The organism is Mycolicibacterium sp. XJ662 (assembly GCF_053484035.1).
Genome location: NZ_JBEFTL010000002.1, coordinates 1 through 57,671 on the forward strand (window position 1 = coordinate 1; position 57,671 = coordinate 57,671).

Annotated in this window: 40 protein-coding genes and 1 tRNA gene (1 of these 41 running past the window's edge); 13 read left to right on the plus strand and 28 right to left on the minus strand. The window is 65.9% G+C overall.

All coding sequences use genetic code 11. The annotated features are described in order from the left end of the window. Both ABQE93_RS07295 and ABQE93_RS07300 read right to left on the minus strand, forming a co-directional pair. On the minus strand, positions 1–2,113 hold a 2,113-nt coding region (locus tag ABQE93_RS07295; protein ID WP_448407229.1), incomplete at its 3' end, for an AMP-binding protein. Between the two features lie 17 nt (positions 2,114–2,130). Then, positions 2,131–2,361, minus strand: a complete 231-nt coding sequence (locus ABQE93_RS07300; RefSeq protein WP_448407227.1) for an MbtH family protein — start codon at positions 2,359–2,361, stop codon at positions 2,131–2,133. A gap of 957 nt (positions 2,362–3,318) precedes the next feature. On the opposite strand from ABQE93_RS07300, the gene ABQE93_RS07305 reads away from it, so the two are divergent. Then, entirely contained in the window at positions 3,319–4,734 is a 1,416-nt protein-coding gene (locus ABQE93_RS07305) for a cytochrome P450 (RefSeq protein WP_448407225.1), read from the plus strand. 57 nt (positions 4,735–4,791) lie between these two features. On the opposite strand, the gene ABQE93_RS07310 is transcribed toward ABQE93_RS07305, so the two are convergent. From ABQE93_RS07310 to ABQE93_RS07330, 5 genes are all read right to left on the minus strand, one after another. Beyond that, on the minus strand, positions 4,792–6,060 hold the full coding sequence (locus tag ABQE93_RS07310; RefSeq protein ID WP_448407223.1) for a glycosyltransferase: 1,269 nt from the start codon (positions 6,058–6,060) through the stop codon (positions 4,792–4,794). Between the two features lie 38 nt (positions 6,061–6,098). Then, positions 6,099–7,376 (minus strand): glycosyltransferase, encoded by a 1,278-nt coding sequence (locus ABQE93_RS07315; protein WP_448407221.1) that lies wholly within the window; start codon positions 7,374–7,376, stop codon positions 6,099–6,101. Between the two features lie 220 nt (positions 7,377–7,596). Next, entirely contained in the window at positions 7,597–8,997 is a 1,401-nt protein-coding gene (locus tag ABQE93_RS07320) for an MFS transporter (protein WP_448407298.1), read from the minus strand. Between the two features lie 445 nt (positions 8,998–9,442). Further along, on the minus strand, positions 9,443–10,357 hold the full coding sequence (locus ABQE93_RS07325) for a sulfotransferase family protein (protein WP_448407297.1): 915 nt from the start codon (positions 10,355–10,357) through the stop codon (positions 9,443–9,445). 387 nt (positions 10,358–10,744) lie between these two features. Beyond that, positions 10,745–11,710, minus strand: a complete 966-nt coding sequence (locus tag ABQE93_RS07330) for a sulfotransferase family protein (RefSeq protein WP_448407219.1) — start codon at positions 11,708–11,710, stop codon at positions 10,745–10,747. Positions 11,711–11,913: 203 nt separating this feature from the next. On the opposite strand from ABQE93_RS07330, the gene ABQE93_RS07335 reads away from it, so the two are divergent. Continuing rightward, positions 11,914–12,708: a GAP family protein gene (locus ABQE93_RS07335; protein WP_448407218.1), complete on the plus strand. Its 795-nt coding sequence runs from the start codon at positions 11,914–11,916 to the stop codon at positions 12,706–12,708. Positions 12,709–12,738: 30 nt separating this feature from the next. Here ABQE93_RS07335 and ABQE93_RS07340 read toward each other — a convergent pair whose 3' ends face one another. From ABQE93_RS07340 to ABQE93_RS07350, 3 genes are all read right to left on the minus strand, one after another. Beyond that, entirely contained in the window at positions 12,739–13,500 is a 762-nt protein-coding gene (locus tag ABQE93_RS07340; protein WP_448407295.1) for a class I SAM-dependent methyltransferase, read from the minus strand. A 52-nt stretch (positions 13,501–13,552) separates the two neighbouring features. Further along, positions 13,553–14,251: an O-methyltransferase gene (locus tag ABQE93_RS07345; RefSeq protein WP_448407217.1), complete on the minus strand. Its 699-nt coding sequence runs from the start codon at positions 14,249–14,251 to the stop codon at positions 13,553–13,555. Between the two features lie 131 nt (positions 14,252–14,382). Continuing rightward, positions 14,383–15,462 (minus strand): CmcI family methyltransferase, encoded by a 1,080-nt coding sequence (locus ABQE93_RS07350; RefSeq protein ID WP_448407216.1) that lies wholly within the window; start codon positions 15,460–15,462, stop codon positions 14,383–14,385. Positions 15,463–15,647: 185 nt separating this feature from the next. Here ABQE93_RS07350 and ABQE93_RS07355 point away from each other — a divergent pair, with 185 nt between their 5' ends. Both ABQE93_RS07355 and ABQE93_RS07360 read left to right on the plus strand, forming a co-directional pair. Further along, complete coding sequence (locus ABQE93_RS07355; protein WP_448407214.1) at positions 15,648–16,898, plus strand: class I SAM-dependent methyltransferase; 1,251 nt, start codon at positions 15,648–15,650, stop codon at positions 16,896–16,898. A gap of 3 nt (positions 16,899–16,901) precedes the next feature. Beyond that, positions 16,902–17,822 carry a Gfo/Idh/MocA family oxidoreductase gene (locus tag ABQE93_RS07360; RefSeq protein WP_448407213.1) on the plus strand — a complete coding sequence of 307 codons (921 nt, stop codon included), beginning with the start codon at positions 16,902–16,904 and terminating at the stop codon, positions 17,820–17,822. A gap of 17 nt (positions 17,823–17,839) precedes the next feature. Here ABQE93_RS07360 and rfbG read toward each other — a convergent pair whose 3' ends face one another. Genes rfbG through ABQE93_RS07375 form a run of 3 tightly spaced genes read right to left on the minus strand, consistent with a single transcriptional unit; the run spans position 17,840 to position 20,513 of the window. Beyond that, positions 17,840–18,934, minus strand: coding sequence for a CDP-glucose 4,6-dehydratase (rfbG, locus tag ABQE93_RS07365; protein WP_448407212.1), 1,095 nt, complete (start codon positions 18,932–18,934; stop codon positions 17,840–17,842). Next, entirely contained in the window at positions 18,916–19,689 is a 774-nt protein-coding gene (gene rfbF / locus ABQE93_RS07370) for a glucose-1-phosphate cytidylyltransferase (RefSeq protein ID WP_448407211.1), read from the minus strand. Before rfbF ends, rfbG begins: the two co-directional genes overlap by 19 nt. Next, a complete protein-coding gene (locus ABQE93_RS07375; protein ID WP_448407210.1) occupies positions 19,686–20,513 on the minus strand; it encodes a hypothetical protein in 828 nt (275 codons plus the stop codon). The genes rfbF and ABQE93_RS07375 overlap by 4 nt, the downstream gene beginning before the upstream one ends. A gap of 423 nt (positions 20,514–20,936) precedes the next feature. On the opposite strand from ABQE93_RS07375, the gene ABQE93_RS07380 reads away from it, so the two are divergent. From ABQE93_RS07380 to ABQE93_RS07390, 3 genes are all read left to right on the plus strand, one after another. After that, positions 20,937–21,692: a class I SAM-dependent methyltransferase gene (locus ABQE93_RS07380; RefSeq protein WP_448407208.1), complete on the plus strand. Its 756-nt coding sequence runs from the start codon at positions 20,937–20,939 to the stop codon at positions 21,690–21,692. A gap of 283 nt (positions 21,693–21,975) precedes the next feature. Continuing rightward, complete coding sequence (gene pks2 / locus ABQE93_RS07385; RefSeq protein WP_448407207.1) at positions 21,976–28,266, plus strand: sulfolipid-1 biosynthesis phthioceranic/hydroxyphthioceranic acid synthase; 6,291 nt, start codon at positions 21,976–21,978, stop codon at positions 28,264–28,266. Positions 28,267–28,327: 61 nt separating this feature from the next. Continuing rightward, on the plus strand, positions 28,328–29,695 hold the full coding sequence (locus ABQE93_RS07390; RefSeq protein WP_448407205.1) for a hypothetical protein: 1,368 nt from the start codon (positions 28,328–28,330) through the stop codon (positions 29,693–29,695). 69 nt (positions 29,696–29,764) lie between these two features. On the opposite strand, the gene ABQE93_RS07395 is transcribed toward ABQE93_RS07390, so the two are convergent. The 5 genes from ABQE93_RS07395 to ABQE93_RS07415 all read right to left on the minus strand — a co-directional run bounded on the left by ABQE93_RS07395 (position 29,765) and on the right by ABQE93_RS07415 (position 38,008). Further along, a complete protein-coding gene (locus tag ABQE93_RS07395) occupies positions 29,765–30,103 on the minus strand; it encodes a hemophore-related protein (protein WP_448407204.1) in 339 nt (112 codons plus the stop codon). 138 nt (positions 30,104–30,241) lie between these two features. Beyond that, a complete protein-coding gene (locus ABQE93_RS07400) occupies positions 30,242–33,100 on the minus strand; it encodes an MMPL/RND family transporter (RefSeq protein ID WP_448407202.1) in 2,859 nt (952 codons plus the stop codon). Positions 33,101–33,139: 39 nt separating this feature from the next. Then, complete coding sequence (locus tag ABQE93_RS07405; RefSeq protein ID WP_448407201.1) at positions 33,140–36,043, minus strand: MMPL/RND family transporter; 2,904 nt, start codon at positions 36,041–36,043, stop codon at positions 33,140–33,142. After that, on the minus strand, positions 36,040–36,462 hold the full coding sequence (locus ABQE93_RS07410; RefSeq protein WP_448407294.1) for an MmpS family transport accessory protein: 423 nt from the start codon (positions 36,460–36,462) through the stop codon (positions 36,040–36,042). Before ABQE93_RS07410 ends, ABQE93_RS07405 begins: the two co-directional genes overlap by 4 nt. A gap of 802 nt (positions 36,463–37,264) precedes the next feature. Next, the gene (locus tag ABQE93_RS07415) at positions 37,265–38,008 is read right to left on the minus strand and encodes an MBL fold metallo-hydrolase (protein WP_448407199.1); all 744 of its coding nucleotides are present in this window, start codon (positions 38,006–38,008) and stop codon (positions 37,265–37,267) included. 341 nt (positions 38,009–38,349) lie between these two features. Here ABQE93_RS07415 and ABQE93_RS07420 point away from each other — a divergent pair, with 341 nt between their 5' ends. After that, a complete protein-coding gene (locus ABQE93_RS07420) occupies positions 38,350–39,297 on the plus strand; it encodes a ribosomal protein L7/L12 (RefSeq protein ID WP_448407197.1) in 948 nt (315 codons plus the stop codon). A 262-nt stretch (positions 39,298–39,559) separates the two neighbouring features. Here ABQE93_RS07420 and ABQE93_RS07425 read toward each other — a convergent pair. The 3 genes from ABQE93_RS07425 to ABQE93_RS07435 all read right to left on the minus strand — a co-directional run bounded on the left by ABQE93_RS07425 (position 39,560) and on the right by ABQE93_RS07435 (position 43,931). Continuing rightward, positions 39,560–39,633 (minus strand) — tRNA-Met (locus ABQE93_RS07425). Between the two features lie 172 nt (positions 39,634–39,805). Then, positions 39,806–42,826: a UPF0182 family protein gene (locus tag ABQE93_RS07430; protein ID WP_448407196.1), complete on the minus strand. Its 3,021-nt coding sequence runs from the start codon at positions 42,824–42,826 to the stop codon at positions 39,806–39,808. An 82-nt stretch (positions 42,827–42,908) separates the two neighbouring features. Continuing rightward, on the minus strand, positions 42,909–43,931 hold the full coding sequence (locus ABQE93_RS07435; protein WP_448407195.1) for a YlbL family protein: 1,023 nt from the start codon (positions 43,929–43,931) through the stop codon (positions 42,909–42,911). 121 nt (positions 43,932–44,052) lie between these two features. On the opposite strand from ABQE93_RS07435, the gene ABQE93_RS07440 reads away from it, so the two are divergent. Genes ABQE93_RS07440 through ABQE93_RS07450 form a run of 3 tightly spaced genes read left to right on the plus strand, consistent with a single transcriptional unit; the run spans position 44,053 to position 47,667 of the window. Then, positions 44,053–45,414, plus strand: a complete 1,362-nt coding sequence (locus ABQE93_RS07440) for a zinc-dependent metalloprotease (protein WP_448407194.1) — start codon at positions 44,053–44,055, stop codon at positions 45,412–45,414. A 54-nt stretch (positions 45,415–45,468) separates the two neighbouring features. Next, on the plus strand, positions 45,469–46,296 hold the full coding sequence (locus ABQE93_RS07445; protein WP_448407193.1) for a cyclodehydratase: 828 nt from the start codon (positions 45,469–45,471) through the stop codon (positions 46,294–46,296). Positions 46,297–46,305: 9 nt separating this feature from the next. Continuing rightward, complete coding sequence (locus tag ABQE93_RS07450; protein WP_448407292.1) at positions 46,306–47,667, plus strand: macrolide-binding ATPase MABP-1; 1,362 nt, start codon at positions 46,306–46,308, stop codon at positions 47,665–47,667. 78 nt (positions 47,668–47,745) lie between these two features. On the opposite strand, the gene ABQE93_RS07455 is transcribed toward ABQE93_RS07450, so the two are convergent. From ABQE93_RS07455 to ABQE93_RS07465, 3 genes are all read right to left on the minus strand, one after another. Next, on the minus strand, positions 47,746–48,027 hold the full coding sequence (locus ABQE93_RS07455) for a WhiB family transcriptional regulator (RefSeq protein ID WP_448407192.1): 282 nt from the start codon (positions 48,025–48,027) through the stop codon (positions 47,746–47,748). A gap of 146 nt (positions 48,028–48,173) precedes the next feature. After that, entirely contained in the window at positions 48,174–48,413 is a 240-nt protein-coding gene (locus tag ABQE93_RS07460) for a hypothetical protein (protein ID WP_448407191.1), read from the minus strand. A gap of 92 nt (positions 48,414–48,505) precedes the next feature. Then, the gene (locus tag ABQE93_RS07465) at positions 48,506–50,665 is read right to left on the minus strand and encodes an ATP-dependent DNA helicase UvrD2 (RefSeq protein WP_448407190.1); all 2,160 of its coding nucleotides are present in this window, start codon (positions 50,663–50,665) and stop codon (positions 48,506–48,508) included. An 82-nt stretch (positions 50,666–50,747) separates the two neighbouring features. On the opposite strand from ABQE93_RS07465, the gene ABQE93_RS07470 reads away from it, so the two are divergent. Beyond that, positions 50,748–51,002 carry a mycoredoxin gene (locus ABQE93_RS07470; RefSeq protein ID WP_448407188.1) on the plus strand — a complete coding sequence of 85 codons (255 nt, stop codon included), beginning with the start codon at positions 50,748–50,750 and terminating at the stop codon, positions 51,000–51,002. Positions 51,003–51,044: 42 nt separating this feature from the next. On the opposite strand, the gene nudC is transcribed toward ABQE93_RS07470, so the two are convergent. Together nudC and ABQE93_RS07480 are read right to left on the minus strand one after the other, a co-directional pair. After that, positions 51,045–51,977, minus strand: coding sequence for an NAD(+) diphosphatase (gene nudC / locus ABQE93_RS07475; RefSeq protein ID WP_448407186.1), 933 nt, complete (start codon positions 51,975–51,977; stop codon positions 51,045–51,047). Next, complete coding sequence (locus ABQE93_RS07480; protein WP_448407185.1) at positions 51,974–53,053, minus strand: potassium channel family protein; 1,080 nt, start codon at positions 53,051–53,053, stop codon at positions 51,974–51,976. Before ABQE93_RS07480 ends, nudC begins: the two co-directional genes overlap by 4 nt. 66 nt (positions 53,054–53,119) lie before the next feature. On the opposite strand from ABQE93_RS07480, the gene ABQE93_RS07485 reads away from it, so the two are divergent. After that, entirely contained in the window at positions 53,120–53,503 is a 384-nt protein-coding gene (locus tag ABQE93_RS07485; RefSeq protein ID WP_448407291.1) for a DoxX family protein, read from the plus strand. On the opposite strand, the gene ABQE93_RS07490 is transcribed toward ABQE93_RS07485, so the two are convergent. Both ABQE93_RS07490 and ABQE93_RS07495 read right to left on the minus strand, forming a co-directional pair. After that, complete coding sequence (locus tag ABQE93_RS07490) at positions 53,500–56,748, minus strand: ATP-dependent helicase (RefSeq protein ID WP_448407183.1); 3,249 nt, start codon at positions 56,746–56,748, stop codon at positions 53,500–53,502. The two genes, ABQE93_RS07485 and ABQE93_RS07490, sit on opposite strands and share 4 nt — an antisense overlap. Further along, positions 56,745–57,671, minus strand: the end of a protein-coding gene (locus ABQE93_RS07495) for an ATP-dependent helicase (RefSeq protein WP_448407182.1). The gene runs 2,202 nt beyond the window's last position; the window shows 927 of its 3,129 coding nt (coding positions 2,203–3,129); its start codon lies beyond the right edge, outside the window; it ends in the stop codon at positions 56,745–56,747. The genes ABQE93_RS07490 and ABQE93_RS07495 overlap by 4 nt, the downstream gene beginning before the upstream one ends.

Here is a 57,671-nt window from a genome sequence, read left to right on the forward strand (position 1 = left end):
ACGCATAAAACGCCGACGGCGTCTGACTCAGCACGCTGACCCGCTCGGCGACCAGCAGATCATGGAACTCCTGCGGTGAGCGGGCCACCGACTCGGGCACCACGACCACCCGGCCACCGCGCAACAGCGCGCCCCAGATCTCCCACACCGAGAAGTCGAACGCCAATGAATGACTCTGCGCCCACACCAAATCCGCCGATAAGCGCAGCTGCGGCTCAATGGCTTCCAACAACCGCGAGACATTGGCATGCGGCACCGCCACACCTTTCGGTGTGCCGGTGGTGCCCGAGGTGTAGATCAGGTACGCGACGTCACCGGCGTCGACTACCGGCAGCTCAACACCGGCGCCATCGGCCACGCCGCCATCGAGCGCGCCGACATCGACGACCACCAAATCGCGGTCTGCCAACCGCTCAACCAACCCACCAGCGGTCACCACCACCGTCACCCCGGCGTCGGCGAGCACGAAATCCAGCCGCGCATCAGGCACCGCCGGATCCACGGGCACGTAGGCCGCACCGGCCTTGAGCACACCCAGGATCGCCACGATCGCCTCAATCGAGCGCGACAACAACAACCCCACCCGCTGCCCCGGCACCACGCCGCGGCCAATCAGCAACCGCGCCAACTGATCCGAGGCCGCCTCGAGCTCACCGTAGGTCAACGACGCTGCACCACAACGCACCGCCACCGCGGCAGGGTCACGGGCCACCTGCTCGGCGAACAACGCCGGAATCGAGGCACCGCCGACGGTCGAATCCAACGCCGCGCGGTTACCCCACTCATCGAGAAGGGGTTGCTCGACCCAGTCGTGGACTTCTAGCGTCGAAAGCGCTCGCGCGGGGTCGGCGGTCATCGAGTGCAGCACACGTTCGAATCGGTCCGCCAAGTCGCGAGCGTCGCAGTCGGCGAACAGCTCCCCGACACCCGACGTGCTGAGAAACAGCTCTTCATCGTTGCGGATGATGACCAGCCCGAACTGATCCACCAGGCCGGTGTGGGTGACCGTTCCCGACCCGGCGGCACCGGCAAAGTCGGCAAGCCGCGTGGTCGGGATGAAATTGATAACCGCCCGGTTCGACGACTGACCGACGCCGTCGAAACGTCCCTTGTTCTCAATAGCGCGGACCGGGAACCGTTGATGCCGTAGCGCCTCTTGTATCTGTTTGTCCACGTGTGCGCAAAAATCGGCGACCGTTGTTTGCGCGGAGACCTTCAAGACCAGTGGCACGACGCCCGAAATCATGCCGGGCACCATCAGTGCTTCTGGACGCACGCGCCTACTCACCGGAAAATCGAGGACGACTTCAGACCCGCCGATTTCGCCGTGCACAAGAAGCGCGCACGCCGCTGCGATCACCGACGCCCGGCGCACCCCCAGCGCGTGCGATAAATCGCGGGTTTCGGCGACGACCGAGGGATCCAACTGGACGGGTGCCGACGGCTCATATTCGTTGGCTCGATCGGCGATGTTGGGCACCGGACCGTGCGACGCCTCGGCCTCGTGTGGAATGTTGTTTGCCCAATAGGCTTGATCCTCGGCGTAATCGTCGGAGGCTTCGTAATCCAATTCGCAATCAATGAGGCTGCGAAGTGACCCGAAAATCGGAGGTGGAATCGGTTCGCCAACGGCCATTGCAGAATAGACCGAAGCAATTCGATGGCAGACAATGCCCATGCCGATTCCATCGATAACTATGTGGTGGCAACAGACAAAGAAATAGAACTGTTCGGGCCGTGTCTGGAACAGCGCGAATTTGAACAGGGGACCGCTTAGCGGCATCACGACGCGTTGGATCGCTGACGCTGTCCGGTACGCGTCGCGGGCAGGGTCCGATGAGCTGGTGAGGTCGTAGTACGCGAGTTCGGTGTCCGGATAATCCATGACTTGCTGGAAAACCTGGCCGTCTGCCTCGAAAAACGCAGCGCGCAGCGGCCCGGCCTCGCCCACCACATGACGGACTGCCCGCTCCAGCAAATCGCGCTTGATTGGGCCTTCGATTAGCCCAAGCATTCCCAGCTGCCACTTGACACCGGACCGTCCGGTTTCCTGGGCAAGCCAAATATCCAGCTGGCCTCGCGTGAGCGGAAGTGTCCTGTTATCCCTTTCCATCGGACTGCCTCCGCGGCTTAGTTATCAATAGTCCTGCCCTGTGCCAACCTCTCACGCAGACTTTTCGGTCGTATATCGGACCAGTTTTGTTCTATGTACTCCAAGCAGGAGGGGCGGTCCGCCTCGCCATACACCACCCGCCACCCCGCTGGAACATCGGCAAAGGACGGCCACAGGCTGTGTTGCTCTTCGTCGTTGACCAACACCAGAAAGGTGCCCTTGTCGTCGTCGAAAGGATTGATGCTCAACAGTTCTCCAGGTCATCTAGTCGACACAAGTGGAACATGTTCTAAATCTATCCGAGGTCAACGGACTCGGTTCGTGGTTTGAACAAAATCTTGGATGTTAACTACGTCGCATTATAGTAACGAGCTGCGCGAAGCAAAATGGCCGCGCCGCGACCTCCGAATCCGGAAATCGAGTAGGTCCGCGAAGCTCACGTCGAGCGACCGTTGAACAGCAGTTCGCGGCGGTTCGCCGGTTGTCGTTCAGCGGCGTTTTCGGCGTCATTCGACGTTTTGCTACGCCGTCTACCATGACGTTTGCTCACCTGAGCGTTACGTTCAACGGACTCGATGTCACGTCATGGGGTGCCGGTCCCAGCTTGCTCGGTAGGGCCGCAACCGCCTCGGGTTCAAAACGGCGTCCACCCTTCGACATTGGCTCGGCTTCCACGGTGACTGATGCCGCGGAAGCCCCCATAATAACGCGACCGTCAGTCGGCGTGCAGGGGGCCTAGCCCTAGCCGGCCGGCCTCGCGCTTCATCGCCGTGTCGACCGTCGGCGCTTAGCCCGGCGCCGACGTGGCCTGAGCAGTAGGCGAGGTGGAATGGGCCTGCGTTACGAGCCGGTCAACGATCGCCGGCCGTCGCAGATCGTTGTGGCCGCCGCCGCGGTCGACGAGTCCCCGAGATTGTGTATCGTCACGGCGTTCGCACCAATTATGTTGGCACCTCGGTCATTTCGCACCAAGATGCGGACTGCCACCTCACTGAACCGACCCGTTTTTTCATCGGCGGTATTTCTGGCCTCCGGAGCATGTACGTTCGATTACATACTCGTTATGTTGTAATCACCGTGAACCTCCTGATTTGCACCAGTGGATCCGCTCGCAGCGAGGATCGCCGGACGGCAAATCCACGCCGGTTGCAGTTCGAGGTGTTCGGTGGGTCGGCTTTCGAACCGTCTAGTAGCTAGGACCGCAGATGAGCGAAACCACGCAAACTGTCCTACCCCCTGGCCCTCGGCTTCCCATGCTGGCGCAGTCGGCGTTGATGTTGCGTCACGGCTTGGACTACTTCAGCGCATGTCAGCGCCGCTACGGCGATATCTTCACGCTGCGCCAGCCACTGGTGGGCAAGGTGGTCTATGCCGCGGACCCCGCCGCCATCAAAACGGTGTTTGTCGGCGACCCCAGGGTTTTTCATTCCGGCGAAGGACACGAGATTCTGCGCGGGGTGCTCGGCGACAGCTCGTTGTTCGTGATCGACGAGGACGAACACCGCGACCGGCGTCGCCTCATGATGCCTGCGTTCGCGCGCGATGCGGTCGCACGCCAGACCGATGCGATGATCGGGATCGCTGCCGAGAACATCGCGGGATGGCCGGTGGGCAGGACCTTTGCAGCGGCGGACAGAACGACCGAGATCGCGCTCGAGGTGATCCTGCGTACCGTCGTCGGCGCAACGAAGCCGGAGCGGCTGGCCGCACTACGCGAGGTTGTGCCGCGGCTGCTGTATCTGACCCCGTGGGAGACGCTGGCGATTGCCAAGCCGAAGCTGCAGGGTTGGCGACCGTGGCGGGCGTTGCGCCAACGGTTCGCGGAAGTCGACGAGCTGCTTTACGCCGAGATCGCCGACCGCCGCGCCGACCCGGAGCTGGCCGAACGCACCGACTCACTCGCCATACTGGTCCGCGCCGCCGACGAAGACGGACGCAAGATGGACGACCGCGAACTGCGCGACCAGCTTCTGACGCTGATCCTGGCCGGGCACGAAACGACCGCGACGTCGCTGGCTTGGGCACTGGAGCGGCTCACCCGCCATCCCGACGCGTTGGCCAAGGCGGTGCGCGCCGCAGACGCCAGCGCTGCCGGCGATCCGGCCGGCGACGAATACCTCGACGCCGTGGTGAAGGAGACCCTGCGGATCCGCCCGGTGATATTCAGTACCGCCCGGGTGCTGACCGAGCCGACCGAGGTGGGCGGATACCTACTACCGGCGGGCACCACGGTCGACGTGTCGATCGGGTTGGTGCAAGCGAGCGCCGAACTGTATCCCGATCCAGAGCGGTTCGACCCGGACCGGATGCTGGGCGCCTCGCTGAGCCCCACCACATATCTGCCGTTCGGCGGCGGAAATCGCCGCTGCCTGGGAGCCACGTTCGCGATGGTCGAGACGCACGTCGTGCTGCGGGAGATCCTGCGCCGGGTCGACCTGTGCACCACCACCGATCCCGACGAGAAGCAGAAGTTGAAGCACGTCACCTTCGTGCCGCACCGCGGCGCGCGCATCAAGGTCCGCGCGGTCAGGGACAGCGCATCGGGTTCGCAAGGAACATCGGCGTCGGGGTGCCCGGTCACGACCGACGACACCTATTCGAGCAACTCGGGATCGAAGTAGGCGCCCGGTCCAACCTGAACCCGTTGTGCGATAACGTTTGCCCACCCCAACCTTGCGTCAGCGCGGACGCCCTCGAGCAGCGAGCTTTTCCACCAGGTCGGCTGCGGTGGCGACGCTTTCGGCCGGCTTGGTCATCAACGCGGCGACTTCGCGGGCCCTTGTCGCATATTGCGGCTCGAGGATCATGCGCAGATCGGAGACCAACGTTTTCTCGTCGGTCGCCGAAAAGCGTCGAGCAGTACCCACTTTGAGTCGCTTGATCCGAGTCCCCCACAGCGTTTGATCGAGATCCGTCGAGAGGATCAACGTGGGTACCCCGGCGCGCAGACCCGCTGCGGTGGTGCCCGTGCCGCCGTGGTGCACGACTGCGCGGCAGGCCGGAAACGCTGCCGAGTAGTTCATCGCCGTAACCACTTTGACGTGTCCGGCATCGGGGAGCCTGCTGAATTCGGTTCCGGCCGAACACACCAGCGCCCGCTCGCCCAACTGGGCACATGCCGCGCTGATCATCTCGAGCGTCTCGGTGCCGGATTCAACTGGCAAGCTGCCGAAACCGAAGAAGATCGGCGGTGTGCCCGCGGCGATCCACGATGCGACCTCGTGATCGGCGTCGGCGGGCAGGTCCAGCGTCAGTGCGCCGACGAACGGACGCTGGTCAGCCCAATGCGCCCATTCTTCGGCCAGCCCGGCAAAGCACACTTCGTCGTAGGCTTGGATCTCCAGGCAACCGCGTTCGGTCAGCCGCCACGGCGAGGGTCCGGTGGCCTTCGGTAGACCCAATTCAATGCGCTGTACGCCTTCGACCTTCTTCGCCTTACGCCACGCCAACCACTCGCCCGCCTTCATTGCCGAACGACCCAATGGTGCAGGCAGGAATGGTACGAAATGGCCGTTGGCTCGCAGCGGAAAGAAGTGCAGCGTGGCCAACGGGATGTCGTAGAACTCGGCGACGTTGCCTGCGGCGTCTTCGAAGTTGACCCCGGTGAACAGTAGATCGGCGCCGTCGGCCAACGTTGTCAGCGTCGCGATGATGTCCTTCCAGCACTGCAGAAAAGGCTCCACGACTTCGCGCCGACGCCTCGCCAGGTCGCGCACCCTCCAGAAGTTGCGGAAGAAGTGCGTCCAGAACTTTCGGTGCGCATCCAAAACGGCCTGCAGATCGGGTCCGTAAGCGACCGCAGTAGGACCCGCCGCCTCGGCGAAGCCGATCAGGTCGGGCGGGACGGCCATGTGCACGTCGTGCCCGCGGCGTAGCAATTCGCGGCCGACGGCAACCATCGGTTCGATGTCACCGCGGCTTCCATACGTTGCCAGCACGAACTTCATCGCAGCATCTGACCGCTCATTCGGTTCGGCGGGCCTGCTCAGGCCACATTGACGCGGGCGAACGCTTCCAGCGCGTCGGCGGCGGCCGCGACGCTTTCGGCGGGTTGCATCATCTTGGCGCCGATTTCGCGGGCCCGGGCAACGTATTCGGGCGAAAGTATGGTGCGCAGGTCTGCGACCAACGACTTCTCGGTGGTGGCCGAGAACCGCCGAGCGGTGCCCGCATTGAGCTTCTTGACCCGCGCTCCCCACAACGTCTGGTCGAGGTCTGTCGAAAGCACCAACGTCGGTATCCCCGCGCGCAGGCTCGCGGCCGTGGTCCCCGCGCCGCCGTGGTGCACGACGGCGCGGCAGGCCGGAAAGACCGCAGAGTAGTTCATGGTGCCGACCACTTTGACGTTGTCGAATTCGGGCACGTGGCTGAAGTCGCTCGACCCGGCGCACACCAACGCCCGTTCACCCAACTGCGCGCACGCGCCGCTGATCATGGCGAGGGTGTCTGCGGCAGAGTCCACCGGCATGCTGCCGAAGCCGAAACAAATCGGCGGTGCCCCGGCGGCGATCCATGAGGCGACCTCATCGTCGGCGTCGCCAGGAAGCCCCATCGTCAGCGCGCCGACGAAGGGTCGCCGGCCGTCCCATTCCGCCCATTCCTCGGCCAACCCCGGGAAGCACACCGGATCGTAGGCCTGGATTTCCAACGATCCACGTTCGGCGATGCGCCACGGCGAGGGACCCGTAGCCTTCGGCAGACCCAGTTCACGACGCTGACGATCGTCGAGCTTTTTCATCAGGGGCCACCCCAGCCACTCCGACGCCCGCATCACCGATCGGCCCGCCCTGGCGGGCAGCCCCGGGACGAGTTGGCCATTCGCCCGGATCGGAAATACGTGCAGGGTGGCCAGCGGAACGCCGTAATGCTCTGCGACGTTGCCCGCGGCCTCCTCGCCCAGCACGCCGGTGAACAACAGGTCGGCGTCCTTGGCATGCGCCGTCAGCGTCGTGCTGACGTCATCCCAGCACTGGGCCAGCAGCCGCCAGTCCTCACGCAGCAGATCTTTGAGATCCCCGATGCGCCAGAAGTTCCGCCAGAACTTGCGCAAGAACCGTGCCCAGAAGTCCCGGTTCACGTCTTGCCATACCCGCACATCGGGCCCACAGGGCACCGCCACGGGTCCGGCCGCCTCAGCGAAGTCGACCAGGTCGGGTGAGACGGCCATGCACACGTCGTGTCCGCGCCGCACCAACTCACGGCCCACGGCAACGCCGGGCTCGACATCGCCACGCGTCCCGTAGAACGACAACACAAACTTCATCGGGATTTCAACCTTTGCTTCCCGTGCGGTCCGCTCCGATGAGCACGAGAGTCCGCGCTCCAACCTAGCCGCCCGGCAGCATAACCCGATACCAGCGGTATTGACTGGGAATCGAGAGGATTGGCAAACCCCTAGCCACACGGCCAACAGCTTTCGCGCCGCGGATCGGAACTCTGTTGCGCGAGTTCATCTTCCGTACGGTCGGCTGCGCGGGTCTTGCCTAGACGGTCTCGCTGTCGGCCGTCTTCCTGGCCTCCTGCACTCGCGCCACATCCTGCGCGGTGTAACCGATGCACAGCGCCGCCACCGCGAGCAGCACGACCGCCCCGACCAGCCACAGCAGGCCGTAGGTCAGACCCTGGTCCAACGCGTTCAACTGCGCTGCGTTCATGAACTCCGGGGGCCCGCTCGTGCCGCCCAGGGCCAGCGTCCGCAGCGTGACCGCGGCCTGCACGATGACCAGCACCAACGGTCCACCGAGGGTCTGCAGCATCAGCGCCACCGCCGATGCCGGCCCGATCCGGTCGAAGCCGACGCTGGCCACCAGCGACAGCGTCAGCGGGACGTTGATCAGGCCGATGCCGATCCCACCGAGCACGATCGGGACCAGAAGGTTCGGGAAGTACGGGACGTCGCCGCTGAGCGTCGAACCGTACAGCAGCGCGGCCGCCACCAGGCTGGCGCCGGTAGCCACCACGGCTCGCGGCGGGAACCACGAGACCAACCGCGACGCCGCCACCACCCCCACGGTTGTCGCGGCGGCGAACGGGATGAAGGCGATCCCCGCGCGCAGCGGGCTGTAGCCCATGATGGTCTGCACATACAGCGAGACCAGCACGGCCAGCGTCAAACTCACCCCGCCGACCAGGAACATGGCGCCGTAAATGGCCAACCGGTTGCGCTCGGAGAACAGGCTGAACGGCAGGATTGGGTTCTCGGCCGTGCGTTCCACCAACAGGAACACCACGAAAGCCACCAGCGCCACGACGCCCGAACCGATCGTGATGGCCGAATCCCAACCCTGCTCGGGTCCGATCGATACGCCGAAAACCGCAGCGGTGCTGGCCAACGTACCGAGCACGGCGCCCTTGGCGTCGAGCTTCATCCGCTCCGTCTGGGTTTCCCGCAGCGTGGTGATGGCTAGGTAGATCACCAACGCCCCGATCGGCACATTCACCAAGAACGCCAGCCGCCACGACACCTCGGTGAGCGCGGGACCGACCACCAGCCCGACCACCGCACCGACACCGCTCATCGCGCCGAACACCCCCGCTGCCGCGTTGCGGACGGGCCCCTTCGGGAACGTCGTGACGATCAGCGACATCGCCGTCGGCGCGACGATGGCCGCCGCCGCACCGTGCAGGAACCTCGCTGCCACGAGGACCGGTCCATCCCAGGCGAACCCGCACAACGCCGAGGCGAGGGTGAACAAGGCGATCCCGAAGATGAAGATGCGTTTGCGGCCGAAGGTGTCGCCCAGGCGCCCGCCGAGCAGCATCAGGCCGCCGAAGGCGACTACGTAGGCGGTGATCACCCAGCTGCGCCCGGCGTTCGACAAGCCCAACTCGTCCTGGATCTGCGGAAGCGCATAAACCGCGACAGGGCCGTCCATGAACGCCATCAGCAGCACGCCGCCGATCGCGATGACCACACCAACGAACTGGCGAGACCACAGCGAAGTCGAAGGATCCGTAGGTTGCACCGGGGTCCGTTCGACGGGCGCCGGGGTCGCGCTCTCGGCGCTCTTAGTCACCGGCTGACCGTATCAGTCCGCGCAAACGCACAAATTGAGAAACCCTCATTTCCGGTTCGTGACGACCTGCCCGGCGGCCGTCGGCCGCCTCAGGTGCCGGTCGCATCTGCGCGACGCCGCGCTGGCGCGGATCCGGCGTCGACCATCTACGCCAAAGGTCGGTCGCTCCACGGCAGTTCGAGACCGCGACGTTGGTCCTCACGCTGCGCTGGCGATGGTTGAGGCGCGCGCCGTCGCCCGCGCACTTCTGCGCAGACCCGGTCGGATAGAGGCGTGGTGAGGCCAGCCTTCGTTCCGGCGCCCCGCGGCGTGGCTAAGCCCAAGTCCCGCGGCGCCGGTGTGCGAGCGCGACGATCTCGTGGCGCAGCTTCAGTAGCGACGGCCGGATGACCCGGTTGATCCTGTACAAGCGTTGATAGGTCTCGAACGCCGCCCGGAAGCCCTGTTCGCTGGCCCGATACCCGGCGAACACGCGATCCAGGGTCGCCTGGTCGACCGGCTCGTCACGGGCGGCCGCGCGCAGCGTTTCGTCGACCACGGAAAACCAGTCTGTGCCGAACGGCTCTTCCACTGGGCCGGTGCGCGACTGGCGGTGAAGGTCCGGCGTGAGGAAATCGTCGATTGCGCCCTCATCCCGGTTGGTGAACTCGACGCCCAGCGCCACCGAGATCCGCTTCACTTCTTGGCGCCAGTCATCGAGGAGGTTGGCGTAGTCGACGAACACGCGCGGCAGGTCGCGCGTGACCCGCTCGGACAGCAACGAGTATTTCAGCCATACCGGGCTGCCGAGTTCCGTCGGAATGTGGAAGGCCGCCGCACCCGACGGGATGGATTCCTGCGGGCGGCGTACCGCGATGACGACCGCGATGTCGAAACCGGCCTGTCGCGCCGCCTCGAACCACAAGTCGGACAGCAGCGTTACGTGCCCGTCCTTGACGACCACCACCGGCGCGGTCGGCAGCGTGGCGAAAAACTTCCCGATCTCGGCTATGCAGGCGGCCTTCTCTTCGGCGCCGAACGCACCGTCCTCCTGTAAGCGCAACGACGGGTCGAACGCGGTGCTGTTGTGGCGGCGCACGATTTTGTTGTTGAGGTGGATGGACTCCCGCGGTTCCCAGTAGCCGCGCTGGTTGTTCCGGTCCGCGCCGGCCATCTTGGCAGGCAGCGCCGCGCCGCACAGCGAGAGAACCCGGGTCAGCGCGGACGTGCCAGACCGGGGCGCACCCATGACAAACAGCACAACCGGGCGCGCTGGCGCGCCGCTCTTTCCCGCGTGGGTCACGAAGGCAACCTCACGTTCCGTGCCGCGGGCAGCGCAGGAGCGCGGCGCCCCGCCATAAGGTCCTCCAACGTGATTCGGCTCTGGGTCATAAGGGCAGAATAGATGGGGCTCGGCGCTATTGTCGCGATTCTCGATGCCAAGAGGTATCCGGGCCCGTTCGCTGGTCGAAAATTTGGCCCTCCAGCTACCTGTAATCCCCTGCCAGGGCAGATGCTCAACCGAGAGGTGCTCGTGCTCAGTGGGTTTCGATGCGGCGACGACGACAGGCTCTTCGGTCACGCCGAGTCGACAACACTGCCTGCTCGAGTTGTGTTGGCCGAGAGGGACTCTGGTTCAGGCCCAGGTCCCCCGGCGCCGGTTGGCGATCGCGCGGACCTCGTAAATCATCTTCATGACGGACGGCCGAAAGTAGCGGTTTACCTTTTCGATCCGCTGATACCCGTCGAACACCGCCCGGAAATCGCGCTCGTTGACCCGGTACGCGTCGAAAATGCGGTCCAGCGACGACTGGTCCCACGGTTCGTCGCGCGCGGCGGCACGCAACAACTCGTAGGTTGCCGAGATCCAGTCCTCGCCGAACAGGTCCATCACCGGGCCCTGGTGGCGCTCGTGGCGAAGGCCCGGTTTGAGAAACTCCGCGATGGCGCCCTCGTCGCGGGTCTCGAGGTTGATCCCGAGCGCCGATGAAACCCGCTTCATTTCCCGGCGCCAGTCCTCGAGAAGGTTGACATACTCGACGAACACGCGAGGCACGTCGCGGGTATGCGCCTCGGTCAGCAGGTTGACCTTCAACCACAAGGCGCTCGAGAGTTCCGCGGGAACTTCGCTGCGCTGTGCCACCGACGCGACCACCTCCTGCGGATGCCGCACCGCGTTCACGGCCACGATGTCGAATCCAGCCCGGCGCGCGGCCTCGAACCACATACCGGTCAGCAGCGATACCCGCGGATCCTTGATCACCACGAACGGCGCGTCGGGCAACGTGGACAGAAACGTCCGGATCTCTTCGACACAGGCGGCCTCGGCTGCCGCGTCGAGCACACCTTCTTCCTGCGCACGCATCGTCGGATCGAAGCCGCTGCTGCCCATGCGGCGCAGAATCTTTTCGTTGATCACGTTGGCGGCGCGCGGCTCCCAATGGCCGAGCGGATTGTCGGGCATGGCGCCCACGAGAGCCGACGGCAGCGCACCGCCACACAGCGACAGCACCCGAGCCAGCGCCGATGTCCCGGACCGGGCCACGCCCAGCACGAACACCAGAACCGGGCGTGCACCAGCGCCGCCTGCGGCGACCGTCACGGCCGCATCTCCGCCCCGAACGCTGCGCGCAGCACACGAACGCCGTGCTCCATCACAAGGTCCTCCAGGGTAAGCCGGCCTGGCACAGACGAGACGTCAGATCGAAAACAGTGTCCAGGTTGTCAGTTGCTGCGCGACATTGAATCATGAGTTCTTCGCCCATGTGACGTCATGGGGCCTATCGGTCGGTAGTGTTTCGGCCCGTGTGGGGTCCCTTGCTGGCGTTGGCCTTTATGTTCGCGGTCAACCCGGTGCTCCTCGCCGTCATCGTGTTGATGATCTCGCGGCCCCGGCCGGTGCAGAATCTGCTGGCCTACTGGCTGGGCAGCATGATCGTGAACTTTCTCGGCTTGCTGGTCCCGCTGCTGGTGCTGCACTACACCCCGGCGTTGTCCACCTTCTCCAAGGACATGGCCGCGCCGGGGCAGAGCGCTGTCGGCCGGTTCATACAGTTCGGCATGGGTCTCGTCATGCTTTCGGTGGCCGCGTATCTGGTGGTGCGCTCGATACGTGAGCGGGCTCGGGTGCCCGCACCGGCCGGCGACGTTCCCGCGCTGGTGCCCGACCAGGAATCCGACGCCCCGCACGCCGTGACATCGCCGTTCGGCACTGCACAGGACGGGCCGGCAGAGGGTGGCTCGGTTTTCCGGCGGCTGCTACGCCGACTCCAAAACGCGTGGGACAGCGGGGCCCTGTGGGTGGCGTTCGTGTTCGGCCTGGGCGGGCTTCCACCACCGATGTTGGTCTTCATCGTGGTCACGTCCATCGTGTCCTCGGGCGCCTCGGTGGGCGCGCAGTTCATCGCTGTCCTCGTGTTCGTCGTCGCGATGTTCGCGGTGGTCGAGATGACCCTCGTCAGCTATCTGGTCGCGCCTGCGAAAACCCTTGCGCTACTGCGACCACTGCACAACTGGGCGCTGAGGCACCGAAGGCAGGTGCTGATAACGATCTTCGCCGTGGTCGGGCTGATTTCGGTGGTCAACGGCATCCTCGCCTGAGCTCCCCACCACCCACCCCGGATGGCCGCGTCACCGCGCCCGACGGGCGACCGCCACCGTCGGACCGAAACCGCGCCGCGACCGGAACTCGACGGTGATCGCCGGGTCGGCATGATGAGCAATGGCCCGCAGCGCCGACGGGCTGTAGGCGCGAAGCGAGCTGATGAAGCCATCGTGTTGCAACGGTGACAGCCTGGTGAGCGGCAGCACCACCGCCAGCAACATCAGATGCAGCGGCGCGGGCGGGCGGGGCAGGTCGACGATCAACAACTGCTTTGCCGCCCTGGTCCCTTCCGCAAACACTCGCGCCGCGAGTTCAGGCGGCAAGTGGTGCAACGACAGTGCGAACACCGCCAGGTCGTAGTAGCCGTCCGGGGCGTCGATCGCGGTGGCGTCCATTTCGCAGACGGTGGCGCGTGGATGGCTGCCGAGGTCACTTTCGGCGACGCCTGCGACAAACGCCGGGTCGATATCGGTGACCGTCACCTCGGCGGTGGGATGGTCCTCCAGCACCTTGCTCGACAGCCCGCCGAGTCCGGCCCCGAGTTCCAGAATCTTCGGAGCGGGCACGTCGGCGACTTCGCGCAGCACCATGCGGGCACACTTCCCGTGAATACCGATCCACCGTCGCCTCCCGGCGCGGTCGAGTGCGCTCATGACCTTGCGCTTGAGGTGGTCGACGTCGTCGCGGTCGAGGTATTCGAGCCGGTCGGTCTGCAGACGCCGGTCCAGCCACGAGGCATCCGGCCCCCCTCGGGGCATGCTCACAATGTCGCGGGCGCCGCTATCCATGTCGAACATCATGGATCATCGCTTCGGCGCGCGACGGTGGCATGGCCCATAGCTACCTCGCGGCGGTACGGCGGACCACGAGGACGTGACCGTCTCGGAACTTGGCCGGGCTGGTGGCCAGCTGGTAATGACCGTGCAAAACGTCGACGAACGCCCGGAGCAGGCCGGTGAGCGTAAAGCTGTTGTAGATCGTCCAATAATCGCAGTGAACGTCTTCGACGATGTATACGCCGTGCTTCGTCAACGCTATTTCGAAAAGGCTACGGAAGTTTTCCGTCATCGGGTGACACGCTTGACTTCCTACGTCGAGGATGACGTCGAACGGACCGAATTCTTCGGCCACGTCTCGTAGTAAAGAATGGCTCTGTCCGCCACCGATGCGTACCCGAATACCTTCTGAATCCGCGATCTTTACGAACTTGGAGTCGACGTCGACACCGATGATCAGCGAATCGGGGTGCAGATATTCCTGCCACATCTGTAGCGAGTCCCCGTAGAAACTGCCGACCTCCAGCAACCGAATCGGCCTGGTTCGGTCGACCACGGATTCGTAGACCGACAAGTGATCAGGCAGGTTGTGGACTCGCGGAGTCCGGTCGACCACCTCAGCCATCTCCCGGTGGAGTCGGGTGTCCACCGCCGACCATGTGGTCGTCGAAGCGATATCTGCTGCCAGTGATTTCAGCATTCGGTCTCGACCCCGATAGCGATTGCGTCGCGCGACTGGGGAAAATTTCAGTACGACGTTCACGTTCAAACCCTGTCAGCAGGTCGATTTCGGTCACTTCACCATTCCGGACCGGCGTGCACTCGGCGATGCCGATGGTCGCACATCGACGCGATTATCGCCGAGGTATCCGGCGACAGAGACTCGGACGCGGCTCAGCGCACCCGGCGCAGAAACCCGTCAGGCGCGACGGTGATCTGCAGCTTCTGCGGGATCTGCTGGTCGATTTCGAACTCCGAATGCGACTTGAGAAATTCCCACACCGCCGTCTTGGGGTTGTTGCCCTCACCCCACGGCCGGTCGGGGAACATGTCGGGCATGTCGTCGACGACGGTGTCGAACACCACGCAATAGCTCTGCGGTGTCACCAGCGGTGCGTATGCCGAAAGTTCCGCGAGGACGTGGTCGTGGGTGTGGTTGCTGTCGAGGCAGACGAGCGTAGCCCCGCGACCGGCCGCTGCATCGTGCACTTGCCGAACGGTCGCCGGGTCGACGCTGGACCCTTCGATCATCGTGATGTACCGGGACAGCGGGTGGTTTTCGATCGCGCTGCGATTGTGGGCGCGTATCTCGATGTCGACCCCGATGACCTGCCTGCTGGGGGTACGCGGATCGAACGCTGTGTCGTTGGCGATCGCCTCACACAAGTCGATTAACGCCAGCATCGAGGCGCTGAGGATCAGCGAACCACCATGCGCGATCCCTGTCTCAACGACCACGTTGGGTTTGACCGACCACATCAACTCCTGCAGGCAGACGATGTCCTGTGGATATTGGATGATCGGCCGGCCGAGCCACTCGAAATTGTACGAGTACCGGTTCGTGAGGCTTCGCCTGATCCATTGGGAGGTCAGATCCGCGAGCTCGGAGTCCTCAGCGAGCGCCCGCACATTCTCGACCACCCGCTGCCGGTGGTCGGTCAACCCCGAGAACCATTCGGCTGCACTCCAACTCGTCGCATCTGTTCCCGGCAACACCTCGAGCTCGGTGCTGTGCGACGGCGGGTACAGCAGCGCGATCGGTGCCGTATCCAGCGCCTTGGCCAGGACGGCCAACTCGGCGGTGCTCACGTAGGTGCGTTGGTGACCTTCCAGCTCCGAGATCGTGGTATGCGCGATGCGGTATCCGAGCGCCTCCGTTCGATCTGACAGCCACTGCGCTGAGCGCGACCCCCGCAGCCGCCTGATTTCATCCCCGATTCGCGCCGCCTGTTCGGCGGCCCAGTCTTTCGCCACACCGTCACAATGGTCGACCGACGGCCGAAATTCGACCGTATGGGTCAGGCCCCGCGAGAACTTAATAGAATCGCGACAAATTATGGCGCCATCGCAAAAGAGGCCCGTAGACCACGCAGATGGTGGAGGTCATAGGTTGGACAGATTCCCCAGCCCCGCCCACGACGGCCCGACGGATCGGTGATATGACCACCACTTCGACTAACGCCGACAGAGCTCTGACCGAGATCATGCGCTGTGAGGTCTGCGGCGGCGAGAAGTTGCTGCCGGTGCTCGATCTTGGCCGGCATCCGCTGTGCGACGACCTCGTCAGGATCGGTGATCCTCGCCAATGCCGGGAATACCCAATCAATATCGTCTTCTGTCCGACGTGCATCACCGCCCATCAGCGCTACCAGGTGCCCAAGGAAGACCTGTTTCAGGTTGACTACCACTACCGCTCGCGCTTCACCGCGGACGTGCTGTCTGGGATGCGCGGCCTGGTGGGGACATGCGTCGAACGGATCGGCCCCTTGTCCGACAAGCTCGTACTCGACGTCGGGTGCAACGACGGCAGTTTGCTCGATTTCTTCAGGGAAGCCGGGGCGAGGACCGCCGGTATCGAGCCGACCGGCGCCGGTGGTGACGCGGAGGCGAAGGGCCATTTCGTCGTCCAGGACTACCTCAGCGCGGCGACAGCCACTGCGATACGCGACCGTGTCGGCCTGCCGGACCTGATCACGTTCACCAACGTCTTCGCTCATATCGAGGACTTGTCAGGGGTGCTCGCCGCGCTCAAACTTCTGCTGGCACCGCAGACGACGATCGTCATCGAGAACCATTACCTGGGCGCGGTCCTGGATCGGCATCAGTTCGACACGTTCTATCACGAGCATCCCAGAACGTATTCGTACCGGTCGTTCGACTACATCGCGAAATCACTTGGGCTCGACATCGTGCACGCCGAGTTTCCCGCCCGCTACGGCGGAAACATCCGGGTCACGCTCGGACGCGGCGCACGCAACGGCACCGGAACCGAAACCGTTGCGCGTGAGCGAAAGTTCTTGCAGGACTTCGGTAGGCTCGCCCGCGATGTGGAGTTGTGGAAGGAGCGCAAGGGCCGCGAGATCAGGGAGATCGTCGCACAGCACGGTCCGATCCGCGCCAAAGCGTTCCCGGGTCGGGCGGCGATCCTCGTCAAACTGCTCGGGTTGACCGCCGACGAGATCGTCGCAGTACACGAGAAACCGGGTTCGATAAAGATCGGGCATTACGTGCCGGGCACCAGGATTCCGATCGTGTCAGACGACGAGTTGTTCGCGCAGGGTCCTCAGACCACCCCCCTGCTGAACCTGGCCTGGCATATCTCCACCGAGATCCGTCGATATCTCGCCGAACACGATTACCAGGGCCCAGTTTTCGATGTCTTGGCGGCCGACGACTTCAAAGATGCGTGAGCGGTGTTCACGGTCCTGGGTTCCGGGTTCGGCATCTACGGATACCTGCCGGCTCTGATCGAGGCGGGTTACGGCGTTGCGTTGCCGAACCGGTACCGGCCCGCGCTCGGTGACCGGCCCGAACTCTCCCCCTACATCGACGAGGTGCTCTGGTGCGGCGATGTCGAGACCGCCTTGGGACGATCGAGCGGAGCGGTCATCGCGCTGCGCCCACAAGATCAGGCACGGTGGGTACCACGCCTGACGCAAATGCCCGGTATTTCACATCTCATCCTCGAGAAGCCGCTGGCGCCAACCCCCGAGTCGGCCGCTTCGCTGCTGGCGGCAGTCGAGAATTCAGGTAAGCAGTACCGGGTCGGCTACACGTTCCGCTTCACCCCGTGGGCGGACACACTCAGGTCAGCGCTGGCCGAACCCGCCGCAAGCGTCGCCGTCGATTGGACTTTCCTGGCCCACCACTACCGCGCCGACATCAAGAACTGGAAACGGTTCAGTTCGTCCGGCGGTGGCGCAGTACGGTTCTACGGCATTCACGCGATCGCCCTGCTTTCGGAACTTGGCTACGACGATGTGTCGACGTCGACCATCTCTGGACCTTCAGAGGACGAAGCGCAGCGCTGGCGGGTGACGTTCACCGGCCCCGGTCTCGCCCCCTGTGAACTCAGAATCGACAGCCGGGAAACGACCCCGACCTTTCGCATCTCCGTGCGCAAGTACGGCCAGGCGCCGACGACGCTCGTAAACCAGGCCGACCCTTTCGGTCCGGTCGATCCCGATGCGTTGGACGGGCAGGATGCGCGCGTCGGTGTGCTCCGGCGACTATGTGATTCGTTCTCGGACCTAGACGACGGTCACGCAGAACGTCAGCAGGCGATCGTGGCGCTCTGGCGCGTCGTGGAGACCAAGTCCCGGCGCGAAGAGTAGGACTTACGGTTCGCCGCTCATGCCGTCGCCCAATTCACGCCCAGCTCGCCTGCATCGGCAACGTAAGCCGATAGTTCGTCGGCGCTCGACACCGAACCGTTCTCCAGCAGTTGGCGATACCAGTTCGCGGTGTGGCGGATGGCTTCTTCGACATCCCAGACCGGGCGCCACCCCAGATGCATCTTCGCCTTGGCACTGTCGAGTTGCAGCAGCCTCGCCTCGTGAGGCTGGGGGCTGGTCACCGCATGCCACTGCAGCTGTGGCCACCCGCGCGCAAGCTCTGCGAGCACCTGCTCAACCGAGCGGTTGCCGTGCCCGTCGGGGCCGAAGTTCCACGCCTCGGCACACGTGGTGTCGCCGGCCAGAAGCCGCTGACCAAGCAGCAGATACCCACTGAGACAATCCAACACATGCTGCCAGGGACGCGTGCTGTGCGGTGACCGCACCGCCAGCGGCTCACCGGCGACGACCGAACGCACCAGGTCGGGAACCAGGCGGTCCTGTGACCAGTCACCGCCACCGATCACGTTGCCGCCCCGCGCCGTGGCAAGCAACGGCGCTGAATCCTGTTGCAGGAGAGCGGTTCGATAGCTCGCCACCGCCAACTCGACGCCGGCCTTCGACGCACTGTAGGGGTCGTGGCCGCCCAGCCGATCGTGTTCGCGGTAGGCCCACGGCCATTCGCGGTTCTCGTAGCACTTGTCGGTCGTGACAATCACCGCGGCCCGCACATCCGGTGTGTGACGGAGTGCCTCGAGCACGTTGACCGTGCCCATGACGTTGGTGGCCCACGTGGTGACCGGTTCCTGATAGGACCGGCGGACCAACGGTTGGGCGGCTAGATGAAAGACGATCTCAGGTCGTTGCGCGGCGAAAACCCGCCGCAGCGCCGCTTCATCGCGAATGTCGATGCGGTGATCGTCCACAGTCAGCTTCAACAGTTCCCAATGACTGGGTTCGGAGGGCGGGTCCAACGCCACCCCGGTGAGATGTGCGCCCAACGCCTGCAGCCAAAGACATAGCCAACTGCCTTTGAACCCCGTATGGCCGGTGACCAGGACCCGGCGCCCACGGTACGCGGCGCCGAAAGTGTTCAGCGCCAGCACTTCCATGGCGCTTCGCCGCTGTTCCAGAGGTCTTCGAGCAGGTTCTTGTCGCGAAGAGTGTCCATGGGCTGCCAGAAGCCGGAGTGCTCGAACGCCATCAGTTCGCCGTCGGCGGCCAGGCGCGCCAACGGTGGTCCTTCCCAAGCAGTTTGGTCACCTTCGATGTAGTCGAGCGCGGCCGGCGACAGCACAAAGAATCCGCCGTTGATGAACCCACCGTCGCCGGGCGGCTTCTCGACAAAGCGCGCTACCCGGTCTCCGTCGCGCTCGATCGCCCCGTAACGCCCAGGAGGAAGCACTGCCGTGACGGTGGCCTTGCGGCCGTGTTGACGGTGAAACTCGATGCTCTTGGCGATGTTCACGTCGCTGAGCCCATCGCCGTAGGTGAAGCAGAACGCCTCTTCGTCTCGGATGTATGGCGACACCCGCTTGAGGCGACCGCCCGTCATGGTTTCGTCACCGGTGTCCACCAGCGTCACCCGCCACGGCTCGGCGTAATGCTCGTGCACTTCCATCTTGTTGACCGAGAGATCGAACGTCACATCCGACATGTGCAAGAAGTAATTCGCGAAGTACTCCTTGATCATGTAGCCCTTATAGCCACAGCAGACAACGAAGTCATTGATACCGTGCCGGGAGTAATGCTTGAGGATATGCCACAGGATCGGCCGCCCGCCGATCTCCACCATCGGCTTGGGCCGGGCCACGGTCTCTTCGGTAAGTCGGGTTCCCTTACCTCCCGCCAGGATGACCGCCTTCATCGCGTCCGCCGCTGCGTGAGTTGATGCCCCCGACCCGACCACTTCCTGGGTTGTTCTGCTAAGCCGGCGGAGTAGCTGGATTTGCCCTCTACCATGACCGTCATATGCCCGAATACTTCGGCAGGAATATTGTTCGAGTACTCCTCCATGAGGTGCCGAATCAGGAAGAAAGAGCCCAACCTCTCGGAGAGGAATCCGACCGCCCTTATCTGATAAGTGTTGTAACGCCTCAGGCGGGCACCGTATCGCTTCACGAATTGTCGACCCACGCGTTCGATCGCTGACAAAATGTGCACCAGCCACGACTTCGGAAAGATCCCTAGTTCAACACCGCCTGGAACGAAATGCTGTGCGTCCAGGAATTCGGATGCGGTGTCGGCGTCCAGCACACCTATCTCCACCGCGATCGCGGTGTAGTCGAGGATATCTCTGCGGTGATGAATCGCCGCATAGTGTTTGAAAACCGATTTCTTGAAATACAGTGGCTGTGCGACAAGGAATGGAAGGCCATCTCTGGGCACGAACGTAGCTAGCTCGGCCTCCCTTTCCACGCGGTCACATCTCAGTTCCCGCAGGGTCGGATACCGTACGGACTCCACCCCTTCCGGGGAAGCCAAAATCCTCTTGCGGTAGGACGAGAGTTCGATCAGTTCCGCGTCACCGGAGTTCCTCTCCACGGCGATGGGTAAGACGAAACTTCCCGCAGCGCCGAAGGCGACCGGTCGCGCCTGGTGCCAAAACGGGTCGAGGTGCCGCACGTGCAACTCCGAATCGGGCTGGTAATCCCCCAGCGAGATGCACTCGTCGTACCAGCTTTCAGGCAAAAGCGGCTTCTTATGACTAATGCAGTATCTGTGGATCATGGGCACAGGCAGTCCGGACGATGCGCTCGACGCTCACCAATTACAAACGGCCACTGTGAGCGAACCAGACGTAGCCAACCAGCGCTGACACGGGCGTATCCCGCCGCCAAAGGGCGACACTTTTCTTGACCATCGTCGCATTTCAACACGATTGCGCACGCAAAGCAGCGCTTTGTGAAGTGGGAGCCCAGATCCAGGGGGACATGCCCGAACACTCTAGCTTCCACGGCGGCCCTGTCAGCTGACCCCTCAATTCAGATCATTGCGTTTCTTGGCCTGCGCGGTACCGATCGACAGCAACATCCATAACCGCGATTCGCGCCTCCGGCGCCCGCCGACCGCGTAGGTTCCCTAGGCGGCACATCGCTCGCGAGAGGGGAAATGGTGGACGAAGCAGTTCGGCGGCTGTCCGCGAGCGCCACGCGGTATCAGCTGTGGACCGAGTTTCTGCAGGACAACCGGGTCGAGTCGATCGCCGAAATCGGCGTCTACCGGGGTCGATTCGCCGCGGAGATACTGGCCGCGTGCGACTCGATCCGCACCTATTACATGGTTGACCCGTGGCGGCACCTCGACGACTGGAACAAACCCAGCAATACCGACGACTCTCAGTTCGACGCCTACCTGGCCGAAACCGAAGCCACCACCGCGTTCGCCGCCGACAAGCGCGTCATCCTGCGCGGAACGACCCTCGAAGTCATCGACCAGATCCCCGACGGCAGCCTCGACTTCGCCTATATCGATGGCGACCATACGCTGCGGGGCATTTCGATCGACCTCATCAACGTGTGGCCCAAGGTCCGGGCCGGCGGGTGGATCGGTGGCGACGACTTCGCGCACACGGTGTGGCAGCACGGGGACCGTTTCGAGCCCACCCTGGTGTTCCCGTTCGCGGTGTATTTCGCAGAAGCGGTGGGCGCACGAATCTTTGCCCTGCCACACCAGCAGTACCTCATCTGCAAAGAACCGGGCTACGAGTTCGTCGACCTCACCGACAGTTACCCCGACACCACGCTACAAGGACAGTTCCAACTAAAGCGTGTGCTGCGGGGTTGGTTCACCGACACGGTCGGCATCCTCAAGAGCGAGCGAAAACGCACGTCGCCCACCGGGTTCAGATCCGAATCCGACAAGGCCTAGATCGGCGACACCCGCGCCGGCGCAGCCGACGCGGTTAATTCACTGCACTATCGCGGATTCGGTCCATCGTTGCGCACGCCGCAACGTACCTCCCCCGCAACGGCAGATGGCCGGCGCAAAACAAACCGCGTCACAGCCCCATCGCAGCAAAGCGGTCAGACCACCGGACCAACTCGGCTAGTTTGGCCCTGAACGAACGGCCGTCGAACCACGTCGCACCCAACCTGCCACGTACGACCTCGGCCGCGCGTGCTGAAGTACGGCTCGAAAGAAGGTGAGGGCTATGGGGGACGCTCTTGTCACTCCAATCGCACTGATCGGCATGGCCTGCCGACTTCCCGGAGGCATCGAATCACCGGAGAAGCTGTGGCAAGCGCTGCTACGGGGCGAAGATCTGGTGACCGAGATCCCCGCCGATCACTGGGATGTCGACGAGTTCTATGACCCCGAACCTGGTGTGCCCGCCAAGTCCGTGACGCGGTACGGCGGATTTCTCGACGACATTTGGGGCTTCGATGCTCCGTTCTTCGGTCTGCGGACCCATGAAGCGACGTACATGGACCCCAACCACCGGTTGCTGATGGAGACATCGTGGGAGGCCATCGAGCACGCCGGCTTCGATCCGCGTTCGCTGTTCGGGTCCAAGACAGGCGTTTTCGTCGGGGTGGTCCACGATGACCACGTCGTGCTGACCTACGAATCCGGCGTCGTACACGACGCCTACGCGTACCCCGGCAACACCCCCAGCATGGCGTCCGGCCGGATCGCGTACTGGCTGGGTGCGCACGGTCCGGCGTTGACGGTGGACTCCGCGTGTTCCACCGGCATGCTGACCCTGCACCTGGCCTGTCGCAGCCTGCACCAGGGCGAGAGTGACCTTGCCCTCGCAGGCGGCGTCAACACGCTGATCTCAGGGCTGATGAACACCGCGGGGTCAGCGCTGGGGATGTACTCCCCCACTGGCTGTTGCCACTCCTTCGACGCCGCAGCGGACGGCTTCGTGCGGTCCGAGGGCTGCGCCGTGGTCTTGCTCAAGCGGTTGCCCGACGCGGTACGAGACGGCGACCGGATCCTCGCCGTGATCCGCGGCACGGCGGCCAATCACGACGGGCGCACCAAGACCATCTCCAGACCGTCGTTGGAAGCGCAGGCCAACGCATACCGGGCAGCGCTGGCGGCGGCCGGCGTCGACCCCAAGACGGTCGGCATGGTGGAAGCCCACGGCACCGGCACCCGGGTCGGTGACCCGATCGAGTTTGGCAGCCTGTCGAGGGTCTACGGCACCGACGGCCGACCGTGCGCGCTCGGATCGGCCAAGAGCAACTTCGGCCACACCGAGGGCGCCGCAGGCACATTGGGCCTGATCAAGGCCGCGCTCGCGCTGCAACACGGTGTGGTCCCGCCGTCGCTGCACTTCACCCGGCTGCCCGACGACCTGGCGAAAATCGAAACGGGCCTGTTCGTGCCCACCGCCGCCACCCCGTGGCCCTCGCAACAAGACCAGCCGCAGAATCAGCACCCACGCCGGGCGGCCGTATCGTCGTACGGTCTGAGCGGTACGAACGTGCACGCCGTGCTGGAGGAGGCCCCTACGTACGCGCCGCAGGAGGCGGCCGTGGTCTCGCCCGGCTCGCTGGTGTTCGCGCTGTCAGCCACCTCGAGCGAAGCCCTGCACCGCACCTGCGCCCGACTCGCCGAATGGGTGAGCGCCCGCTCCGATGAGCTGGTGCCCTCCGATCTGGCCTACACCTTGGCGCGCCGACGTGGCCACCGGTCGGTGCGCGCGGCGGTGGTCGCCGCGGACCTGACGGAGCTGACCGAGCGGTTGCATGAGGTCGCCGACAGCGCCATCACGTACCCCGCCGCGGTCGGCCAGGACGATCGTGGACCCGTATGGGTGTTCTCCGGACAGGGTTCGCAGTGGGCGGCGATGGGCGCCGCCCTGCTGGCGGCGGAGCCGGTGTTCGCCGCGACGGTTGCGCTGGTGGAGCCGTTGATTGCCGCGGAAGCGGGCTTCTCAGTCACCCAGGCGATGTCGGCACCCGAGACGGTCGACGGTATCGAGCGGGTCCAGCCGACTCTATTCACCATGCAGGTCGCGCTGGCCGCCGCGATGCGCTCCCACGGCGTCCACCCCGGCGCCGTCGTCGGGCATTCGATGGGAGAGGTCGCCGCTGCCGTTGTCGCGGAAGCGCTTTCGCTCGAAGACGGCGTGCGCGTCATCTGCCGCCGCTCGCGGTTGCTGGCCACCATCGCCGGCGCCGGGGCGATGGCCTCGGTGGAGCTGCCCGCCGCACGCGTGCGCGACGAGTTGGCCGCGCGCAACCGCTCCGACGTCGTCGTGTCGGTGGTCGCCTCGCCGGAGTCCACCGTCATCGGCGGGGCGACCGAGACGGTGCGCGATCTGGTCGCGATGTGGGAGCGCCGCGACGTGACGGCACGTGAGGTGGCGGTGGACGTCGCGTCGCACTCACCGCAGGTCGATCCGATCCTCGCCGAACTCGCCGATGCGTTGGCCGAGCTTACCCCGCTGGCTCCCGCGGTGCCGTTCTACTCGGCGACGTTGGACGACCCGCGGCGCCAGCCGGTCCTGGACGCCCGCTACTGGGTCGATAACCTGCGCCGTCCGGTGCGGTTCGCCGACGCCGTGCAGGCCGCGCTGGAGGACGGCCACCGGGTCTTCGCGGAGCTCTCCCCGCACCCGCTGTTGACCCGCGCTGTGGAACAGACCGCGAAGGCGGCCGACATCTCGGCGCAGGCACTACCGTGCCTGCTGCGTGAACAGGAGTTGCCACACGGCCTGCGCGAGTTCCTGGCGAACTTGCATTGCGCCGGAGCCGCAGTCGATTTCGCGGCGCTCTACCCGAACGGCCGGCTGGTCGACGCACCGTTGCCGACGTGGACCCACCGTCGGCTGCGCATCGGGTCCGGGGATCCCAGCCGCCAGGCACTGGCAATGGGCACGCGGAACCTCGCGGTGCACCCGCTGCTCGGCGCGCATGTGCGGCTGCCGGAAGAGCCGGAGCGCCATGCCTGGCAAGGCGACGTCGGCACCTCGGCGCTCCCGTGGCTGAGCGACCATCAGGTGCACAACGTGCCCGCCCTGCCCGGGGCGGCCTACTGCGAGATGGCGCTGTCGGCGGCGCGCACCATGCTCGGCGAGGGATCCGAGGTCCGCGACATCAGCTTTGAGCAGATGCTGATGCTCGACGAACAGACACCGATCACCACGCTCGCGTCGGTCGACACGCCCGGCGTCGTCGAGTTCGAAGTGGTGACCGACCACGAAGGCGAACACACCCGGCGAGCCGTCGCACGCCTACACGTGACCGACGATGAGCCTGCGCCGCAGCGACACGACATTTCCACGCTGCTCGCCGCGCACCCGTCCCGCACCGAAGGCGACGAGCTACGAGCGCTGTTCGACTCCCGCGGGGTCTTACTCGGTCCGGCGTTCGCGAGCCTGATCGCCGCTCACACCGCCGATGACGTTTGCACGTTGGTCGCCGAAATCGCACTGCCCCGTGCGCTGCGCGCGCAGCAGAGCGCCTACGGTATCCACCCGGTGCTGCTCGACGCCTGCTTCCAATCCGTCGCCGCGCACCCGGCCGTCAACCACGGGGAGTTGTTGGTGCCGTTGGGAATTCGGCGGCTGCGCATCTGCGATCCGGCGGGCAAGCCGCGGTACTGCCTCGTCCGGTTGAACACCCGCGACCGAACCGGCGTCGACGCCGATATCGACATCCTCGACGAGGCCGGAGCGCCGGTGCTGACCATGCGGGGGTTCCAGCTGGGCAGCAGTTCGGAAGGAAGCGATGCCGAACGCGTGCTCGCCGAACGGTTGCTCACCGTCGAATGGCGGCGGCATGACCCACCCGTTTGCGCGGACACCGATCCCGGCGAGTGGCTGTTGATCACCACCTCAGACACCGCGGAGTCCCTGGCGACAAAGCTCCTCGACGCCATGAAAGGCCTTGGTGCGCAGTGTGACTGGTTCGGCTGGCCCGGGCACGCCGACCCTGTACCCTACGGTGAGCAACTGGGTGACCGGCTGACGGCCAGCGCCGTCGACGGCGTGGTCGTGGTGTTCCCGGCGCCGAGCGACGTGGACGAAGACGGTCTGGCCAGGGCCCGCGCGCACGTCTCTGCGCTGGCGCGCATCGCTCGCGAACTCGCCGAATCGCCGGGTGAACCGCCCCGCCTATATGTGTTGACCAGGGCCGCGCAAACCGTGGAGGACCACGACCGGGCCAACCTCGACCAGGCCGGGTTGCGCGGCCTGGTCCGGGTGGTGGGCGCCGAACATCCGGAGCTGCGTGCCACCCAGATTGACGTGGACGCCGACTGCGACCCCGAGAAGGTGGCACTCGAACTGCTGTCCGGATCCACCGAGGACGAAACTGCCTGGCGCGCCGGCAACTGGTACGTGGCCAGGCTGCAGCCCACGCCGCTGCGGCCCGAAGAGCGCCGCATCACCACGGTGAACCACGAAACCGAAGGTGTGCGCCTGCAGATCCGCACTCCCGGGGATTTGGCAACGATGGAACTTGTTGCTGCCGAACGTGTTCCACCGGGACGCGGCGAGATCGAGGTCGCGGTCACCGCGTCCAGTATCAACTTCGCCGATGTACTGGTGGCATTCGGCCAGTACCCCAGCCTCGAAGGACGTCTGCCGCAGCCGGGCACCGACTTCGCGGGTGTGGTGACCGCGGTCGGGCCCGGTGTCACCGATCATCGGGTCGGTGACCATGTCGGCGGTTTCTCCAGAAACGGCTGCTGGGCCACGTTTGTCACCTGTGACGCCCGCGCCGCCGTGGCACTTCCGCCCGGCCTGACCGATGAGGTTGCGGCCGCGACGACCACCGCGTACGCCACCGCCTGGTACGGGCTGCACGACCAGGCCCGGATCGCGGCCGGTGATCGGGTGTTGATCCATTCGGCCACCGGCGGTGTCGGGCAGGCGGCCATCGCGATCGCCCGCGCGGCGGGAGCGGAGATCTTCGCTACCGCAGGCAGCCCCGGACGCCGGGAGTTGTTGCGCGACATGGGTATCGAGCATGTGTACGACTCGCGCAGCACCGCGTTCGCCGATCTGATCCGCCGCGACACCGACGGCGCCGGTGTCGACGTCGTACTCAACTCCCTCACCGGAGCCGCGCAGCGTGCCGGGTTTGAACTCCTGGCCATCGACGGGCGGTTCGTGGAGATCGGCAAGCTGGATGTCTACGCCAACTCCCGGCTGGGCATGTATCCCTTCCGCCGCAACCTCACGTTCCACTACGTCGATCTGGCGCTGATGGTCGAGAGTCGACCCGAACGGGTCGGCGACCTGCTGCGGCGGGTGTACGAGCTGGTGGCAACCGGACAGTTGGCGCCACCGCAGAGCACTTCTTACCCGCTCGCCGAGGTGGCCACCGCGATTCGGGTGATGAGCGCGGCCGAACACACCGGCAAGCTGGTGCTCGACGTGCCCCGCCGCGGACACAGCACGGTGGCGCTGCCACCGGAGCAGGCCCCGCTCTTTCGCCCCGACGGGGCCTACATCATCACCGGGGGTCTTGGCGGGCTGGGGTTGTTCCTCGCCGCCGAGATGGCTTCAGCCGGCTGCGGCCGGATCGTGCTGACGAGTCGCTCACAACCCAACGCCGCTGCATGCCAAGCTATTGAGCGGATGCGCGACAGCGGCACGCAGATCCACGTCGAGTGCGGTGACATCGCCGATCCCGCAACGGCGGGACGTCTCGTCACCGCCGCCACCGCGACCGGGCTGCCGGTCCGCGGCGTGCTGCACGCCGCGGCCGTGGTGGAGGACGCCACGCTGACCACGATGACGGACGACCTGATCGAGCGGGACTGGGTGGCCAAGGTCTACGGCGCCTGGCACATGCACGAAGCGACGTGCGACCAGCCGCTGGACTGGTTCTGCTGTTTCTCATCGGCGGCCGCGCTGCTCGGCTCCCCGGGCCAGGGCGCCTACGCCGCGGCCAACAGCTGGCTGGACGCCTTCACCCACTGGCGCCGGGCAGAAGGCCTGCCCGCCACCACGATCGCGTGGGGCGCATGGGCCGAGGTCGGCCGCGCCGCGTCCCTGGAAGAGGGCCGCACCACGATGATCACCCCCGAAGAAGGTGCACACGCCTTCCAGGCGCTGCTGCGCTACGACCGCGGCTACACCGGCTACATGCCCACCAAGGGCACCCCGCTGTTCAACGCACTCGTTGCGCGCAGTCCGTTCGCCGAGGCGTTCAAGACCGCGGGTCAGGAACGAGACGACACCGCCGCGGTGCGTGCCGAGTTGCGCTCGCTGCCTCGCGACGAGTGGGCGACGCGGCTTCGAAGGCTCGTGGCCGAGCAGGCCAGCCTCATCCTGCGGCGCGCGGTCGATCCAGACCACTCGTTCCCGGATCACGGTCTGGACTCCCTCGGATTCCTCGAGTTGCGCAACCGCATCGAATCCGAGACCGGAATACGCGTGACGCCCAAGGCGATTGCCACGCACAACACCGCGCGTACGCTCGGCCAACACCTGGCCGATACGCTGGCAGGTGACCAGACGGTGTCGGCAGCGGTGTGATCGCTTCTGCCGCAACCTCAACACGCCGCATCTGCAGGCTGCATGTGAAGGAGGCTGACTGATGGCTGCGCGGAGGGCTGATGTGCCGCCCGACAATCGGCTCGCGGTGGCGGACGAAGCCTTGCTGGCAGAGCATTACGCCGCCGATATGAACGTCATCATTCAGGTCACGTGGCTCTATGAGCACCCCGTCGACTACGACGCGTTGCGGCGCTTTCACTACCACCTCGGCCAGGGATTGCTGGGACGGCGCATCGAGCGTCCGGCGCTTTCGATCGCGCGGCATCGTTGGGTTGTCGATCGCGGGCCGCTGGACTTCGATGTCGCCGAAACCGCCCGGCCCCGCGAAGAATTCAGCGACTGGGTCGATGAACGCTCACAACTGCCGATCGATCCCGAAACGGGTCCCGGTTGGCATCTGGGCGTGCTTCCGCTGACGGACGGCTCGACAGCGATCAGCCTCGTGCTCTCGCACAACCTGATCGACGGCCTCGGTCTGGCCCTGGTGATCATCGAAGCGGCCCTCGGCAAGACACGCGAACTCGGGTATCCGCTGCCGCAATCACGCACTCGGGTACGCGCCCTCGTCGAGGACGTCCGCCAGACGGCGCGGGACATCCCCCAGGTCGCCCGCGCGCTCACCACCGCAGCACGCCTGGCCCGAAAGCAGGCGCGCACCCAGCCGCGTAAGAACCGTCCGCAGCGACCGAAAGCCCCCGTCGTCCCCGGTGGTGACGACGTCGTGCTGGTGCCGGCCCTGACGATCTACATCGACCTGGAGCAGTGGGACGCCCGCGCCGCAGCCCTCGGCGGAGCCAGCCACACGATGGCCGCGGCGTTCGCCGCGAAGTTCGGGGAACGGATCGGACGTCGGCGCGCCGATGACGGGGCGGTCACCCTGCAGATCCCCATCAGCGACCGCACCGAGGACGACACCCGGGCGATGGCGTTGTCGTATGCGCGCGTCAGCGTCGACCCGAAACCGCTGACGACCGACCTCAGCGACATCCGCGCCGCCGTCAAAGAGACGCTTCGCACGCTGAAGGAAACCCCGGACGAGTCCAAGCAGCTCCTGTGGCTGCCGTCGTTCACGCCGAAACGTGCGCTGAAGAAAATGGTCGCCCGGATGCCCGCCGACCCCGATCAGCCGGTGTTTTGCTCCTACCTCGGCGATCTGCACTCGGTGATCGGCTGTCCGGCCGGCACCATCGCCGAATACGAGAACGCCCGAGGAACCGGACAACGCGAAAGCCGCCGCTTCCTCGAACAGATCGGCGGCCGGATGATCATCCTGTCCGGGCGCATCAACGGCCAGATCTTCATCAGCGTCGGCGCCTACCAACCCGGTGCCGACAACACCAAGCCCGCCCTATATGAACTGGCCAAGGCCACGATGGCGGACTTCGACCTGACCGGCCACATCCACTAACGCAAAACGGGCCACTAACGCGAAACGGGCGGAGCCAAGAGGCCGCCGCCCGTTTCGGTCAGTTACTGGTCAGAAGTTGTTGCAGGTGCGGAACGCAGCCTCGATCGCCGGGAGGTACGGCTGCATCTGCGGCGCGGACGCAACATGCTGCGCAGTCTTCGCGCGCTGCTCCGGACCCGCGGCGAGGAACTCGTTCAGACCCCGCTGCACAATCGGCGTCTTGTTGAACGCCGCGGCGACCTGCGGGTTCTGCGCCTCAAGCGCCGCCACCAATTGCGGGTAGGTGCACGTGGTGTTGATGGCCGGACCCAGATCAGGAGCCGCGGATGCGATGCCGGATCCGACGCCCAGCGACAGTGCGACACCGCCGACCACAACAGCCAGTCTGGTCAACGACAGTTGGATCATGTGCAGATTTCCTCCCTGACAAGTGATCCCCGACCGTACAGACTCTAGTGGCCAATCCGGGATCTTCCCAAACTTTTTGGTAGCGGGCTGCCCACTGGCAAGCCCGTTACCCCCTTATCGCGCGCTCCTTGACGAACGTTAGCTAACCGAGGCACTTTGTTCGCCGGCGCGAAGGCGCCGGGCCGCGGCGAGGGGGCGTGGGTGCACCCGCAGCGGCCACCAGAACCATCGGCCCAGCAGCGCGGCGATCGACGGCGTCATGAACGCGCGCACCACCAACGTGTCGAACAACAGACCCATTCCGATGGTCGAACCCACCTGCCCGATGATGCGCAGGTCGCTGACCACCATCGACAGCATCGTGAAGGCGAACACCAGACCCGCGGCCGTCACCACCTTGCCGCTGCCGCCCATCGCGCGGATGATGCCGGTGTTCAACCCCGCGCCGATCTCCTCCTTTATGCGCGACACCAACAGCAGGTTGTAGTCAGAACCCACCGCCAGCAGGATGATCACCGACATCGCAAGCACGAGCCAGTGCAACTCGATACCGAGGATGTGCTGCCAGATCAGCACCGAGAGCCCGAACGCGGCGCCCAGCGAAAGCGCTACCGTGCCAACGATTACCAGCGCAGCGACGAAACTTCGCGTGATGACCAGCATGATGGAGAAGATCAGACACAGCGCCGCCGTCCCCGCGATCAGAAGGTCGTACCTGGACCCGTCGCGCAGGTCCTTGAACGTGGGCGCCGCCCCGGCGAGATGGACTTTGGCACTTTCCAGCGGCGTGACCTTCAGGGCCTCCTGGGCCGCGGTGTGCAGGGCGTCGACGCGCGAGATACCTTCGGGTGTCCCCGGATCGTCGCGATGGGTGATGATCAGGCGCAGCGCCTTACCGTCCGGTGAGAAGAACAGGTCCATCGCGCGTTTGAAGTCCTCGTTCTCGAAGACTTCCGGCGGCAGGTAGAAGGTGTCGTCGTTCTGGGCGGCATCGTAGGCCTGGCCCATGGCGCTGGCGTTCTGGATCGTGTCGTCGATCAGCGCCATCATGCCGTCCATGGTGCTGTGTGTCGTCTGCATCATGGTCCGCATGGCCTTCATGCTGGCGATCATCGGCGGGAACAGGGTGAGCAGGTCCTGCTGAAGAAGATCGAGCTTATCGACGTGTACCAGGATCTCGTGCATCTGCACGCTGATCTGGTCGGTGCCGTCGAGGCCCTGGAAGACCGACCTCACCGCCCAGCAGACGGGGATGTTGTAGCAGTGCGGTTCCCAAAACAGATAGTTGCGGATCGGCCGGAAGAAGTCGTCGAAGTTGGCGATGTTGTCGCGCAACTCATCGGTGACCTCGGTGATCTCCTTGTTCATCAGCGTCGTCTCATGAGTGATATCGCTGATCTGCTGCATCAGAGCGTAGGTGCGCTCCATCTGGCTGATCATTCTGTTCATGTTCTCGACCTGATCCTGCATGCCGTCGATGCGATCTCTGCCGAACGGCAGGATCTGCTGCATGCCGGCGCTTTGCAGGCTGATCTGAAATGGGATCGACGTCCGCTCGATCGGGGTGCCCTCAGGCCGGGTGATCGTCTGCACCGACGCGATGCCGGGAACGGCGAAGATCGCCTTCGCGAGCTTGTGTAACACCACGAAATCGGCCGGGTTGCGCATGTCGTGGTCGGCTTCCAGGATCATGATGTCCGGCATCATTCGCGACTCGGGGAAATGTCGCTCGGCGGCTGCGTATCCCACGTTTGCGGGAATGTCCTGTGGGACATACAGCCGGTCGTCGTAGCTGGTCTTGTAGCCCGGCAGCGCCAGCAGCCCGACCAGCGCGACCGCGCACGACGCGATCAGGATCGGTCCGGGCCACCGCACGATCGCCGTGCCCAGCCGCCGCCACCGGCGCACCACGACCTTGCGCTTGGGCTCGAACAGGCCGAACCGGGCGCCGACGGCGATTACGGCCGGGATCAACGTGAGCGCTACCGCGACCGTCACGACCATGCCCACCGCGGACGGTACGCCCATGGTCTGGAAATAGGGCAGCCGGGTGAAGCTGAGGCAGAGGATCGCTCCGGCGATGGTCAAACCCGAGGCCAGGACCACCTTGGCGACGCTGCGGTAGGTGGTGAAGAACGCCGCTTCCCGGTCCTCGCCGGCTTGGCGCGCCTCGTGATAGCGGCCGGTGAAGAAGATCCCGTAGTCGGTTCCCACGGCGATGCCCAGCGACACCAGCAGGTTCACCGCGAAGATCGACAGGCCGAGGATGCCCTCATCGCCGAGGAACGCCACCACTCCCCTGGCCGCCTGGACCTGGATGCCCACCATGAGCAACAGGAGAATCACGGTGATGACCGAGCGGTACACGAACAGCAACATCGTCACGATCACCGCGAGCGTCACCAAGGTGATCGTGATGATGGAGCTGTCGCCGGCGTGGTTCATGTCGGCCACCAACGGCGCTGAGCCCGTGACATAGGCCTGTACGCCCGGCGGCGCCGGCGTCCGTTCGACGATGTCGCGGACGGCTTCGACCGACTCGTTGGCCAGCAATTCGCCTTGGTTACCAGCGAGATTCAACTGGACGTAGACGGCCATCCGATCGGCGCTTTCCACCCCCGACGCGGTGAGCGGATCCCCCCAGTAGTCCTGGACGTGCCGCACATGGGTGGTGTCGGCCCTCAACTGACGGATCAACTCGTCGTAGTAGAGGTGTGCCTCATCGCCCAGGGGTTCTTGGCCCTCCAAGACGATCATCGCGATGCTGTCGGAGTCGGATTCCTCGAACAGCTCACCCATGCGCTGCATCGCCTCGAATGACGGTGCGCCTTTGGGGATCACCGAAACCGAGCTTTCCCGGCCGACTTGTTCCAGCGACGGAACAGCGAAGGTCAGGACGGCGATCAACGCCAGCCACCCGATGATGATCGGCACCGCCAGCCGGTAGATGGTCCGGGCTACCAACGACCGACGAGTGTTGAGTTTCTGGTCGGTCATGCGGCCTTCAGCAGGACGGAGATAACCGCGTTCATAGCGCTACCGCTCATCCTTCTGGAGCAGGGAACGCACCAGCGGGCGTGGACCTCTCGCGTGCCGGGCGGCGGCGATGGGCCGCGGGTGCACCCGCAGCGGCCACCAGAACCAGCGGCCCAGCAGCGCGGCGATCGACGGTGTCATGAACGCGCGCACCACCAACGTGTCGAACAACAAACCGACGCCGATCGTGGAGCCCAGCTGGCCGATGGTCTGCAGATCGCTGACGACCATCGACAGCATCGTGAAGGCGAACACCAGACCCGCGGCCGTCACCACCTTGCCGCTGCCGCCCATCGCCCGGATGATGCCGGTGTTCAACCCCGCGCCGATCTCTTCTTTCATCCGCGACACCAACAGCAGGTTGTAGTCAGAACCCACCGCCAGCAGGATGATCACCGACATCGCGAGGACCACCCAGTTCAGTGGGATGCCGAGGATGTGCTGCCAGATCAGCACCGAGAGCCCGAACGCCGCCCCCAGCGAAAGCGCCACCGTGCCAACGATTACCAGCGCGGCGACAAAGCTCCGCGTGATGATCAGCATGATGCAGAAGATCAGGCACAGCGCTGCCGTCGCCGCGATCAACAGGTCGTAGGTCGAGCCCTCGACGATGTCTTTGACCGAGGCCGCGGTGCCGGTCAGATAGATGTCGGCGCTTTGTAGCGGAGTCCCCTTGAGAGCCTCCTCCGCCGCGGTCATGATCGGGTCGACGCGGGACATCCCCTCTGTCGTGGCCGGGTCGCCCCGTTGCGAAATGAGCATGCGCGCCGCTTTCCCGTCCGGTGACAGGAAGACGTCCATGACCCGTTTGAAGTCTTCGTTATCGAAGATCTCCGGCGGCAGATAGAAGGAGTCGTCGTTCTTGGCGGCGTTGAACGCCTTACCCATGGCGGTCGCGTTGTCGTTCGTCTCCTCCATCTGAGCGAGAATCCCGGACATGGTGCTGTGCATCGTCAGCATCATTTCCCGCGTGTTGCGCATGGTCTCGATCATCACGGGGAATTGCTCAGCCATTTGCGGCAGAATCGCGTCCAGTCGATCCAGGTTTTCGACCAGTCCGCGCAGCTTGACGGTGATCTGGTCGACGCCGTCAAGCGTGTCGAAAACGGATCTGACGGCGAAGCACAACGGAATGTTGTAGCAGTGCGGTTCCCAGTACAGGTAATTACGAATCGGCCTGAAGAAGTCGTCGAAGTTCGCGACGTTATCGCGCAATTCGTTCGTGATTTCTTCCAATTCATGGGTTTTGGCGACCATGTCATGGGTGGTGGCCACCATTTCCTGCGTCAACGCCTGCATGCGCTGCATGGTGGCGATCGTCTCGAGCATGTCGTCGGCCTGGACGAGCAGATCGTCCATTCGGGCTCTCTGGAACGGGATGAGCTGCGACTGGCTGGCGCTGCTCATGGACAGCATGAACGGAATGGTGGTGTTGTTAAGCGGCTCTCCGCCGGGGCGGGTGATGGCTTGTACCCGGGAAACGCCTTCCACCCCTTGAACGGCCTTGGCGAGTTTGTTCAGGACCAGAAAGTCGGCCGGATTGCGCATGTCGTGGTCGGCCTCGACGAGCAGAATGTCGGGGGCCATCATCAACGATTGGGGAAAGTGTCGCTCAGCGGCTGCATAGCCCACGCTGGCGGGGATGTCTTTCGGCAGATATTCCTGGTCGTTGTAGCTGGCCTGGTAGCCCGGCAACGCCAACAGCCCGATGAACGAGACCGCCAGCGACGCCGCCAGGATGGGCGCCGGCCACCGCACGACCGCGGTGCCGACCCGCCGCCAGCGACGGGCCGTGATCTTTCGCTTCGGCTCGAACAGCTTGATGCGGCTGCCTGCGGCGATGACGGCCGGGATCAGCGTCACGGCTGTCACGACCGCCATGACGATGCCCACAGCGGTGGGCACACCCAGCGTCTGGTAGACGGGCAGCCTGGTGAAGCGCAGGCACAGCACCGCACCGGCGATCGTCAAACCGGACGCCAAAACGACCTTGGCGACGCTTCCATAGGTGGTGTAGAACGCCGTGGCGCGGTCCTCGCCGGCTTGACGCGCTTCCTGATATCGGCCGATGAAGAAGATGCCGTAGTCGGTTCCGGCCGCGATCGCCAGCGGAACCAGCAGGTTGACCACGAACGTGGTGATGCCGATGAGCTCCAGATCGCCTAGCAGCGCGACCGATCCCCTGGCGACCAGCAGCTGGATCACGACGATCAGCAGCAAGATGACCACGGTGATCACCGACCGGTACACCAACAGCAGCATCACGAAAATCACCGTGAAGCTCAGCGACGTCACCAACATCACCGTGCGGTTGCCCGCCGGCCCCAGGTCCGCGGCGAACGCCGCCGGGCCGGTGACGTGGGCCTGGACCCCCGGCGGCGGTGGCGCCCGCTCCACGATGTCGCGAACGGCTCGCACGGATTCGTTGGCCGAGGTTCCCTCCCGATTGGCGGTGAGGTTCACCTGAACATAGACGGCCTTGCCGTCCGCGCTTTGGGCTGCCGCCTCGGTGATGGGGTCGCCCCAGAAGTCCTGAACGTGTTGGACGTGTGTGGTGTCTTCCCGCAGCCGCTGAATCAGCTCTTCGTAGTACGCGTGGGTGTCGTCGCCGAGGGGTTCTTCGCCCTCCAGGACGATCATCGCCACGGCGCCCGAATTGGCTTCTCCGAACACCTCCCCCATGCGCTGCATCGCCTGGAACGACGGCGCGGCGACGGGGTTCATCTCCACCGCCTGCTCTTTTTCGACCAACTCCAGCGAGGGCACGGCGGTGGTCAGAAGGAAGGCGATCGCCAACCAGCCCAGGATGATCGGCACCGAGAAGCGGTAGACGATCCGGGCCACGAGGGGCGGACGTTTGGCCGTCGGCAACGGCTGCGTCGTGGGTTCGCTGGACTGGGTCATGCTGCCTTCAGCACGCAGAAGGTGAACGCGTTCACCCCGTGGCGGACCCGTTCGGCTTCGACCTCGTCGCCGACGGTGATGCGACATCCGATGGTGTCACCAGTTCCCTGCGCGGAGAGGCTTCCGATCGCCGTCGCCTCCGAGATCGGGAACTCCACCGACCATGGCAGCGGCGCTCCCTCGATCCGCTGCGGGTCGGCGTTGTCGTCGAAATAGCTGATGTCCGCGACGGTTCCCGGCGGGCCGAACACCTCGTAGGTGAGGTGCTTGGGGTTGTGGGGCTGGCGCTCCTCAGTTTCGGTGCTGGCATAGGTGGGGCGCTGGTCGTTGCCGAAGACATTGTGCAACCGGGAAACGGTGAATCCGCCGGCGACCGCGACGATCGCGATGACGAGCGGGATCCACAGCCGCCTCAGAATCCTGAAAATGTCAGACCCCTTCTGTTCTCAGTCCTGGTGCCCTGCGGCCGCTCGGTCGTCATGGAACTACGCATCTGCTGCGACACGCCAGACGGCGCTCCTCGAACGCGGTGCCGCGCAGGTGAGCCGTATGGCGGGTCACCGCAAATGCGCGGCGCCTCCGGGAGCGCGACTCGGTCCTGGAAAGTGATCCATCCCTGTTCGCCTCCAGAATTCGGTCAAGCCCGACGCGATCGTAATGCATTCGTCCTGGCTAGTACGGCCAGTCCCAAGATTCTCAGAAACCTCACCGGCAAATCGGATCATGGACGTCAATTTCGTGCGGTGCGGCGCCGCGCGCTCTCTGGTGTCCGCACAGAACCGGTGGCCCGCATCGAGCGAGGCGACGATGCGGGCGCGTCTCGGCGACTCCGGCGGCAGTATGACGCCGGGCATCTAGATCACCGGATCGACCGATGTGTTGTGTTGGTGGTATTGAGCATTCGCACGTCGATTGGGGCGGGTATGGGGCCGGTGCGCGACGGGCCGTCTGGCCGCGCGGCCGTATCCCTTCCCCGGCGGCGCTGCGCCGAGAACACGTGTCGCCCAGCCGCCGTCGTCGGCCGCTCGGATGCGGCGACTCTGGGGTGCCAGCAATTTCGCCGAATTCTGGCTGGTCAGCTCAGACGGCGGCGCTGCCCCGCCGACCGACCGGGCATATCCGGGCGCCGGCACGTCGTCGGGCAATTCGACCCTGATCGCGGTTTCCGGGCAGCCGCAGACCGCGCGCGGCCCTGTCCCGAAGGGAGCCAGGAATATGGCTTCAGCGCGCGCCGGCCCACACGTCGGCGCGGTGCACCGGCAGGCCATGGCCGGGCAGCAGGTGCTCGACGGGCAACGCCCGCATGCGCTGCTCACTGCGCACCGCGGCGGCGGCGTCGACGGTCTCGGGGGTGAACCACGCCTGCCCGCGCGCACTGAGCACCGCATCGCCGGAGATCAGCGTCCGGCTGTCGGCATGCCAGAACGCGGTCGAGTCGTCGGTGTGCCCGGGCACGTGCAGCACCTGCCAGCCCGGCACGCCGGGCAGCGGCTGACCGTCGACCAACGGTTGGGCCCCGCCGAGCGCGTCGCCGACCATCCCCTTACCTCCGCCGTATCCCGCGATGCGCGGGCCGTCGGCGAAGCCGCGCAGCCCGGTCAGGTCCAGCGGCTGGCTGATCAGGGTGGGCCAGATCTGGGCGACCTTGCTCAGCGCCGGGGTGCGCGGCTGGCGGCTGCCGTCCAGATAGCTGAGTGTGACCTCGGGAAGATGCAGCGTTACTTGGTGCTCGGCGGCCAGGCGTGGCGCCCCGGCGACGTGGTCGCTGTGACCGTGGGTGGCCACGACGGCGCCGACGGTGCCGCGGTGCACCGACAGCACGCCCGCGATGTCGTCGGCGCTGCCCGGCATTCCGGCGTCAACCACCACATAAGTTCGATCGCCCCGGATCAGATAGCAGTTGAAGATCCACCGGGACAGCCGGATCACCCCGATGTCGTCGAGCGGCTCAACCACCAACGCCATCGCAGCCTCCTCCTTCGCGCAACACCTGAGCAGTCTGCGGTGCTGACGTCGGCTACGGCAAGAATCCAAGACCATGAAAACGGCCCCCGGAGTTTCCTCCGACAGAAACGCTGCCGAGCAGGCGGCAATGTACCTGGCGGAGATCCGTACGAATCGTCAACCACCTCCGAATGAGGCCGACGACGTGGAAGCTGTCCGGCCGCAGGACCGTCAACAGGGCCAAACGACACCAGCCTGTACCGGCGCCTACGTGGGCGTAAAACGAGCCTAGCCGGCAGTCCCTGAGCCGTATGATTCGGTCCATCGTGCGTGCCGCGCCCGGGGGTCAGGAGCAAATTGATATGAGCGGGCAGGATACATCTTCGGGTGACCTCGGCGACGACCCATACGCGAGTCACCCGACGCTGTCCGCTTTTCCACGCGGGGTGCGCCAGCGGATCGCCGACCAGCTCGCGTCAGAAAAGAAAATCGGAGCGATAAAGACGCTACGCGAGAACGCAGACGGAATTCTCGGCCTCAAAGAGGCAAAAGACATCATTGACGGCCTCCCGAAGCCAGGGAAACAACCACGGCCTGGGCAACGAGCACAGCCAGCGAAGGTGGCTAGCGGGAAGATCGACAAAGGGGGGACGACCCTCACCCTCTACCGGGACGGCACGTTTACCACCACGGGAATGATCTTCACCAGCGAGCCAGACCGCCTCGTCGGCTTCTCATCTGATATTGATTCGATGCGTCGGAAGTCCACCACTGGTCGCGGCGCCGCCGCGCTCCTTTCCTTCGGACTCACCGGAGCCCCGGTATCCCTGGTGACCGGCAACAACCGCGGAGTGATCTACGTGACGATCACCGGGGAGCATTCAGGTACCAAGACCTACACAAGTAAGAACCCCGAAAACAGGCTCTTGTCTTCGATTAGATCGCTACAGGCTTCAGCAGACCACTTGTTAGCGTCACCCCCACCGCCGGCTGCCGTCACCGAATCCGACCAAAGCAGTACGACGTCAACACAGCCGGGTAATGACGTTGCGACGCAATTGAAAATGCTTGCCGAGCTGCACGCCAGTGGCGCGCTTTCGGAAGACGAGTTCACTGCCGCGAAGTCCCGAATTCTGTCCAGCTCGGCGCCAGTTTCTGCAAGCCGGCCGGCAACGTCACAGGTGGCCACAACGAATGTGCGATGCCACAAATGCCAGCACGTCCAAAAGGTGCCGCTGGACCAGATGACCTTCGTTTGCGAGGGATGCAACGCTCAGCTAAAGCGGAAGCGCCAAACGGGACCAACCTAGCCCTGCGACCTTACGGAATAGCCGAAGGACCCGGCCCCGGTGAGTCCGGAGATTGTTTGCGTTGAGTCGCCCCCTCCAGTTGGGTGCGTGCGTCTGCGAGTAATAGAGATTGTCCTTCGCTCTGAATATCGCCATCGACGGATCGGCCGATCACCTCGAACGAAGGTGATGATCTTTCTAGCCCTTGGCTAATGTTCACAAATGCGTTCACAAACCCTACGAGAACGGCCCCCGGAGTTTCCTCCGAGGGCCGTTTCGTTAGTAGCGGGGACAGGATTCGAACCTGCGACCTCTGGGTTATGAGCCCAGCGAGCTACCGAGCTGCTCCACCCCGCGACGGGTACCCGCAAGGCTACCCAAGGCGTGCGCGCAGTTCCAAATCGCGCGGTCACCACAGCGGGTGAATCCGCTCACGGCCGCATGCCGGCGCGCCGCGAGCGTGCGCAAACTCGCGCTCCAGCACGGCGTGTCGGCCGCAAACACGCACCCGCGCCACCGAAGCAGTGAGCTAGCTGGTGGTTTGGTACTTGTTCACCGCGTCGTCGAGGCGCTGCAGCGCCTCACCGAAGTCACCGAAGTCGCCGCCCTGCTGTGCCGTGCGCAGCGCATCCAAGGCCTCGTTGACCTCTTGCAGCGCAGCGGCTTTGGCCGCCGACAGCTGGGTGGGCACGCCGGGCGATGCCGCCGCCGGCGGCGGCGTGGGTGCCGGGGCTTCCGGTGCCCGGCCCTGCTGGTTGGCGGGGGTTTGGGCGGCCGGCGGCTCGCCGTCGGTGGGTTGCGCGGCCGGCGGCTGACCACCACCACCGGCTAGCGGCGCCGGACCGGTGGCCGTGGCGTCGGCGCCCGGACCGAACAGTTCGGTGAGCGCGTCACGCACCGTGGGGCCGTATCCGACCTTGTCGTTGTACATCATTGCGACCCGGATGAGGCGCGGATACGTCGACGCCGCATCGCTGGTGCCCGGCGAGGCGTACACCGGCGCCACGTAGAGCAACCCGCCCTGAACCAATGGCAGCGTGAGCAGGTTGCCCCACCGGATGCGGTTCTGGTTGTCGCGGCCGATGACGCCGAGGTCCTGGCTGACCGCCGTGTCGGTGCTGATCGCGTTGAACGCCAGCTTGGGACCGTTGACCTGGCCCGGAACGGTGAGCACCGTGAGCTTGCCGTAGGTCTCGGGGTCAGAACTCGCGCTGATATAGGCGGCGAGGAAGTCGCGGCGGAACCGGTTCATCGCCGTCGTGAGCTGGAACGACGCCGAACTGTCATTGGCCGCAAGGTCTCTGGCCACGATGTAGTACGGCGGCTGGAAGCTGCTGGCGGTCGGATTCGGGTCCAGCGGCACGTCCCAGAAGTCCGACGTCGAGAAGAACGTCACCGGGTCATCGACGTGATACTTGGCCAGCAACGCGCGCTGCACCTTGAACAGGTCTTCGGGGTACCGCAGGTGCTGGCGCAGTTCGTCGGAGATCTCGCTCTTGGGCTGCACGGTGTCCGGGAAGACCTTCATCCACGCCTGCAGCACCGGGTCCTGCTCGTCTTGGGCGTATAACGTCACGGTGCCGTCGTAGGCATCGACGGTCGCCTTGACCGAGTTGCGGATGTAGGACACCTGCTTGTCGGGTGGCAACCGGTTGAAGGCCACCTCGTTGGAATCCGCGGTGGCGCTGGACAACACCGTGGACTCCGAATACGGATAGTTGTCCAGGGTGGTGTAGCCGTCCACGATCCACACCATGCGCTCGTTGACGATCGCCGGGTACACGGTGGTGTCGGTGGTCAGCCACGGGGCGACCGCCTCCACCCGGTCGGCGGGGTCGCGGTTGAACAGAATCTTGCTGTTCTCACCGATCACGTTGGAGAACAAGAAGTTTCGTTCAGCGAACTTGGCGGCGAACAGCGACCGGGCCAGCCAGTTGCCCACCGGAACACCGCCGCTGCCGGTGTAGGTGTAGTTGCGCGTCTCGGTGCTGGTCTCGAAGTCGTATTCCCTTGGCGGGCCGTTCTCCCCGACGATCGCGTAGTCGGCAGGGGTATTGGCGATCACCGGCCCGAAGTAGATACGCGGCTGGTCCAGCGGCGCGGGGCCCTGGTTGATGATGCCGTCCGGGCCGACCGCGTTGACCAGGAACTCCGGATAGCCACCGTTTTGGTTGGGGTCGTTGGCGATGCCGCGCACGGTGTTGGCCGGTGAGGCGATGAAGCCGTTGCCGTGGGTGTAGACGGAGTGGCGGTTGATCCAGTCGCGCTGGTTGTCGATCAGCCGGTCGGGGTTCAACTCCCTGGCGGCCACCACGTAGTCACGCAGGTTGCCGTCTGGTCCGGTGTAGCGGTCCATCGCCAGCTGATCGGGGAAGTAGTAGAAGTTCTTGCCCTGCTGGAACTGGGTGAAGGCGGGGCTGACGATGGTCGGGTCCAACAGCCGGATGTTGGATGTGGTGGCCCGGTCGGCGGCCACCTGCTGAGCCGTCGCCGGCGCGTCGCCGCTGTAGCTGCGGTAGGTGACCACCTCGTCGGTCAGACCGTAGGCCTGTCTGGTGGCGACGATACTTCGGCCGATGTACTCGCTTTCCTTCTGCGCCGCATTGGGTTTGACGCTGAACTGCTCGACGATCAGTGGCCAGCCGGCGCCGACGATCAGCGAGGACAGCAGCAGCAGCACCACACCGATGGCCGGAATGCGCAAGTCGCGCAGCACGATCGCGGAGAACACCGCCGCGGCGCAGATCACCGCGATCGCCATCAGGATCAGCTTGGCGGGCAGCACCGCGTTGATGTCGGTGTACCCGGCGCCGGTGAACGGCTTACCGGCGCGGGTGTGGCTCAACAGCTCGTAGCGGTCGATCCAGTAGGCGAGGGCCTTCAGCAATATCAGGGTGCCGACCAGCGAGATCAGCTGGATGCGGGCCGAGCGGCTGAGCGCGCCGGTACGACCGGACAGCCGGATACCGCCGAACAGGTAGTGGCCCAACAGGTTGGCGATGAACGCCAGGAACGCCGCGACGAACAGATAGTTCAGCACGAGCCGGTAGAACGGCAGGTCGAACGCGTAGAAGCCCAGATCCATGCCGAACTGGGGATCGGTGACGCCGAAGTCACCGCCGTGCAGGAACAGCTGCACGGTCTCCCACTGGCCCAGCGCAAAGAGCCCCGCGAACACCCCGATGAGCGCGGGCACGCCGATGCCGACGAGCTTCAGCCGTGCCATCACCGCGGTGCGGTACCGGGCCACCGGGTCGTTGGGGCCGTCGGTCGGAACGAACACCGGTCGGGTGCGGTACGCCAGCGCCAGCCCGGCGAACACGATCGCCCCGATGAGCAGCGTCACCACCAGGAACAAGATGAATTGGGTGAACAGCACCGTGGTGAACACCGAGCGGTAGCCCAGTTCACCGAACCAGAGCCAATCGATGTAGGTGTCGATCAACCGTGGCCCGATCAGCAGTAGCAGCACCACCACCACGCCGATCGCGATGAGAATCCGGCTACGTCGTGTCAGCGCGGGCATCCTTGCCGCGGGCCGCATACCCACTCGTCAAACTCCAGTCTTGCCGATCTCACACGTCGCCACCCGACGTGGGAACAACTGTACGCAAGCGCTGCGCACGCACGATTCAGCAGTGGGGACGTTCGCCATCAGCGGAAAGTGCCTCCAAAGCATCCACTGCCGTCGTGAGGGTGTCCACCTTGACCAGTTCCAGGCCCTCCTGGGGTGCCGATTTTGCCTCCGCGCAGTTCTCGGCGGGCACCAGAAACACCGTCGCACCCGATTCCCGGGCGGCCAGCATCTTGTGCGTGATGCCGCCGATCGCCCCGACGTGGCCGTCGCCGGTGATCGTGCCCGTCCCGGCGACGAAGTGGCCGTCGCTGAGATCTCCCGGGGTGAGCTTGTCGACGACGGCGAGGCTGAAGATCAGCCCGGCCGACGGTCCGCCGATGTTGGCCAGGTTGAAGTCGATGGAAAACGGCGCCCACGGCGCGTCGAGCACGCCGATGCCCAGGTAGCCCTGCTCGCCTTCGGGGTGCTCACCCATCGTGATGGTGGCCTCGCCGGGTGGGCCGTCCTTGCGCCGGTAGTCCAGCACGACGGTGTCACCGGGTCTGGTCTCTTTGATCAGCGCCTGGAATTCCTCGAGGTTGGCCACCGGCTCGCCGTTGACCCCGTCGATCGCGTCGCCGTCTTCAAGCTTGCCTGCCGACGGGCCAGGGTCGTTGACGTTCTCCACCGTGACGGCCATCGGGTAGTCCATAAAGAGCAGCGCGGCGTATTCGGCGCTGCGCTCAGAGCGGCGAAAGTCGGTGGTGTTGGCTTCGTTGATCTCCTCGCGCGTTTTGCCGGGCGGGTAGACCAGTTCGCGCGGCAGAAGTTGTTCGCGCCCCGACAGCCACAGCACCAGCGCCTGCCCGAGGGTCAGCCCGTCGCGTTGGGAGACGGTGGTCATGTTCAGCTGTCCGGAGGTCGGATACACGTCGGCACCTTCGATCTGCACGACCGGTTGACCGTCGACCTCACCGAGCGTGTTGAACGTCGGCCCCGGCCCCAGCGACACAAAGGGCACGACCACCAGTGACACCAGCACCCCGAACACCAGGATCGGGACGAGGGCGACCAGCAACGTCAGAATCCGCCTGTTCACGTCGCCCAATCTAAAGGTTGCCCGGTGAGCACCCCGGACCGCGACCGTCGTCGGGGGGTGTTCGCTGAGCGCGTGACCTGCCCAACGACAGAGCGCGACGCTGGTGAGTACGGTTGAGGGCATGGCTGACCCGCCTTTTGGCTTCTCTGCCGGTGACGACCCGGAGCGCGACAAGCGCAAGAACGACCCGGACGCCGGTTCGGGCGATCCGTTCGGGTTCGGCGGGTCCGAGTTCGACATGTCACAGCTGGGCCAGATCTTCAGCCGGCTCGGCGAGATGTTCAGCGGTGCAGGCGGCGCGATGGCGGGCGGCAAGACGTCCGGTCCGGTGAACTACGACCTGGCCCGTCGGCTGGCCACCAACCAGATCGGCTTCGTCGCACCGATCCCCGAATCGACCAGCGCAGCCGTGCGCGACTCTGTGCACCTCGCCGACACCTGGCTCGACGGCGCGACCGCGCTGCCCGCCGGCGCCACCAAGGCCGTGGCGTGGACACCCAGCGACTGGCTCGACAACACGCTGGAGACGTGGAAACGGCTGTGCGATCCGGTTGCCGAACAGATCTCCACGGTGTGGGCCTCGGCGTTACCCGAAGAAGCCAGGAGCATGGCCGGTCCGCTGCTGGCGATGATGGCCCAGATGGGTGGGATGGCGTTCGGTTCCCAGCTGGGCCAGGCGCTGGGCAAACTCTCACGAGAAGTGTTGACCTCCACCGACATCGGCCTTCCGCTCGGCCCCAAGGGCGTCGCTGCGCTGATGCCTGATGCGGTCGAGTCGCTGACCGAGGGCCTCGAACAGTCACGCAGCGAGGTCATGACGTTTCTGGCCGCGCGGGAAGCCGCGCACCACCGCCTGTTCAGCCACGTGCCGTGGTTGTCCAGCCAGCTGCTCAACACCGTCGAAGCGTTCGCCAAGGGCATGAAGATCGACATGAGCGGCATCGAGGAGCTCGCGCAGGGCTTCAACCCGGCGTCGCTGGCCGACCCTGCGCAGCTCGAGCAGCTGCTGAACCAGGGCATCTTCGAGCCGAAGGCGACGCCGGAGCAGACGGCGGCCTTGAGCCGGCTGGAAACGCTGCTGGCGTTGATCGAGGGCTGGGTGGAGACCGTCGTCGCCGACGCGTTGCGCGACCGGCTCCCCGGCACGTCGGCGCTCTCGGAGATGCTGCGGCGGCGGCGTGCCACGGGCGGCCCGGCCGAGCAGACCTTCGCCACCCTGGTCGGGCTGGAATTGCGTCCCCGCAAGCTGCGGGAGGCCGCGACGTTGTGGCAGCGGCTGGCCGAGGCCGTCGGCGCCGACGCCCGTGATGCCGTGTGGCAGCACCCCGATCTGCTGCCCACCGCCGAGGACCTCGACGAACCCGCCGGTTTCATCGACCGGATGATCGGCGGCGACACCAGCGGAATGGACAGCGCCATCGCGGAAGCGATCGCTGACCTGGAACAGCGCTCTGAGGACGACGGCGACCAGCCCACCAGCTGAGCCTGTGGATAACCCGCGGGAGTTTTGCCGCCCGCTGTGACAAAGTCCGGCGCTATGCGGGCCTACGCACTCAACCCGACGACGCCGGTCCTGCTGCGACCCGACGGCGTCGTGCAGGTGGGCTGGGATCCGCGCCGCGCCGTCGTGGTGCGTCCCCTGTCGGGAATGAGCCCCGCCGCGCTGGCCGAATTGCTGCGACGGCTGCAGTCGGGCGCCACCCTGGATGAGGTTCAGCGGCTCGCCGCCGGCGTGGAACCGACCGAGATCGCCGACCTGCTCACGTCGTTGGCCGACGCCGGTGTTCTGATCAGCACGGCGCGCCGACGCACCCGCGCCGCGTCGGTGCGTATCCACGGCAGCGGACCCCTTTCGGACCTGCTTTCCGGCGCGCTGCGCTGCTCGGGCGCCCGGGTCACACACAGCAGCCGCAACACCGCCGGCGCGCCGTCCGAACCGACCGATCTGGCGGTGCTGTCCGATTACCTGGTGGTCGACCCGCGGGTGGTGCGCGATCTGCACGACGCCGGAATCGCGCATCTGCCGGTGCGGGTGCGCGACGGCGCCGGCCTGGTCGGACCGCTGGTGATCCCCGGCGTGACAAGCTGCCTGGGATGTGCTGACCTGCACCGCAGCGACCGCGATGCCGCCTGGCCGGCCGTCGCGGCCCAGCTGCGCGACACCGTCGGCACCGCGGACCGGGCCACCGTGCTGGCGACCGCGGCGCTGGCGCTCAACCAGGTCGACCGTGTCATCCGCGCGGTCCGCGAGGAACGCAGCACAGACGAGCCGTTGCCGACCCTTGACACGACGCTGGAGTTCGATGTGAACGTGGGTTCGGTCGTCACGCGCCGCTGGTCACGGCATCCGCGATGCTCATGCTGAAAACGCTTGATGCCAACTTGTTGCCGTGCGGCCGTCGCCGTCAGGGATGATGGTCTGGTGAGTGACATCAAACGGGGCCGTGCGGCTCGCAACGCGAAGCTGGCGAGCCTTCCCGTCGGCATGGCGAGCCGGGCCGCCCTCGGCTTCGGTAAAAGGTTGACCGGCAGGTCCAAAGACGAGGTCAACGCCGAGCTGATGGACAAGGCCGCCCAGCAGCTGTTCACCGTTCTCGGTGAGCTCAAGGGCGGCGCCATGAAGGTCGGGCAGATGCTGTCGGTGATGGAGGCCGGCGTTCCCGAGCAGTACGGTAAGCCCTACCGCGAAGCGCTGACCAAGCTGCAGCGCGAGGCGCCGCCGCTGCCCGCCGCCAAGGTGCACCGCGTGCTGGACATGCAACTGGGCACCAAATGGCGCGAGCGGTTCTCGTCGTTCGATGACACCCCGGTGGCGTCGGCCAGCATCGGCCAGGTGCACAAGGCCGTGTGGGCCGACGGTCGTGAGGTGGCGGTCAAGATCCAGTACCCGGGCGCCGACGAGGCGCTGCGCGCGGACCTGAAGAGCATGCAGCGGATGGTCAAGGTGCTCAAGCAACTTGCGCCAGGCGCCGACGTGCAGGGCATCGTCGACGAGCTCATCGAACGCACCGAGATGGAACTCGACTACCGGCTGGAGGCCGACAACCAGCGCGCATTCGCGAAAGCCTATGAGGGACATCCGCGTTTCGTCGTGCCCCGCATTCTGGCCAGCACACCCAAGGTGGTGATCCAGGAATGGATCGATGGCATCTCGATGTCGGTGATCATCAGGGAGGGCACGCAGGAACAGCGAGACACCATAGGCACCAGGCTTTTCGAGTTCACCTACGACGCGCCTCGGCGGCTGGAGATCATGCACGGCGACGCGCATCCCGGCAACTTCATGCTGATGCCGGAGGGCAAGATGGGCGTCATCGACTTCGGCGCCGTCGCCCCGTTGCCCGGCGGTATCCCACCCGAACTCGGCATGGCCACCCGCTTCGCCATCGCCAAGGACTACGAGAACCTGCTGCCGGTCATGGAGAAGATCGGCTTCATCCAGAAGGGTGAACAGGTGTCGACCCGAGAACTCGACGAGATGCTGCGGCCCTATGTGGAACCTCTTCAGGTCGAGGTATTTCACTACACCCGCAAGTGGTTACAGAAGATGACGATGGCCGACATGGATCGGTCGGTGGCCCAGGTCCGCACGGCCCGACAGATGGATATCCCCGCCGCGCTGGCGATTCCGATGCGGGTGATCGCCTCCAATGTCGCGATCTCGTGTCAGCTGGACGCCCGCATCCCGGCCAGAAGGCTTGCCACCGAACTGATTCCAGGTTTCGCCGACGAATAGCGTTTAGGTCCGCCGAGACTGCGCACAGATCGCGCTTTTCGGCGGTTTGGCGATCTGTGCGCAGTCTCGGCCGGCGGTTCAGGCTGCGGCCGGGTTGTTCTCGGTGTTCTTCCGCGGCCGGCCACGCGGACGTTTGCGCGCGATGACGGTGCCACGCTCGAAGATCTCGCCACCCCACACACCCCACGGCTCTTGACGTTCCAGAGCGGCGGCGAGGCATTCGCGGCGGATCGGGCAATCCGCGCACAGCTTCTTGGCGCGTTCGAGGTCGACGGGGTTTTCGGCGAACCACAGGTCGGGGTCACCGATGTGACACGGCACCGCCAGCATCGTCTTGTTCCGGCATGTCTGGCTCGACATGTCTGTCCTCTGCTTCCTGGTCGAGGGTTTCGCATCTGTCTCTTGATGGATCTGCGACCAGGTCTTCGAGCGATTCCCGAAATAAAACTGGCCACGGATCCGGGGACTGCGGTTCCGTGGCCTTTTCGGCGAAATCGTGGGTTCTCCTAGAGGGGACCCCGATCCACGGAGGGTGCAGTCGCGGCGGCGGCGGCGGTGGCGCGGCGCTTACGCGGCGGCGTAATGGCGGCAGCGGCACCCGCGGCGGCGACGTGCGCGGCGGCGGCGGGATGCGCCGTGGGGACGGCGACCTGGAGGGTCCGCGACATGCCGGCAACGCCCGCGACATGGCCTACGCCGGTGAACGCGTTGATGCTCGCCATGATCTCGACACCCTCCTCTCGCACGATGAAATACACAACAGATGTGCGATCTTGAGGTTAAGGGTAGCAGCGGAATCGCACAATTAAATTTTTGACCTGCGGTTTTGGCGCGATTTTTACGACGGTTGGCCGTGCCTGACGTCGCCGGCCGTCCGGCTGCGGCCCTTGACCAACGCGAGAACGTCGGGGCCGTACTGCTCGAGCTTTCGTGCGCCGATCCCGGGAATCGCCACGAGCGCCGCGTTGTCGGCAGGCAGCGTCTCGGCGATCGCGATCAACGTGTTGTCGGTGAACACCACATAGGCGGGCACCTTCATCTCCTTGGAGACGCGTGACCGCCAGTCCTTGAGCTGGCCCAACAACTCTTCGTCGATATCGGACGCGCAGGTTTCGCAGCGGCGCAACATGATTGCCGGCGGCGTCGTAAGCGTGCTGTTGCAGACGCGGCAGCGCGGGGTGGCGCCGCGGGACCGCCGCGGCCGGGACGGGGTCGCGTCGGCCGAGGACTGCGGCGCGATGCCGTTGAGGAATCGCGACGGTTTGCGGCTCTGTCGGCCCCCGGGGCTGCGCGACAGCGCCCAACTGAGCGCCAAATGCACACGGGCCCGGGTGATTCCGACGTAGAGCAGGCGTCGTTCTTCTTCGACCGGTTCGCTGTCTGGACCGTGGGCCAGCGCGTGCGAGATAGGCAGTGTGCCGTCGGCCAACCCGACCAGAAACACCGCGTCCCATTCCAGGCCTTTGGCGGCGTGCAGCGACGCCAGCGTCACGCCCTGGACGACGGGCGGGTGTCGCGCGTCGGCGCGCTGGCGCAGTTCGGTGAGCAGGGTGCGCAGATCCAGCGAGGGGCGCTGGACGACCTCTTCGTCGACGAGTTCGGCCAGCGCGGTCAGCGCCTCCCAGCGGTCACGCGCCTTGGTGCCGGGTGGCGGTTCGGCGCTGAGTCCGAGCGGTTCGAGCACGGCGCGGACGATGTCGGGCAACGACGCTTGTTCTTGTCCCTGGTCTTCGACACCGCGTTCGCCTGCGCGCTGCAGCGCCACCAACGCCTGGCGGATCTCCTGGCGGCTGAAGAAGCCTTCGCCGCCGCGAACCTGGAACGGGATTGTCGCCTCGGTCAGCGCTTCCTCATAAACCTCGGACTGCGCGTTGATCCGGTACAGCACGGCGATCTCGGCGGGTTCGGTGCCCGACTCGATGAGCCGCTTGATGCTCTTGGCCACGGCGGCGGCCTCGGCGACCTCGTCGGGGTGTTCGGCGAAGGTCGGCTTCGGCCCGGGGGCGCGCTGGCCGACGAGGTGCAGCTTGCTTCCGGCCATCCGGCCGCGGGCGCCGGCGATGACCCGGTTGGCCAGCGACACGACCTGCGGGGTGGAGCGGTAGTCGCGTTCCAGCCGAACCACGGCCGCGTCGGGGAAGCGCCGCGAGAAGTCGAGCAGGTAGCGCGGGGTGGCGCCGGTGAAGGAGTAGATGGTCTGGTTGGCGTCGCCGACGACGGTGAGGTCGTCGCGTTCGCCGAGCCAGGCGTCGAGGACCCGTTGCTGCAGGGGTGTGACGTCCTGGTACTCGTCGACGACGAAGCAGCGGTACCGGTCGCGGAACTCCTGGGCCACCGCGGCGTCGTTCTCGATCGCGGCCGCGGTGTGCAGCAGCAGGTCATCAAAGTCCAGCAGCGCGGTCCCGTCGCGGCGTGCCTTGAGCGTCTCGTAGCCGGCGTAGACGGTCGCGATCTTCTCCGCGTCGAACGGAATGTCGCGACCCGCCGCGGCCACGGCCGCGCCGTAACCCTCCGGGCTGATCAAAGAGCCTTTGGCCCACTCGATTTCACCGGCGAGGTCGCGGACGTCGTCGGTGCTGGTTTGCAGCCCGGCGCGGTTGGCGGCCTGCGCGACGACGGCGAATTTGGTGTCGAGCAGCTGCCACGACGTGTTGCCGACCACCCGCGGCCAGAAGTAGGACAGCTGGCGGCGCGCCGCGGCGTGAAACGTCATCGCCTGCACGGCTTCGGCGGAGACACCGGCCCAGTCCGCACTCAGGGCGCGCAGCCGGCTGCGCATCTCCCCCGCGGCGCGCTGGGTGAACGTCACGGCCAGCACCTGCCCGGGCGCGACGTGTCCGCCCGCGACGAGGTGGGCGATGCGCCGGGTGATGGTGCGGGTCTTTCCGGTGCCCGCGCCGGCGAGCACGCAGACCGGGCCGCGGGCGGCGAGCACGGCCTCGCGCTGCTCCTCGTCGAGGTCGTCGACAACGCGTAACGAATCGACCTCTACCGACATGCGGTCCATCTTGGCAGGGGGCGGTGACAAATCCGGGACGGCGGCGGGCATGTTGGGCGGATCGGCTACGTTGAAAGGCGTTATGAGCGCTGCAGACAATCCTCAGGTGACCATGTACACCACGTCGTGGTGTGGCTACTGCTTTCGGCTGAAGAAGATTCTGCAGTCCGAGGGCATCGAGTTCACCGAGGTCGACATCGAGAACGATCCCGAGTCGGCCCAGTTCGTGGCGTCGGTGAACGGCGGGAACCAGACCGTTCCGACGCTGAGGTTCCCCGACGGGTCCACGTTGACCAACCCCAGCGCCAAGGACATCAAGGCCAAGCTCGCGGGCTAACCGCGCCCGTCGCGTCCGGTTGTCCCGTTGGGGCGACGGTAGTTACTCCTCGGCGGCCCAGGATTCGATGATCTCCCTGGCGATCGAGATCGAGCCGGGCAGCAGAAGCCGCGACGACGAGTCGCTGCTCCAGTCCCCCGCGTCCAGCGCCTCGCGAACCTCCGCGCGCGTGAACCATGCCGCCTCGGCGATCTCGCCGTCGTTGAACGAGAACTCCTGCTCGGGATCTCCGACGGCGTGAAAGCCGACCATCAACGACCGCGGGAACGGCCACGGCTGGCTGCCGAGGTACTCCACGTCAGTCACGGTCAGGCCGATCTCCTCGGAGATCTCGCGCACCACACACGACTCGAACGACTCACCGGCCTCGACGAACCCGGCCAGCAGCGAGAACAGCCGCTCCGGCCACATCGTCTGCCTGGCCAGCACCGCGCGGTCGTGCCCGTCGTGCACCAGACAGATCACCGCGGGGTCGATGCGGGGAAACTCCTCGTAGCCGCTGAGCGGGTCGACCCGCGACCAGCCCGCCTTGGCCGGTTTGGTCGGCGCCCCGTTCACGGTGCTGAACTGGGCGCTGTCGTGCCAGTTCAGCAGGGCGCTGGCGGTGGCCAGCAACTGCGCGCTGACGTCGTCGATGATCTGCCCGCCCCGGCGCAGGTCGAGCACCTCGGTTTCGACGTCGGGATCGTCGGGATGCTCCAGCGCGGCCCGGATCGCCCACACGTGTCTGCCGTCGTTGAGCCGGCCGAGGAAGACGGCGTTCTCCGGCGGCTTGTCGCCCAGGTTGGCGGTGTTTCCCAGCAGCACCTTGCCGCCCGACATCAGCACCTGGTTGCGGCGGTCGACACGCAGCAGCGCCGCGTCGGACCAGCCGGCGATGGCGGCGTCGACGTCGGTGCGCAACGCGTCGGATCGGTCGGCGCCGACGCGGGACAACAGCGGGACATGGCGCAGCCGGAACCCGCGCGACGTCATCGGTCGGCATCCGCGCTGCGGATGAACAGCAGCCGGTCACCGGGTTCGAGCGCATCGGCCTCGGGCTCGTCGACGCGCACCAGCTTGTTGTTGCGCACGACGCCCAACACGATGTCGGCCTGGTGGCGCGGCGACCCGCCGACCTCCTTGGGGCCGACCTCGCGTTCGGCGATCGCAAAACCGCGGTCGGGGGTCAGCAGGTCCTCCATCATCTCGACGACGCTGGGTGTCTGCACGGCGACGCCGAGCAGCCGTCCCGCGGTCTCGGCCGTCACCACCGTGGAGTCCGCACCGGACTGCTTGAGCAGATGCTCGTTATCGGTTTCGCGCACGGCGGCAATGATCTTGGCCTTCGGTGCCAGCTCACGCGCGGTCAGCGTGACGAGCACGGCGGTGTCGTCGCGGTTGGTCGCCACGATGATCGCTTTGGCGTGCTGCGCGCTGGCCAACCGCAGCACCTCGGAGTCGGTGGCGTTGCCGCGCACGGTGACCAACCCGGCGCTCTTGGCGCGTTCCAGCGCGACCGCGTTCTCGTCGACGACGACGATGTCGGCGGGGGCCACCTCGTCGCCAACCATCGCGGCTGCTGCGGTCCTGCCTTTCGTGCCGTAGCCGACGATCACGATGTGGTTGCGCACTTTGTTCCTCCATCGCTGAATTTGGTAGACCTGCCGCGACTGCGTGGTCAGCGTTTCGACCGTCGTACCGATCAGCACGATCAGGAACGCGATCCGCAGCGGGGTGATCACCAGGACGTTGACCAGCCGGGCTCCGGACGTGACCGGGGTGATGTCGCCGTATCCGGTGGTCGACAGCGACACCGTCGCGTAATACAGGCAGTCCAGGAACGACAACCGGTCGCCGGTGACGTCGCGGTAGCCGTCGCGGTCTATGTAGACGATCAACACCGCCGCGAACAGCGCCAGGGTGGCGTAGATGACCCGTCGGGTGATCCGCCGCACCGGGCTCACCGGGTCGGCCGGGATCTGCACCCTGTCGGTCAGGGCGTGCACCGGCCGGTCGGCCAGCGAGTCGTCAAACCTGCGGACCCGGCGCCGCAGCCTGCCTTCAGGCATGGAAACCGGTCACCGCTGCAAGTGAGCGCACGCCATTATGTAACCATGACCTCTTTGCCTCCCGAGCTGCAGCAGATGGCCGACCCGGCACCCGCGCATCGGATGGCAGCGATGCTGCTCGGTGTGGGCAGCCTGCATTTTCTGGCGCCGAAGCCGTTTGACGCGATCGTCCCGGCCGAGCTGCCCGGCAGCGCGCGGTTCTACACCTACGCCTCCGGGGTGGCCGAGCTCGGCACCGCGGCCCTGCTGGCCGCGCCCAAGACCCGTCGCCTCGGTGCGCTGGCCGCTGTCGCCTTGTTCGTTTCGGTGTTTCCCGCCAACGTCAACATGGTCCGGCTGTGGTCCCAGGAACCGAAGAAGCCGCTGGTGCTGCGCATCGGTGCGCTCGCCCGACTGCCGCTGCAGATTCCGATGGTCCTGCAGGCGGTCAAGATCTACCGCACCTCCTAGGCGGCGCGCGTCTTTAGCAGCGCCGCCAACTCCTCCGCGCCGGGGAGAAGGTCGGGTGCGACGGTGGCTCCCGTCCGCACGTAGTGAAACGCCGCACGCACCGAATCGACGGGACGGCCGTGCAACTGCGCCCACGCCAGTCGGTACACCGCCAGCTGAATGGCCGCGTGCTGCTTGTCTTCCGGTGTGGCGGGCGGATCACCGGTCTTCCAATCCACCACCGTCGCACCACCGTCAGCGTCGGCGAACACCGCGTCGATGCGGCCCCGCACCACCCGATCACCGATCACCATGTCGAACGGCACCTCGACGTCCAGCGGGGTCCGCGCGGCCCACGGCGACACCGCGAACGCTGTCTGAAGTTCGGCGAGCTCGTCGGCGACGCCGGTGTCGTGGTCGACCGCGCCTGGCAGATCGTCAAGGTCGAACAACCGCTCCGCGTGGTAGAAACGCTGGATCCAGTCGTGGAATGCATTGCCCAGCAACGTATGTGGGTCGGGCCGTATCGGCAGTCGCCGCCGCAGCCGCTGTGTGAGCGAGTCGGGGTCGCGGCCGAGCTCGACCATGGTGCTGACCGAGATCTGCGTCGGCAGCGGCGGCGGTGCGGGTGGTTCGGCCGCGCGGTCACGTTCGGCCAGTAGCGCGTCGACGTCCGATGCCCAGCCCTCGTCGGAGTCGGCAGTGGGCAAGTCGAACTCTGTCGACATCGCCTGCGCCACCAGCTCGGCGCCCCGGTCGATGTTGCCGCGCCGCGGTCCGCTCGGGTCGGCCGGCCATATCGCCTCGACCACCTTGTCGCGCAGCGGGTTCGGTTCACCGTCGGCGGGAGCCGGTGCCCAGTGCTCGATGACCCCGCACGGGTCGCCGGCCGCCGACTGCTCGATGACGTCTTTGAGTTCGTGCAGAAACTCCGACGGTCCGCGCGGCTTGTTCTCGGTGGCTCCCCAGTGGTGCCCGGACAACAGCAGCGTGTCCTCGGCCCTGGTGAGCGCCACGTACAGCAGCCGGCGTTCCTCATCGATGCGGCGCTGCTCGAGCAGCTTCTTGTGGTCAAAGATCTTGTCCGACAGCTTTTTCCGATCGTTGACGTCGGAGGTGTCCAAGACCGGGACGCCGTGGCGGGAGGTGGTGGCGCGGTCGCCGCGCAGCAGCGGCGGCAACTCACCGGCGTCGGTGAGCCAAGTGCGGGCCGATCCGGTCGACGGGAAGACCCGGCCGGACAGATGCGGCACCGCCACCACCTGCCATTCCAGCCCCTTGGCCGCGTGCACGGTAAGGATCTGGACCCTGTCGTGCGCGACGGCGATTTCCGCGGGCGCCAGCCCGTCCTCCGCGTCGGCGGCCACGGCGAAGTACGCCAACAGACCAGGCAGGGTCGCGGCGGGGCGGGCGGCGAAGTCGGCGACCACATCGGCGAACGCATCGAGGTGCTCGGTACCCGACCATCCCGCCGAAACCGGCTGGTCCGCCCGGGCTTCGACATCCACGCCGAGCACCCGGCGCACCTCGGCGACCAGGTCGGGCAGCGGATGCGACAGGTGCGCGCGCAGCGCGGTCAACTCGCGGCCCAGCGCCACGATCCGGGCGTACCCGGCCGTCGAATAGGCCGCCGCGGGACCGGGATCGCAGAGGGCGTCGGCCAGGCAGGCGGCGTCGGCGTCAGGTGCGGCCTGCGCGACGATCCGCTCGACGGCTTCGTTGTCGGCGCCCGGGGCGGTGTCGTCGAGGTCGAGCGCGCGTCGCCACAGCGCCGCGACGTCACGTCCCCCCAGCCGCCAGCGCGGCCCGGTGAGCACCCGCATGGCGGCGCTGCCCGCGGTGGGCTCGGTCAGCAGTCGCAGCATGGCCACCACGTCGGCGACCTCGGGCACGTCGAGCAGACCGGCCAGCCCGACCACCTCGACCGGAACACCGCGGGCGCTGAGCGCCTCGGCCATCGGCGCGGCGTCGGCGTTGCGCCGCACCAACACCGCGGCGGTCGGCGTGGCGGCGCCGTCGGCCTGCGCGCCGTGGTAGCGCCGCGCGATGTGGTCGGCCACCCACTCCCGTTCGGCCGCAACGTCGTTCAACAGTGCACAGCGGATGGTGCCGGGCTCCGCGTCGGGGCGGGGCAGCAGGGTGCGCACCGCGACCGACCGGCGCCGCGCCTGCGTGGAGACGGCGTTGGCCAGGTAAAGCGCACGCGGCGGGTTACGCCAGCTGGTCCGCAGCTCGAGGGTGGGTGCGGGGGTGCCGTCAGAGCGCGGGAAGTCGGTGGTGAACCGCGGCAGGTTGGTCGCCGATGCGCCGCGCCAGCCGTAGATCGACTGGATGGGGTCGCCCACCGCCGTCAACGCGAGACCGTCGTCGACTCCCCCACCGAACAGCGAGGACAGCGCCACCCGCTGCGCGTGGCCGGTGTCTTGGTACTCGTCGAGCAGCACCACCCGGTAGCGCTGCCGCAACTGCTCGCCGACTTGGGGGAACGACGAGGCGAGCCGGGCCGCCGCGCCCATCTGCATGCCGAAGTCCATGACCTTCTCGGCGCGCATCCGCTGGTGCAGCGCATCGATGAGCGGCACCAGCTCGGTGCGCTCGGTCTGGGTCGACAGCAGCCTCAGCAGCCACTGGCTGGGCCCGCGGTCGCGCTGGTACGGCCCTGCGGGCAACGTGTGCACCAGCCGCTCCAGCTCGACATGGGTGTCGCGCAGCTGCTCGGTGTCGACGAGGTGTTCGGCGAGTTGACCGGCCAGCCGCAGCACCATCGACGTGATGGCCGCCGGTGTCTTATCGGTTTCGAGCTCCGGGTGCTCGCACACGACGCGAAACGCCAACTGCCACATCTCGGTTTCGCTGAGCAGGCGCGTTTCAGGTTCGACCGGCAGCAGCAGCCCGTGCTCACGCAGAAGGTTGCCTGCGAACGCGTGGTAGGTGCTGATGGTGGCCGGTTCCTGGTAGTCGGCCGCCTCGGCGTCGGGCGTCAGACCGGTGCCGGCCAGCCGGGCCAGCCGGGTGCGGACCCGGCGCAGCAGTTGGGCGGCGGCTTTCCTGGTGAAGGTCAGCCCGAGCACTTCGCTGGGCCTGGCATAGCCGTTGGCGACCAGCCACACCACCCGGGCGGCCATCGTTTCGGTCTTACCTGCGCCGGCTCCGGCGATGACGACCAGCGGTCCCGGCGGTGCGGCGATGACGGCGGCCTGTTCCTCGGTCGGCGCGAAAAGGCCGAGCCGGTCGGCGAGTTCGGCGGGGCTGTAGCGCGCCGTCATGACCGGCCTCCAGAGAGCTGTTGCGCCGGGCACATCGCGCGCACCGGGCAGTGGCTGCAGCCGTCGTTGATGCGTGCGACGAACTGCGGCCCCTGGGTCTGGGCAGCGGCGCGGCGCACGGCCTCACGCCACTGGGCATGCGTGTCCGCCGTCAACGCGTCCTGCTCGCGTTCGGTGGCACCGGCGGCGTTCGGCTTGCCGAGGTAGACCAGCCGGCCACCACCGGGTGAATCACCCTCGGACAGCAGGCCTTCGGCGATCGCGAGCTGGTACATCGCCAACTGGGCGTGCCGTTGCGCGTCGTCCTTGGTGACCGGGCTCTTACCGGTCTTGAGGTCGACGGCCACGAGCCGGCCTTCGCTGTCGCGCTCGATGCGGTCCACCCGGCCGCGTACCCGTACCTGCGGTTCGCCGTCGCCACCGGGCGCGACGACCCCGTCGACGTCGACCTCGGTACCGACCTCGGTGAACTCTCGGCGTGTCTGGGCCCGCCACTGCAGAAACGTCGACAGCATCGACTGGTGCCGGGTCAGCTCGTTGTCGGCATGCCAGGCGGCGTCGTAGGGCAGCTTGTCCCAGACCTTTTCCAGTTCGTTGAGCAGCTGACTCTCGGTCTTGCCCGGGTCGGCCACCAGCGCGTGCAACAGCGATCCGACCGCCGAGCGTACGTCGCGGCCGTCGGTGCCGCCGTGGCGTTCGAGCATCCAGCGCAGCGGGCAGTCGGTGAGGATCTGCAGCGTCGACGGCGACAGCGCGACCGTGTGGTCATCGCCGCGCCACAACGGTTCGTCGGAGGACACCGGTGTCATGGCGTACCACTGCGCCGGATCCGCACCGGGCACCCCGGCCACGGCCAGCCGCGCCAACTGTGTTGCGGCGCAGGCCCGGACGCGGTCGTCGACGGCGTCGTTGGGTGCACACAC

Coding starts and splice junctions, on each gene's coding strand:
- ABQE93_RS07445 (WP_448407193.1), top strand. CDS start 45,469: ATGCGGGCCTACGCACTCAACCCGACGACGCCGGTCCTGCTGCGACCC.
- ABQE93_RS07415 (WP_448407199.1), bottom strand. CDS start 38,008: ATGGCGTTGGTGGTTGAGCCGCTCGACGACATCGGGGTGATCCGGCTG.
- rfbG (WP_448407212.1), bottom strand. CDS start 18,934: ATGGAAGTGCTGGCGCTGAACACTTTCGGCGCCGCGTACCGTGGGCGC.
- ABQE93_RS07390 (WP_448407205.1), top strand. CDS start 28,328: ATGGCTGCGCGGAGGGCTGATGTGCCGCCCGACAATCGGCTCGCGGTG.
- ABQE93_RS07490 (WP_448407183.1), bottom strand. CDS start 56,748: ATGACGGCGCGCTACAGCCCCGCCGAACTCGCCGACCGGCTCGGCCTT.
- ABQE93_RS07305 (WP_448407225.1), top strand. CDS start 3,319: ATGAGCGAAACCACGCAAACTGTCCTACCCCCTGGCCCTCGGCTTCCC.
- ABQE93_RS07315 (WP_448407221.1), bottom strand. CDS start 7,376: ATGAAGTTTGTGTTGTCGTTCTACGGGACGCGTGGCGATGTCGAGCCC.
- ABQE93_RS07320 (WP_448407298.1), bottom strand. CDS start 8,997: ATGGCGTTCATGGACGGCCCTGTCGCGGTTTATGCGCTTCCGCAGATC.
- ABQE93_RS07480 (WP_448407185.1), bottom strand. CDS start 53,053: ATGCCTGAAGGCAGGCTGCGGCGCCGGGTCCGCAGGTTTGACGACTCG.
- ABQE93_RS07340 (WP_448407295.1), bottom strand. CDS start 13,500: ATGGATAGCGGCGCCCGCGACATTGTGAGCATGCCCCGAGGGGGGCCG.
- ABQE93_RS07450 (WP_448407292.1), top strand. CDS start 46,306: ATGCCAACTTGTTGCCGTGCGGCCGTCGCCGTCAGGGATGATGGTCTG.
- rfbF (WP_448407211.1), bottom strand. CDS start 19,689: ATGAAGGCGGTCATCCTGGCGGGAGGTAAGGGAACCCGACTTACCGAA.
- ABQE93_RS07440 (WP_448407194.1), top strand. CDS start 44,053: ATGGCTGACCCGCCTTTTGGCTTCTCTGCCGGTGACGACCCGGAGCGC.
- ABQE93_RS07395 (WP_448407204.1), bottom strand. CDS start 30,103: ATGATCCAACTGTCGTTGACCAGACTGGCTGTTGTGGTCGGCGGTGTC.
- ABQE93_RS07455 (WP_448407192.1), bottom strand. CDS start 48,027: ATGTCGAGCCAGACATGCCGGAACAAGACGATGCTGGCGGTGCCGTGT.
- ABQE93_RS07355 (WP_448407214.1), top strand. CDS start 15,648: ATGACCACCACTTCGACTAACGCCGACAGAGCTCTGACCGAGATCATG.
- ABQE93_RS07405 (WP_448407201.1), bottom strand. CDS start 36,043: ATGACCCAGTCCAGCGAACCCACGACGCAGCCGTTGCCGACGGCCAAA.
- ABQE93_RS07420 (WP_448407197.1), top strand. CDS start 38,350: ATGAGCGGGCAGGATACATCTTCGGGTGACCTCGGCGACGACCCATAC.
- nudC (WP_448407186.1), bottom strand. CDS start 51,977: ATGACGTCGCGCGGGTTCCGGCTGCGCCATGTCCCGCTGTTGTCCCGC.
- ABQE93_RS07310 (WP_448407223.1), bottom strand. CDS start 6,060: ATGAAGTTCGTGCTGGCAACGTATGGAAGCCGCGGTGACATCGAACCG.
- pks2 (WP_448407207.1), top strand. CDS start 21,976: ATGGGGGACGCTCTTGTCACTCCAATCGCACTGATCGGCATGGCCTGC.
- ABQE93_RS07400 (WP_448407202.1), bottom strand. CDS start 33,100: ATGACCGACCAGAAACTCAACACTCGTCGGTCGTTGGTAGCCCGGACC.
- ABQE93_RS07470 (WP_448407188.1), top strand. CDS start 50,748: ATGAGCGCTGCAGACAATCCTCAGGTGACCATGTACACCACGTCGTGG.
- ABQE93_RS07465 (WP_448407190.1), bottom strand. CDS start 50,665: ATGTCGGTAGAGGTCGATTCGTTACGCGTTGTCGACGACCTCGACGAG.
- ABQE93_RS07325 (WP_448407297.1), bottom strand. CDS start 10,357: ATGGGTGCGCCCCGGTCTGGCACGTCCGCGCTGACCCGGGTTCTCTCG.